This is a genomic window from Weizmannia sp. FSL W8-0401 (assembly GCF_038009125.1).
Taxonomy (GTDB): Bacteria; Bacillota; Bacilli; order Bacillales; family Bacillaceae_C; genus Weizmannia; species Weizmannia coagulans.
The window spans coordinates 2,128,577-2,186,247 of the sequence record NZ_JBBPAG010000001.1; the positions used below are offsets into that span (position 1 = coordinate 2,128,577).

Here is a 57,671-nt window from a genome sequence, read left to right on the forward strand (position 1 = left end):
CCGGGTCGGGGTTCCTTTAAAAACTTTCCGACAAAATCCCGCCCCGTTTTTAAAAAATTTGCTGATGTAAGGATGATGGCAATGTTTCATGCAGAAAATGCCCAGGGTACGAAGAAAGAAAAGTATGATCTTGTCGTAAAACAGCTGATCGCGCTCACAGAAGGCGAACCGGACAAAATTGCCAATTTAAGCAATGCTACAGCGCTGTTAAACCAGTTTCTTGACCGGGTGAACTGGGTTGGGTTTTATTTCGCATCCAGGGATGAACTCGTCCTCGGGCCGTTCCAGGGTTTGCCGGCCTGTGTGCGGCTTCCGTATGGGAAAGGGGTGTGCGGGACAGCCTGGAAAGAAAAACGGGTGCTCCGGGTCGCCGATGTCCAGCAGTTTTCAGGCCATATTGCCTGTGACGCCGCTTCCCAGTCTGAAATTGTCGTACCGCTTATGAAAAACGGGGAAGTGGTCGGCGTTTTGGATATCGACAGCCCGGAAAAAAATCGTTTTGATGCAGAAGATGAGGCAGGGCTGGCAGCTTTTGCCGCTGCGCTGGAAAAAGTGCTGTAAGGCCGGTTTCGCAGGCTGAAAAATCAGGGCGGCAAAAGATACTGGCTGGCAAAGCCCCATGCCCAAACCCAAAATCCGCAGGCCGGACGAACTTGGCACAGGCAGCCGGGGTTTGTGGCCTGAAGCAGATATTACAACAGTAACGAAATGCATAAAAAATGCCCCCCTTGCCGGATCCGGCAAGGGGGGTTTTAAAGGCGGCTGACAAAAGAAATCAGCTGCAGTGCGCCCTAATTGGATTTCATTTCCATATCGCTGATGACAACCTGGTTTTTCCCGAGGCTTTTCGCATGGTACAATCCGGCGTCCGCCCTGTTAAAGAGGGACTCCGCCGTTTCATTCATCTCTTTATTCCAGTACGACACCCCGCAGGAAATGGTAACCGGAGGATTTGTATTTTTCCGAACAGCCGCAAGCACCCTTTTGGCGACCTGCACCCCTGTTTGAAGCGGCACGCCGGGAAGATAAATCGCCATTTCCTCTCCGCCCCATCTTGCTCCGATATCGGTTGAACGAATGTTTTCTTTGATCAGCTTTGCAACCTGGATCAAAATTTCATCCCCGGTTTGATGGCCGTATGTATCATTGACTTTTTTAAAGTCATCAATATCGAGCAAAATCAGCGTGCCCTGCTCATCTTCACCAATAGAAGTTTCCATCCGGCTGTTCAAGTAATTTTTGGCAAACAGCTGGGTGAGATGATCGGTAATCACCATTTTTTCAAGCCGCTCGCGAAGCATGGAGTTGGTTAAGGCCATGCCCGACTGATAAATAAGCGACTGAAAAAGTTTGAACCTGTCGAAAGAAAAATGGTAAGGCGCTTCATGAAGAACAAGGCAAAACCCCTTTAAATCATCTTCCTGGATAATCGGGACAGCCATCAGCGAAGAAAAACGATAGTTCCTGCCGGGAAAGCGCCGGTTTAAATTGCTGATAAACAGGGATTCTTTCTTTTCGGCAAACGAACGGTTTGCAAATTCAAGATAACGGGCGCCTTCCTTTTCTTCAAAAATGGGGCTGCTACCTTCAAGTAGGTCCATTTTCCCATTCTCCATCATCACGAACCCGATTGCCTGGGTATCAAATGAACTGGAGATCTGTTTCATTAAAAAATCGACGGTTTCTTTTAAATTCGCGCTTTTATTTAACTGGCGGGAAACCGAATTGATCAGGCGGAGTTCTTCAATGGACTGCATCGACTGCTGGTACAGCTTGGCATTTTCAAGCGCACTTCCCGCCGTATTGGCCAGCAGGCTGATAAATTCCAAATCGCTGCGATTAAATTCATAGTTGGTAAAAGTGATGACCTGCAGCACGCCATACACGCCCTGCTTTCCCCTTAGCGGCGCATAAAGCATCGTTTCGTTTGTCCGCCATACCGTGGCAAGGTGGACCTGGCCGTTTACATATGATTCGAGCGCCATTTCGTCGACCGCATCATATTGCAGCGATTTGATCGGCAAATCAAGATTGTGGTGATAATCGTCCGACAGCATTAAGGTGTATTCAAAAACCGGATACAGCCTTTTCAGCGTGTAAATGATTTCTGCAAGGATCGTATCCGTATCCATGGAAGAATGGAATTTTCCGGTCACTTGGAATAATTCGATGTAACGCTTTCTGTCGGCTTCGACAACAGACAACTCATACTTCAGCTGCAGGAAGTTCCGGCTTTCCCTGACAAACGCCTGCAAATCCGCGTCAGACAGCTCCCCGAACATCCTGTTTGGAATGGAAAGAAGCAGGCAGCCATCCTCCATGTTTTTTTCCGGAATAAAAAAAGCAATGTTAAACTGTTTTAAATAAGGATCCTTTTTCAGTTTCCCATTTGTGACAACCTGGGAGGCTGTTTTTAAAGCTTTAATTTTTCCGGATGGCACGACAAGTTCGACGTCATGCCGGAAAGGATTGTAAAAGCCGCATATTTTGTAAAACTTTGTGTTCTCGCTGTCCGGCTTATAATACACGATATGATCAGCGCTGAGCACTTCTGCCACGACCGCCACCCAGTCATCCAGGCTACTTGCTGCCTCAAGATTCATTAAATCCAGTAAACGGGACTTATAATATAGGATTAAATGATTTTCTTTCTTTTCCATTTCCTAATCACCCTGACCCTGTTTCCGTATAAAAGCGAAAAACGCATAAAAAGCGCGAGCCTTAAAAATGAAGAATATTAAAACAAAAAACTGCACGGGAGACGTAAAAATGTTAAAAACCGGTCAAATTAATACCATTATAATGCAAAAGAACTATAAATGTACAGTCTGCCTAACCGATATACTGTATATATTGTGTCTTAAGTCCTGTTATGAAGCCGCGCGAACGGAATGTGAAAATTTTTTGTCGCAACACAGCCCAATTTGCGTTTGTTGTTGACTTTTTATCTTTAAAAACATATAATCAACGTTGTGTAAAATAATGCAGCCTTATTGGACGGCTTTGTGTTTGTATTTTGTTCCTTGCCTGAATGCAAGGTGTATCGTGTAACCCTCTGCTGCTGGGGCGATGGTACATGAAAACAAAATACGCATGAAGAAGTGTCCATGATATCTGTTTTTATTTTACAACAAAATAAAAACAAAGGAGGAGTCTTTCATGGCTCGTTATACAGGTCCAAGCTGGAAATTGTCCCGCCGTCTCGGGATTTCTTTAAGCGGTACCGGAAAAGAATTGGAGAAGCGCCCTTATGCACCCGGGCAGCACGGCCCGAATCAGCGCAGAAAATTGTCTGAATACGGCTTGCAATTGCAGGAAAAACAAAAGCTTCGCCATATGTACGGCTTAAATGAACGCCAATTCCATAACACTTTCTTGAAAGCCGGCAAAATGCAAGGGAAACATGGTGAAAACTTCATGGTGCTTTTGGAATCACGCCTTGACAACCTTGTTTACCGTCTGGGTTTGGCCCGCACACGCCGCCAGGCACGCCAGCTCGTAAACCATGGGCATATTCTCGTTGACGGCAAACGCGTCGATATCCCGTCTTACCGTGTAGAACCGGGGCAAACGATCGGCGTGCGCGAAAAATCCCGCAACTTGGATGTCATCAAAGAAGCGATCGAAACGACAACTTTTGTGCCGGATTACCTTTCTTTTGATGCAGACAAGCTTGAAGGGACTTACAGCCGCCTCCCTGAACGCTCGGAACTGCCGGCTGAAATTAACGAATCGTTAATCGTCGAGTTCTACTCAAGGTAATGTGTAAAACCCCGAAACCGCTCTGGTTCCGGGGTTTTTTTATATTCTGAGACACAAATTTATAAACAGGTGAAAAATTAGCCAACAGAAAGATATGGCCCTCAGACTTCCAAGCCCTCCCCTCTTAATCGAGGATCATAAAAAACCACTGCATCACATTTTCTCAGATGGCATTCCCGGTTTGGGTCTATGATGATGCTTCGGGAAAACTGGGAGATCCAGCACTTGGCAGTGAATTAGCCAATTTTATGATTTCGCTTTCAGACAAATCACCATAGATCCAAATCAGTTTTTCCTGGTCAAAATAATAAAACAAGGATTGCGTTTTCGATCGAGTATTTACAAAAGCCTCATCGCCCTTAAACGGAATGGTTTTCGTTCCTTCAGGCATGGAAAAGGAAAATTGGGGATACAGTGCAATCATGACTGTTCTTTTCCCGTCTGTGATGTTCCATATCGATTTTCCATCAAAATCTGAGGTGATTACAGCATATTTTTGCATAGGAAGCGTTAAACCTTTAACATGATCTTCCAAACGATCAATAGGGGCATCTGTCACGTTTTTTATTCCCCACTTACCGTCATGAAAGGACAGGGCAAACAGATTCAATCTTGAATCTTTAAGTTTTGGTACTTTGGTTGCTACGACCGCTTCGCTTCCCAAATGGGTTTCCCATAATATATTCTTCTTAGAAGGAACAACATCTTTTTCATCTGAAAACTTCCATTTAACCACATGGGTAACGGTATCGAGCGGTGTTTGCTGTTCGTCTTTTGATGCCTCAGTCATCATCATTTGGTCAAGACTAAGGGACGCCGCTTGGCTATTCTCCTTGGCCTTGGTGTGGTTTGGCTGTATTTCATGCTTCACCTGGTTACCGGAATGACTTGCTGAACAACCGTTTAATAGAATGGGAAGCATCACAAAAATTGTACAAGCGTGTCTAAAAATCGGCCGTGTCATGGTCGTTGCCCCTCATCTATAAATGTTTTGTGTGTGCAACGACTGCTTTCACTTTCGGAATATACACGGTGAGCTGAACGTTTTTTGATTGCACACAACTATTGCTTAGATAGTAATACGTGCCATACCATTTATCACGTTTTGTTCCATAATCATTCCATCCTTCATATTTAGGACGGACAGTTATTTTCACTGAATCAGATTTAGACCATGATACTGTCCGGTCGGCATTATATCCCACTTCAGCACTTACAGGTTTCCAACCACCACCTAATTTTCCACTTGCTGTTGAGCTTTTGGAATGTGTACCAGTAAATGTTGATGTTATAGTCACATTGTCTTTTGTTCTATTAAGGTAATGAGTTCCCTCCACTATCTTATAAAATGCATATCCTTGTTTTGTTGCGGAATAAGCCCAGCCACCCATACATGCACGTCTTTCGGAAATGTCAACAGCTTTTTTTAAATAGGTTGATGGAACATCGGGTTCATCCTCCCAATCCTGCACCTCTTGATATTCATCCCATTGGTTTTTTGAAACCGCTATGGGATCGCCATTTTTAATATCATAAACTGCTGAAACTTCTGATTCAGAGTCATCTGCCAATGCTTTAGACGTACCTCCATAACCAACTATTGTCATTACAAATGCAATGAATGAAAAAATACAGATTTTAATTTTTCTATTCATTAGCTTATTCCCCCTTTTTTGTTTTAATATTTTAAATAAATTATATAGATAAAGTTCGCCAAAAATCCACTAAATTCATTCGACAAATTCCGATACGGTCAAACTATTGAAAAATAATCTTCGGACTGGGAGTGGCCCCGTCTCAAGTATCAAGGGATGAAAGAAATGAATACTATGGCGCTACGATTGAACGTATACGTGATGTAATGGAAGCAATGAACATGTTTTCGATTACAAAAATTGAACCGAAAGAAGTCCAATATGCATAATTGGGTTGGTCCAAACTGGAAAGTCCTTAACCGTGCGGGAAAATAAAAAAAGAGGAGTCCGTGCCATTGGTTTTCACCGTTGTGGCACAATTTACTGATAGCTTGCCCATGCCGGGTTAGGCACGGCGCGGCCGGGATAGAAATACAAATCAACAAAATGAAATAGAAAAGGCCGCCCGGGGCACGGTTGCTTTGCGGAGCGGCCTTTTTCTTATTTCTTCCTTTTGCGTCGCCACAGCATGAAAAGCGAAGCGGTCAGGGCAGCGGTGAGAAGCGGTTCTTTTTTCAATTTATTATCTTTTGTATACAGTGCATCCTTTACAATAAGGTTCACATTTTGCGGGCGTTCGGCAAGGCGCCGCATATAATAGCCGAACCAGTCATTTCCGAACGGCATGTACGTCGTGAAATGGTATTTTTTCGCCAGTTCATACTGCATCTCCTGGCGAAATCCGTACAGCATCTGAAACTCAAACCGGCTGTGTGGGATTTGGTTTTCTTCAATAAATGCTTCCAGTTCGCGAATGATGTGGTGGTCATGGGTGGCAATGGACGTATATGCCTCGCCGAGCAGCCGTTTTTTTACAAGCTTTACATAGTTCCGGTCAATTTCCGCTTTTGACTGAAAAGCGGTTGTCTCGCTTTCTTTGTAAGCGCCCTTTACAATCCTGAGCCGGACATCCTTCAGTTCATCCATAACCGCTTCGGCGTTGCGCAAATACGCCTGGATGACTGTTCCGACATTTTGGTACGTTTCAAGCAGGGTTTTCAACACCTCTATTGTAGCATGAAAATGGGTATAATCTTCCATGTCAATATTGATGAAAATCCCGTATTCCGCTGCACGCGCCAAAATGTCTTCCATATTTTGCAGGCAAAACGTGCGGTCAATATCCAGCCCGAGCTGGGTCAGTTTCACCGAGATATGGCAGTCCATGTTCTCCTCATGGATCCTGTCCAGCATTTGCAGGATGCGCTGTTTCGCCGATGCCGCTTCCGATTTTTCCGATACGAATTCGCCCAGATTGTCAACGGTGCAGCTGATTCCGCGGGCATTCATTTCCCGGATAGTCCGGGTGACGGAATCAATATCCGTCCCCGCAACAAATTTTTCAGCACCGAACCGAAAACCCCATTTTTGCGCACTTTTATTTAAAAACCTGCTGTTTGAAAGGCCGATGAAAAAATCCCTCGTCAAATTTGCCATATCGCCTTCCCTCCCGTTAAAACATTTCCGATACAGACTTTGCTTCCATAAACAGCTTCAAATAATCCGGGCCGCCCGCTTTCGAATCGGTACCGGACATTTTAAAACCGCCGAACGGCTGGTAACCGACAACGGCCGCCGTGCATCCCCGGTTAAAATACAGGTTGCCGACATGGAATTCGTACCGGGCGCGTTCCAAATGCTCCCTGTTTTTCGAAATGACGGCGCCTGTCAGACCGTATTCCGTATTATTGGCAATTTCAAGCAGTTCGTCAAAATCTTTTCCTTTCGCAAAAGCGACAACCGGCCCGAAAATTTCTTCCTGCATGATCCGTGCCTTTGGATTTACATCTTTAAAAATCGCCGGGTAAACGAAAAATCCTTTTTCGCCATCCGTTTCCCCGCCAAAGACGAGTTTGCCCTCTTCTTTGCCGATTTCTATATAACTTTTAATCTTGTTAAACTGCTTTTCGTTAATGACAGCACCCATGTACACATTTTCTTCGGACGGGTCGCCGACGGTTACGTTTTTCGCAAGGGCGATCGCCTTTTCGAGCACTTCTTCATATACGTCTTCATGCACGACTGCCCGCGAGCAGGCTGAACATTTCTGGCCGGAAAAACCGAATGCCGACTGGACAATCGCATCTGCGGCGAGATCGAGATCCGCTTCTTTATCGACAATAATCGTATCTTTGCCGCCCATTTCAGCAACGACCCGTTTTAAAAAGTGCTGGTCCTTCTGCACTTTCGCAGCCCGTTCATAAATGCGCAGGCCCGTTGCTTTGGAACCCGTAAAGTTAATCCAATGGGCAGACGGATGATCCACCAGGTAATCGCCGATTTCTGCCGGATCGCCCGGCACAAACTGGAGCACGCCTTTCGGAACCCCCGCTTCTTCCAAAATTTCAACGAGTTTGTATGCAATAACAGGCGTGCTTTCCGAAGGCTTCAGCAGAACCGGGTTCCCGGCAACAAGCGGGGCAACCGTCGTGCCGCAAACAATGGCGAAAGCAAAATTCCACGGCGGAATGGTCACCCCCGGCCCCATCGGCTGATAAAAATAAGTGTTGTGCTCATTTTCACGCTGTTCCATTTCCTGCCCCTTTGCAAGCTCAAGCATCTGGCGGCCGTAGTATTCCAAAAAGTCGATTCCTTCCGCCGTATCCCCATCCGCCTGGCTCCACGGCTTGCCGGCATCAAACACAAGCCACGCCGACAGCTCATGTTTGCGGCGGCGCGCAATCGCAGCGGCTTTGAACAGCACATTCGCCCGCGCTTCGGGTGCCATTTTCCGCCAGCTGCGAAATGCTTCATTGGCGCCTTCGAAAGCTTTGTCAACCAGTTCTTTCGATGCTTTCGAAACTTTCCCGACAACCTGTTCTTTATTCGCAGGATTGACGGATACGAGCTTATCCTCTGTAAAAATCCGTTCTCCGTTTATTACAAGCGGGTACTCCTTCCCGAGTTCCGCACGCACTTTTTCAAGTGCCGCTTGAAACGCCTGTACGTTTTCAGGCTGGTTAAAATCCGTTAATGGTTCATGTTTAAAAGGCAAGACCAATGAAAAAACCTCCTTCATCCTCGTTCTGGCTTAATACCATGCAAGAATCATGCCAACTTCCGGAACATCCCTGTTTCCCTATATCCGCAAAAAAATAAACCGTTTTCTATGTACAATATATTTACACAATTGTAAATCGAATGTACAATACCTTTACACGACAAAGGGGAGGAAGACGGAAATGGCAAATGAACTGTCTTATTTGCAGGCGGTATTATCGGCGGAAAATGATGCGATTACGATCGTAAACGAAAAAAAGGAAGTCATTTATTGGAATGATGCCGCCGTCCGGACCTACAATATTCCAAAAGAAATGATCTTAACCAAAAAAATTACCGATTTTTTTCGCGATGATGATTTAATGGTGCTCAAAGTGCTGCGGACAAAAGCCCGTATCACCGACCAATATCATCGGCCCCGCCCCGACAAGCATGTCGTCGTCAATGCGCGGCCCATTTTTGACAACCGCGGCAGGCTGATCGGCGCGGTATCCGTGGAACGCGATATCACCCAGATTGTTAGGCTGAACGACAATCTCGTCTCCACTTCCATAGAACTGAATGAACTGCGCCAAAAAATGTACACAAGCTATGAAGAAACGCCTTTTTCCAAATTAAAGGGGAAAAGCCGCGCGCTCCGGGATACGATCCAAATTGCGGCGAAAGCGGCGAAAACGGATGCCGTCACGCTTATTCTCGGCGAGTCCGGCACCGGGAAAGAAATATGTGCGCGCGCTATCCATGAAGCAAGCGCGCGGAAAAACGGCCCTTTTATTCCGGTGAACTGCGGCTCGATCCCTTCCGCCCTGTTTGAAAGCGAATTATTCGGCTATGAACCTGGCACGTTTACGGGTGCGGAGAAAAAAGGAAAAGCGGGAAAAATTGAAGAAGCGGACGGGGGTACGCTGTTTTTGGACGAAATCGGCGAACTGCCGCTAGATATGCAGGTGAAGCTGCTGCGCGTGCTGCAGGAAAAAGTGATTTACCGCATTGGCGACGCTTCGGGCAGGAAAATCAATGTCCGTTTTATTGCCGCCACCAACCAAGACATTGAAAAAATGATGAAAGAAAAGACATTCAGGTCGGACCTTTATTACCGGTTAAATGTTATTCAAATTACGATGCCGCCATTAAGGGTGCGCACAGACGATATTCCTGTCCTCGCCCGCTACTTTCTGAAACAATTTGCCGTCCAGTACAAGATGCCTGAACCGGAACTCGCCCCTGATGCCCTTTCTTTCCTGCAAGCGTATCATTGGCCAGGGAATGTCCGGGAGCTCCGGAATTTAATGGAACGGATGGTGATCCTATCAGAAAAGCCGTTTATTGACCGCGCCTCCCTTCTCCGCTTTTTCCAGGGAAATGAAACCCAACCGTCCGGAAGTGCCATCCCGGAAAGCGGCACTTTGCCTGTGGAAAAAGAAAATATGGAAAAACAGCTCATTGAAAAAGCATTGCGCAAAGCAGGCGGGAACAAATCCGCCGCAGCAAAAGAACTTGGCATTTCAAGGGTCACCCTGTATCAGAAGCTGAAAAAATTTGGAATTGGGAGCTGACTTCCCCCGCCGGGAAAAACGAAGAAGGGCAAGCCGCGATCGGAGCAATAAAAAAGGGATGCACATTTCAGGCATCTTCATTGTGCATCCCTTAATATCCTCAATGTTTAATTAAAAAGTATTTTTTCTTCCCTCTTCTAATAACGGTAAATTCGCCGCCGATTTTGTCCTTTTCCTGCAACACAAACCCGAGATCCGTTACGCGGTCACCGTTTACGTAAATGGCGCCGTTTTGGATATCTTCGCGTGCCTGGCGTTTTGACGGGGAGATTTTGGCGGCAACGAGCAACTCCACAAGCTGCTTTTGTTCTTCGCTTTCAAGCTGGAATGACGGAACATCTTTAAATCCCTGCTTCATTTCTTCAGCCGACAGTTTCTTCACATTGCCGCTGAACAATGCTTCTGTAATATTCAAAGCCTGCTGCAATGCTTCCTCCCCATGGATCAGTTTTGTCATTTCCGCGGCCAGCGCTTTTTGGGCTTTGCGGAGATGCGGTTCGGTTTCAACCGATTTTTCCAGCTCTTCGATTTCTTCTTTTGGCAAGAAGGTGAAGTACTTCAAGTATTTTACGACATCGAGGTCAGCCGTGTTGACCCAGAACTGGTAAAACTCATATGGCGATGTTTTCTCGGCATCGAGCCAGACTGCGCCGCTTTCTGTTTTCCCGAATTTTGTGCCGTCCGCTTTTGTGACAAGCGGAATGGTAAGCCCGAAAGCTTTTTCTCCTTCCGGTTCGAGCTTGCGGATCAGCTCAAGGCCGCTTGTAATATTGCCCCACTGGTCGCTTCCGCCGATTTGCAGGCGGCAGTTGTATTGTTTATACAAGTTAAAGTAATCGACGGCCTGGAGGATTGTATATGTAAATTCCGTAAACGAAATACCGGTTTCAAGCCGTGATGCGATCGTGTCTTTTGCAAGCATGTAGTTGATGCCGATATGCTTTCCGTAATCACGCAGGAAAGTAACGAGATCCATCGAGCCGTGCCAGTCATAGTTATTGACCATGATGGCGCCTGACTCGCCGTCAAAATCAAAAAAGCGTTCCAGCTGTTTTTTCAATGCTTCGCCGTTTTGCTTGACCTTTTCAACTGTTAACAGCTTTCTTTCTTCCTTCTTGCCGCTCGGGTCGCCGATCATGCCGGTTGCCCCGCCGAGCACGACAATCGGCCGGTGTCCCGCTTGCTGGAAACGGCGCAGCGTCAGGTACGGGAGCAGATGCCCGATATGCATGCTGTCGCCTGTCGGGTCAATCCCGCAATACAGGGTCACTTTCCGGTTTTGAAGCAACTCCGCGAGCCCTTCTTCGTCTGTCTGCTGGTAAACAATTCCCCGCCATTTTAAATCTTCGAGTAAATCCATTTCAAACCACTCCTTTTGTGCCATTTCAAATGCCGGCAGCATTCAGGTTCCAGCGCCCGGCTTATATCCGGCGATAATGGGCAGGAACCTGTTGCTGCCTTCTTTTTCCTGTAAAACAGAAAAACGCCCCTCCGCCAAAACGAAGGGACGATTGTATCGCGTTACCACCCAACTTGAGAATTGCTTCTCCACTCATTTGGATAACGGCTGGGGGCCGTCTGCCGTATCCGGCAAAAGCTCCGGGGTGTAATTCGCCGCCTGCCTGTACCGGTTCGCACCAACCACCGGCTCTCTTGTATGCAGCAACAGGAAGCTACTTGATCCTTTCGACGCTTCATTCATCAAATTGTAAGTTATTTTTACCATATACATTTTGAAATGTCAACCTTGCCAAGCAGGCTGCACCAGCGCTTTCTTCAAATCCGGTAATGCCCATTTTAACCTTTCCTCATCCGGCAAAGGCCCTGTTCCGTCCCGAAGCACGCCTTCCAGCGTGTCTTCCCGTTTTCTTCCAACCCAAACCGTGCCTTTCCGATCGTATACACCCGGCAATCACCGGGCATGGGCGGCAACACCGGCAATCCGTTCCGGGCAGGTGTAAATATTCATCGACCCACCGCGGATAAAGCCGATCGTGGTAATGCCGAGTTCTTCAGCGGATTCCAGGGCGAGTGTGGTGGGTGCCGATTTCGATAAAATCACCTCGCAGCCGATTTTGGCTGTCTTCAATAAAATTTCCGAGGAAATGCGCCCGCTGAATGCAAGGATTTTCCCTTTTGTGGAAACCTGATTTTTCAAACAATATCCGTAAATTTTATCAAGCGCGTTATGGCGGCCGATATCCATCCGGCTGACAAGGATCCCGCCGGCATCGCACAGCGCAGCATTATGGACGCCCCCTGTTTTTTTAAACACTTCGGCATTCTCCTGCAATGCTTCCATCAGCCGGAAACAATCATCAACTGTAATCCGGACGTGCACACCGTCCATTTTTTTCGCCGCCAGAGCATCATTGACAAAAACAAACGCCTGCCTGCTCATTCCACAGCAGGAGGTGATATAACGTTTATTTTGCAGCTGTTCGTAATAAGGATTAAGATGATCGGTCCGGACATGGACGAATCCTCCTTTTTCATCCGTCCAGATGTCGCGGATATCTTCATAGCGCCGGACAACCCTTTCCGACACAAGATAACCGACCGCCATGTCCTCGATATATTCAGGTGTGCACACCATCGTCACCCATTCCTGCCCATTCACTTTTAATGTCACCGGGAATTCCGTTGCGACTGTATCCAGCGCCCGTTCGAGCCGCCCGTTCTTGAAACGGAGAATTTCCCTCTGCGTGTCCACATTTTTCATGGGTTCAACAGCCCCCTGTCTATAATGTTTTATTTTAAAGGAATCAGATTAAAAACAAAAGCCGCCCGCTCAAATAGGCAAAACACTCTGATGGTTTGTTCATTTTTGCATCAGATGCTAGAATAAAAAAAGAGAATAGTAGTTTTATTTTTGCAAAGGTTTGGTATAAGTAACAGAGTTGCCGGTTTTTTGTATTCTTTTCTGAAGGCCTGCCTTCACTGTTTGCAAAAGGAGGAAAAAAATGGAAACCAAATCGATTCACATCACGATTGATGGCCGGGATTATGAAGCCCGCCCCGGCGAGAAAATCATCGATGTGATCAACCGGAATGATATTTTTCATCCACAAATTTGCTATTACCCGGAAGTAGATCCGATCCAAACTTGCGACACGTGTATTGCGGAAGTGAACGGGGAACTGATGCGCACCTGTTCGACGGCGGCGGAGGACGGCATGGTGGTCCACCTCAGCGATGACCGGTCGGAAGCGGCCCGGCATGAAGCGATGGACAGGATTCTCGCCAACCACCTTTTATACTGTACGGTGTGCGACAATAACAACGGCAACTGCATCGTCCACAATACAACGGAAAAAATGGGCATCGAACACCAGAAATATCCGTTTACGCCAAAAACGGACGCAAGCGGGGTCGACTATTCGCACCCGTTTTACCGGTACGACCCGAACCAGTGCATCGCATGCGGGAGATGCGTGGAAGCCTGCCAAAATCTGCAGGTGAACGAAACGCTTTCCATTGACTGGGAAGCAGAACGCCCGCGCGTCATTTGGGATAACGGCGTTCCGATCAACGAATCGTCATGCGTTTCCTGCGGGCATTGCGTCACCGTCTGCCCTTGCAATGCATTGATGGAAAAATCAATGCTCGGCGAGGCAGGCTATTTAACCGGGCTTGAAGAAGACCTGCTTGACCCGATGATTGATCTTGTGAAAAAAGTCGAACCGGGTTACGGCAGCATTTTTGCCATATCCGAAATCGAAGCTTCGATGCGCGAACAGCGCACGAAAAAAACGAAAACCGTTTGCACCTTCTGCGGTGTCGGCTGCACATTTGAAGTATGGACAAAGGGCCGGAAAATTTTAAAAATCGAACCGAAGCATGAAGGACCGGTAAACGCCATCTCCACTTGCATCAAAGGCAAATTCGGCTGGGATTTTGTGAATTCCGATAAGCGGCTGACAAAACCGCTTGTCCGTAAAGACGGAAAATTTGTAGAAACGTCATGGGATGAAGCGCTCAGCGTGGTGGCAAGCCGGCTGAAAGAAATCCATTCCCAATACGGAAAAGATTCCGTCGGTTTTATTTCTTCTTCAAAAGTTACCAATGAAGAAAACTATTTGATGCAAAAGCTGGCGCGCCAGGTGTTTGAAACTAACAATGTCGACAACTGTTCGCGCTATTGCCAGTCGCCGGCAACGGACGGCCTGCTCAGAACCGTCGGCATGGGCGGCGACAGCGGCACGATTAAAGATATTGCGTCAGCCGGCCTTGTCATGATTGTCGGCGCGAACCCGGCGGAAGCCCACCCGGTCCTTGCGACCCGCATCAAACGGGCCCATAAACTGCACGGCCAGAAACTGATTGTTGCCGATATGCGCAAAAACGAAATGGCAGAGCGCGCCGATCTTTTTATCCATCCGAACCAGGGCACAGACCAGGTATGGCTGATGGCGGTGACAAAATATATCATCGACCAGGGCTGGCATGACCAAAAATTCATCGAGGAAAAAGTGAACTTTTTCGATGAATTTAAAGAAACGCTTGAAAAATACACGCTCGACTACGCTGAAAAGATTACCGGCATCCCGAAGGAAACGCTGGTCCAAATCGCCGAAATGATCCATCAGGCAGACGGGACATGTATCCTCTGGGGCATGGGCGTCACGCAAAATACAGGCGGTTCCGATACGTCCGCCGCTATTTCCAATCTGCTCCTTGCCACCGGAAACTACGCGCGCCCGGGTACAGGCGCTTATCCGTTGCGCGGGCATAACAATGTGCAAGGCGCATGCGATATGGGCACGCTGCCGGGATGGCTGCCGGGCTACCAGCATGTGGAGGATGATGCGGCACGCGAAAAATTTGAAAAAGCGTACGACGTCAAAATCAGCAACAAACCGGGGCTGAACAATATTGAAATGCTGCATGCGATTGCAGCCGGGCAGTTAAAAGCCATGTATATCATCGGCGAAGACATGGCGCTTGTCGACTCCGACGCCAACCATGTTAGCGAGGAACTTTCCAATCTTGACTTTCTTGTCGTCCAGGATGTCTTTTTCTCAAGGACGGCCCAATATGCGGATGTTGTTTTGCCTGCAGCCCCGTCGCTTGAAAAAGAAGGCACCTTTACAAACACGGAACGCCGTGTGCAACGGATGTACCAGGCACTCCCGGCTTTGGGCGAATCCAAACCGGACTGGTGGATTATCCAGGAAGTGGCAAAACGGCTCGGCGCAGACTGGCATTACAGCCACCCGGGCGAAATATTTGCCGAAATGGCCAGCCTGGCTCCGCTGTTTGCACAGGCGGACTACGACAAATTGGAAGGCTGGAACAGTTTCCTTTGGGGAAGCCTTGATGGCGCCAATACCCCGCTTCTTTACAAGGACGGCTTCCCGTTCCCGGACGGCAAAGCGCGGTTTGCCCTGACAGACTGGGTAAAACCGGCTGAATTTCCGGAACAATACGATTTGCATATTAATAACGGCCGGATGCTGGAACAGTTCCACGAAGGCAACCTGACCAATAAATCGGAAGGCATCGAATCAAAAGTTCCAGGCGTATTTGTTGAAGTGTCACCGGAGCTTGCAAAAGAACGCAATCTCGACACCGGAGACCTTGTCCGCGTCACTTCCCCGTTCGGATCGCTGAAACTGCATGTGCTGGTTACAGACCGCGTGCAGGGCAATGAGCTGTACTTGCCGATGCACTCGACAGAAAAGGAATCGGCGATCAACTTCTTAACCGGGCCGATTTACGATAAGCGGCAAAGCACACCGGCGTTTAAACAAACGAAAGTGAAGATGGAACTGATCCAAAAAGGTGGGAAGCCGCCGCTGCCAAAAACAAACCACCGCGATAAGAAACGCAATCCTACACGCGGCGTGGAAGTCGAACGGAAATGGCAGCGCGAAGGCTATCAACCATTAACAGACGTACGCTAAGGGAGGGAAAAAAGCATGGCCGCTCCGATCACAGAGATTGTAAAACAGCAGCCGGCGGAAGAAGAAATCACCCGGCAAAAGCTCGAGGAATTGGAAAAACTGGTTGCCGATCATAAAGATGCGTTTGAAAATTTGATCCGCCTGATCGATGATTTCAATGATACCGGTGCACTGGAAGCCGCAAATGCAATGATTCTCGCAAAAAACGATATTTTAAAAATCGTCCTCGAGCAATTGTCCCGGGAACAGGTCGTCAACTTGATCAACATGCTGCTCGGCACGGCCGGCGTCTTTATGAAAGCCGACCACGACCTTATTATCCACTTGATGAACGGTGTATCATCAGGCTTTGATGAAGGCAAGCAATTCATTGGCTCGGAGGAAAAAGTGACATTGTTCGGGCTGCTGAAATCGTTGAGCGACCCGGACGTCAACCGGGCAGTCGGTTTCGCCATTTCCTTTTTGAAAGGCATGGGAAAAGCGCTCCAGGAACCGGTGCCGAAAAAAGAAGACGTGGATCATGAAACATTGGCAAATATTTAACGCCATTCAAAAAGGAAGCACGGAAATGCGTGCTTCCTTTTTCATTGAAAATATTTTTGATAAAGCGAACGGGCCTCTCTCTTATCTTTCGTCCCGTGAATGAGCATCCTCCCGTCCGGAAATAAAACCGTCCGGTGGCCTTCAAGCGCAGTGATCATTAAGTAGCCGTTATACTGCACGGCAGCACCGCCCGCTTTCATCTCCCGCGCCATGTTTTCAAGCTCGAACGTGCCTGGATGGCGGATTTGGACTGTATCCCGCCCGCACAATACATCGGCGGATGATTGGGATTGAAGGGCCGGATAGACCGGATGCCCTCCGCATGACGGGCAGTCCTTATTTTTCATTTTTCCTGCTTTGATAAAATGGTGTTCGCCCTGCCAAATATCAAACACGGCAACAGATGGGCGCGGCTTTTCCCCGGAAAGCAGCTTTAAAGCCTCTGTTGTCTCATAAGCCGCGGTCATTTGCACAGCCGGCGCGATAATGCCCGCTGTATCGCACGTCGCGTGGTAAGCGGGGAGATGGCCAATCAGGCAGCGGAGGCAAGGCGTTTCGTCGGGAATAATTGGAAACGAAACACCGCAGCTGCCAACGCAGGAGCCGTAAATCCACGGAATCCGGTATTTTTGCGCCAGGTCATTCACATAAAAGCGCGTCTCAAAATTATCGGTCCCGTCAATGATCACATCAACGCCTTCTTCCAAAACAGAGAGCAATTTCGAGTCAAATGCATCGATCACATGCGCCTCGATCCGGATGGTGCTGTTGATGGCTTCAAGCCGTCTTTTTGCGGCGATGGCTTTTGGCAAATGGGTGCGCGCATCTTCCTCACAATACAAATTTTGCCGCTGCAAATTCGATTCATCGACATAGTCACGATCCACAATCGTGATTTTTCCGGCGCCCGCCCGCGCCAAGCTTTCCGCAACAGCGGAGCCGAGCGCGCCGGCGCCAATGATCAGCACATGGCCTTTTGAAATGTTTTGCTGCCCGTTTTCAGCGATCGGGGCAAACAGCATTTGCCGGGAATACCGTTCCATGCTCATTCCTCCTGCCTGATATAATGCCCGCTTTTTCCGCCTGTTTTTTCGATCAGATAGGTCGGCCCGATGACCATGCCTTTGTCCAGTGCCTTGCACATATCATAAACGGCCAGCGCGCATACGGACGCCGCTGTCAAAGCTTCCATTTCCACGCCCGTTTGCCCTTTCGTTTTGGCCATCGCTTCGATATCAAGGCTGTACCCGTCTTCCCGTTCGTGCCAGCTGAACGAAATGTCAACGCCTGTTAAAGGCAAGGGGTGGCACATCGGAATGACATCCGCCGTTTTTTTTGCGCCCATAATGCCAGCTACCTGTGCGACGGCAAGCACGTCCCCTTTTTTGATTTTAAAGTTTGTAATCTGTTCATAGACTTCCTTTGACACGATCACACTGCTTTTTGCGCGCGCCGTCCTGGCGGTTTCCGGTTTTGCCGTTACATCGACCATTTTGGCGCGGCCCTGTTCGTTCATATGCGTCAAGTTTCCCATCTTTCAACCTCCGCTGACCGGCGGAATGAGGGCAACGGTATCGCCGCTATGGACCATTTCCTCATCGCGGGCAAATTCTTCGTTCACGGCCACCATAACTGCATCCTGCTGCAAAATCCCTTTTTCCGCAAGCGCCTGGCGCAGTTCGGCGACCGTCATTTTTTCGCAGTTGATGTCCATTTCAGAACGGCCGGCCTGTTCTTTTAAATGGGCAAATAACAATACTTTAATCATCGTTCAAACGCCTCCGGTGCCCCTGATTCATAGAAAACCGTTTCCTTTTGGTTGCCGACCCACATTTCGCCGTTTTCCCAATGTTCTTTTTTCCAGATCGGCACCATTTCTTTGATTCTTTCAATCGCGTACCGGTTTGCCCGGTAAGCCTCATCCCGGTGCGGGGCGGAAACCGCAATGGCAACCGCAATGTCGGAGATGCCGAGGCGCCCGGTCCGGTGCACGATCGCCGTTTTGGCTTCCGGGAACTGCTGCCGGATTTCCGTACCGATTTGTTCCAGCTTTTTCCGGGCCATCGGTTCGTATGCTTCATATTCCAGATACAATGTTTTCTTTCCTTTTGTCATTTCCCGGACAGTGCCGATAAAAGTGACAATGGCGCCTGCATTCCGGTCGGCAACAGCCTGGATCAGTTTGGAAACATCCACCGGTTCTTTTACAATTTCAAACATCTTTTCACCCCTTTAAAAACGCTTCAACCCATTCGACGCAGCTTTTCCGGTCAGAGAGTTTCATGCAGCCGGATAATGCCGGATTCAGGCTGAAGGCGGCCCGCACATTCGGCAGGCTGAGCAAATCCCTATCTTGTTCATCACGCAGGCAGACCACTTTCGGATAAGGCGCGTATTTGTAGCCTTCTATCAGCAGCAAATCAAGCGGCAATGCCTCGTACCAGCCGATTAGCTGCTCCAGTGCGAGCCCTTGATCGGCACGAACGGCGAGGACAAACAAGCCGTCCCCTTCCACCCCGGCTGCCCGGGCACCCGCTTCAAAGTGCCGCGTGGAATCTTTGCCGGGAGCGAGCAACGGCTTCCCGCCATGGCCGTGGTGTTTCAGTGTTCCGACCCGGTATCCGTTATCCGCCAAAGCCCGTGTCCAAAGTTCGGCAAGGGCGGTTTTACCGCTGTCTTTGCGGCCTGCGATCTGTAATATTTTCATCCCAAAGAGGCGCCCCTTCCCCGTCTTCCAGCATCAGCACATCCACCATGGTCCCTTTTGTAAAACCACGGGACCCGCCCGGCAGCACAATCAACGCATCCGCTTCTATTAAAGAGGAAACAATATTCGATTTGTCCCTTCTTACCGGAAGCGCGTGCAGCAGGCCTTCTTGATAAGAAAGTTTGGCGCGGACAAAACGGGTGAACGGGTTTGGTTTCGGGAAACCCTCCCCAAGTACAGCCTGCGTTTTTTTCAAATAAACATTTCGTTCGCCAAGCATCGTTTTTAAGTATGGGCGGACGAACAGTTCAAAACCGACGTAGCAGGCGGACGGATTGCCGGAGAGGCCGAAAAGGATTTTCCCGCCCAATTCGGCCGCCGATGTCACGCTCCCCGGGCGCATCGCCACTTTATTGAATAAAAGCGTTGCCCCCAGCTTTTCGTAGACTTTCGGAATATAGTCAAAATCGCCGACCGAAACGCCGCCCGTTGTCATGACGATATCCGCTTCCTTAACCGCCTGCCTAACCGCTTCATATGTTTCCTCGAAATCATCCTTCACAAGCCGGTAAAAAACCGGTTCGCCCCCGGCGCGGATGATTTGCCCCCAGAGCATATAGGCATTGCTGTTGCGGATTTTCCCTTTTTCGAGCGGCTCGCCGGCTTCGAGCAGCTCCGTCCCCGTTGCAATAACGGCGGCTTTCGGTTTTTTTGTGACCGGCACTTCTGTATATCCGAAAGTTGCAAGCGCCGCCATTACGCCCGGATTAACGAGCGTGCCTTTCGGGACAAGCACTTCGCCTTTTTTCATATCTTCGCCAATGCCGACAATGTTCTCACCGGGCCGGACTTTCCGTTTAATCTGCACAAATGTTTTCCCGTTCTGCACCACTTCTTTTGTGAGCTCCACCATGATCACGGCATCCGCCCCGTCCGGGATGGCGGCGCCGGTCATGATTTTCACGGCCTGATTCGGCTTTATCCCTTCATCCCATGTAAAACCTGCCCCGATTGTGGCGACAACTTCAAGGAGAACGGGGTGGTCCGCGCCCGCTTCAAGTGTGGACCCGGAAAAAATCGCATACCCGTCATACGGCGACCGTTTAAACCACGGCACGTCATGGGTTGCAGCCAAATCATCGGAAAGCACCCGGTTAAAACTGCTCTGAATCGGCACAAGCTCCTTTTCGCCTGCAAGCGGATGGGCCATCACTTTGCGGATGGCCTCCGCCACTTTGATTGGTTTTCTCATCAACATCACCGGCTTCTTTTTGTTGTAAAATATAATCTTCTTTTGTATTGATATTGGCAAACGCCTTTTCCTGCGCAAAATCGATAAATTTCAGGCGGCAGCGTTCAAAAAGCGCCCGCATGCTGAGGCGGCCTGTTTCAAGCTGCTCCCTTACTTTTTCTTTCACCCTGTTGTGAAAAACGGCAACGAGCGGCTGGATTCTCCCCTCTGCCCGGGCCACGATGGCGTCATATGCCAGATCGCGTTCTTGAAGCAGCCGGGCAACCGTTCTTTTTCTGATCCACGGCGTATCGCACGGCAACACAGCGTACCACTGGGCGTCCACTGCGAGCATCGCCGAATAAATGCCGGCGAGCGGGCCTTTTCCGCGGTAGCGGGGAAGATCGCAAATCACCTCAATCGGCCGGTTGCGCGGGATTTTTTCCGCAAGCCCGGGCCGCGCTACCACAATGATCGCCCCAGTTCCGGCGAGCGCATCCACGCTGCGTGCGACCATCTCTATGCCGCCGATTTTCGCAAGCGATTTTTCGCCGCCGAACCGGCTCGACTTCCCGCCTGCCAGAACAATTCCGGCTGTATTCATTGCCGGCTGAGCTCCCAGACAATATGCTTTAATTCCGGCAAAATGAGTTTTTTCATGGCAAGGGACACGGCGTTGCTGGAGCCCGGCATTGAAAATACGGCTTTTTTCCCGATTGTGCCGGCAAGCGCTTTGCTGAGCATCGAGGCGCTTCCGATTTCTTCATAACTTAAATAGCGGAACAGCTCGCCAAAACCGGGCATTTCTTTATCGAGGAGCGGCCGGACCGATTCCACTGTAACATCCCTTTTCGTAAAGCCGGTGCCGCCGTTCAGCAAAATGGCATTGGTGGTTTCTTTCGTCTGTAAAACCGCCTGCCTGATTTCGTCCGCTTCATCTTTAACGATGCTGTATTCCGCCGCTTCCATCCCTTCCTGTTTTAACAAATCTATCATCAGCCTGCCACTTTTGTCTGTTTCTTCCGTCCGGGTATCGGAAACGGTGATCACTTTGCACAGCACCGGAAGATCGGCCTGTTGTTTATGTTCTTTCGTGCTCAATCCTTTACCCTCCAATATACGACATTTCGATCCGTTTTCCTCTAAAAGTCGGGTTTTTTCCCCGTTCTTGTGAGTAGCGGTCCGCCCGGTTCTGCCATATGCCTGCAATGCGGGCAGCCAGCACTTCATCGCTTGCCCCTTCCCTTATGGCGCCAAGCAGGTCCGTGCCTTGTGCGGCAAACAGGCAGGTGTATATTTTCCCGTCTGCCGACAGCCGCAAGCGCGTGCAGTCGCCGCAAAAAGGCTGGGATACGGATGAAATGAACCCGACTTCCGTATCCGTCCCTTTGTAACGGTACCGTTTGGCAACTTCCCCGTAATAATTTTCTTTCAACGGTTCAAGCGGCATTTCTTTTGAAATCATGTTGAGAATTTCTTTGCTGGTCACGACTTCATCCAGCTTCCATCTGTTCAGGGAGCCGACATCCATAAATTCGATAAAACGGAGGGAAATCCCTTTTTCCTTGAAATAGGCGGCCATCGGTACAATTTGCGAATCGTTCATCCCTTTTTTGACCACCATATTCACTTTGACTTTGATGCCCTGGCGGATGGCTTCCACCATCCCTTCCAAAATTCTTGCCGGTTTTGCCCCGACGCCGTTGATGGCCGGAAAGATTTCCGGATCGAGGGCATCCAGGCTGACATTGATGCGCGAAAGGCCGGCCTTTTTTAACGGTGCGGCATATCGTTTCAACAGAAAGCCGTTCGTTGTCACCGATAAATCTTCAAGGCCGCTGATTTGATGGAGCATGGCCACAAGCTGATCGATGTCTTTCCGCAGCAAAGGCTCCCCGCCCGTCAGCCGGATTTTCCGGACGCCAAGGGATACAAAAAGTCTCGCAAGGCGCGTGATTTCTTCAAATGTCATGAGTTCGGACCGGTTCATAAAACAATATTTCTGGCCGTTATCGGCAGGCATGCAGTACGTGCAACGGAAATTGCAGCGGTCCGTTACCGAAATCCGCAAATCCAAAAGCGGCCGGTTCAGCTTATCGGTCAGCATGTTCTCCATCATCTCCGTTTTAAATTCTGTTTCTCTGTTAAAAATGCATTTGCCAAATGTTTGCAGGCGCCCGGCTGCCATTCTTAACCGCCAAAGTTCCCATGCCCGTCGTAAGGCGCACGCACTGGCCACGGTTTGTCATGCCGCGGGAACCCGGGCATCCTGCCGGGCGGCCCACCGCTTTCTTCGGTCCCCGGTTCTGCTTCCACGGTTCCGGGCATCTTGCCGGGCGCACACCGCTTTCTTTGTCCACGGTTGCCATGTTTGCCTGAAGCATGCCGCTTCTTTGAGAGGAACCCGGGCATTTTACCGGACGGCACGCCTTTTTCTTTGGTCCCCGGCTCTCATGTTCAGATTCCGCACTTTCGGGCATCTTGCCGGGCGGCTGCGTGTTTCAGCACTTCGTTTTTCGGGCCCGCCTGCAATACTTTCCCGTTTCTGTACAAAATGACATTGTCGCAAAGCAGATCAGCCTCTGCCATATTGTGGGTAACCAGCAAAACGGCCCCGTGAAAATGATCATGAAGAAACGATAAAAATTCTTCCATCACAAGTTCCTTCGTGTCCGGGTCCAATGCGGAAAAAGGTTCATCCAAAAGCAGGCAGGAGGGCTCCGTGATGAGCGTCCTTGCAAGCGCCACACGCTGCTTTTGCCCGCCGGACAGTTCAGCAGGGTAGCGGTTTTCAAAACCTTCCATTTTGATTTTTTTCAGAAAAGCAGCCGTCTTCTCTTCTATTTCCTTTTTTGGCCGCCCCTTTAAACCAAATGCAAGATTTTGTTTTACCGTTAAATGCGGAAAAAGGGCGTAATGCTGGAACATATAGCCCGTATGGCGGTGCCGCGTCTTGATATCCATCTGCTTTTCCTTATCAAATAATATCCGGCCGTTTAGTTCAATCTTTCCTTCATCGGGCTTGTCGATCCCCGCAATGCACTCCAGCGTCAGGCTTTTGCCGCTTCCGGACGGCCCTAAAATGCCGGTGACGCCGGGGCCCGCTTCAAATGCGGCATCCAGCTCAAATTCCGGAAATGTTTTTTTTATGTTTACGCGGAGCATGCCTGCTGCCACCCCTTCCCATCTTTTTTTCCATCCGCTTCATGCCGTATAAGACGGCCAGCGATAAAAACGTCATGATCGCAACGAGGAGCCCTGCCGTCCGTTCATCCCCGTTCATCAGGCAATTGTAAATGGCAATGGACATCGTTTCCGTTTTTCCCGGAATGCTGCCGGCCACCATTAACGTTGCCCCGAAGTCGCCGAGGGCGCGTGCAAATGCAAGCATGACGCCGCTTGTGAGCCCCCGCCATGATAAAGGGATCATGACAGAAAAAAAGATATTCCATTCCGTCCGCCCCAAAAGGCGTGCGGCATGAAGGAGCGATTCATCAATACCGGCAAAAGCCGTGCGCGCCGACTGGATGAAAAATGGAAGGGATACACACATTGCCGCAATGACCGCTCCTGTTTGCGTAAATACAATCGTCACTCCGAATTGTTGTTCAAGAAACCGGCCGAACACACTTTGCCTTCCGAGGATCACGAGCAGATAATAGCCGAGCACGGTCGGCGGCAGCACAATCGGAAGCGTTAGCAAAGCGTCTGCCACATCCGTCGCTTTTCCCTCCGACCGGCTTAAAAGATAGGCTGCCAACAGTCCGGGGATAAGGGAAAAAACAGTTGAAAGCAATGCCACTTTAAAAGACAGATAGATGGGAAATAAATCGATCTGCCCCACTTGCTACTGCCCCGCAGACACTGCATAGCCGTATTTTTTCATCGTATTTTGCGCTTCCCTGCCGGCTAAATAATGCACAAATTTCTTCGCGGCTTCCTGCTTTTTCGAGCTTTTCACAACCGTTGCCGTCTGTTTCAGCGGATTGTACAGGCTGCTTGAAATGCTGGCAATAGCCAGCTTTTCACCTTGCGCAAGAGAAAGAGAAACGATGCCGGCTTCTGTATTTCCCGATTTTACGTATGTGAGGGTATCTGAAATATTTTTGGCGTAAACCAATTTTGATTTCACTTCATCCCAAATCCCCGCTTTTTGAAGCGCTTGTTTTGCCGCCAATCCGTATGGCGCTGTTTCCGGGTTGGCAATGGCAATTTTTTTCACCTCAGGGCGGGTTAAATCTTTAAGGCTGCGGATGGAAAGATGGCTGCCCTGTTTGGCGGCAATCCCGATTTTCCCGTATGCGTAGACGGTTTTTGTGCCAGGAACGAGCATGTTTTTATCCGCCAGCTGGTTGACGTAATCCGCGTTCGCCGCCGCAAACACATCATACGGCGCGCCGTTTTCAATTTGCTGCTCCAGCTCGCCGGATGCGGCAAAAACAAGTTTCACCTTGATGCCGGTCTGTTTTTCAAACTGTTTGCTGATTTGCCGGAAAGACTTTGTCAAATCTGAAGCTGCCGCCACATTGATTTCTGTTTGTTTCGATTGCTTCTTGGCTGAGCCGGATGCACTCCCTTGTGCGGAACAGCCCGCAAGCAGGAAAAGGCAAAGCAACGTCATACCGAACCTTTTCATATTGAACACCAACCTTACACTCTTATAAAAGGATATGTTTTTATGATAACGGAATATTTTTTCTTTCTCAATTTTTTCACTTACCCGGGGATTTTTCCATTGTTCTGTATCAATGAAACCTTTAGACGAAAAAACCGGGCAGCATTAAGGCTGTCCGGTTTCGTACTCAATCTTCCATTGTCGAAAGGTCCCCGGCCGGCAGATCCAGTTCCCAGGCTTTCAGGACGCGGCGCATGATTTTCCCGCTCCGGGTTTTCGGCAGTTTTTCGCAAAACTCGATTTCCCGCGGCGCGGCATGGGCGGCCAACCCTTTTTTCACAAATTGGCGGATTTCTTCCTTCAGCTCATCTGACGGTTCGTATCCATCCCTTAAAGCGATAAAGGCTTTAATAATTTCGCCGCGGACCGGATCCGGCTTGCCGATGACGCCGGCTTCCGCAACGGCCGGATGTTCGATCAGTTTGCTTTCCACTTCAAACGGCCCGACCCTTTCGCCGGACGTCATGATGACATCGTCCACGCGGCCCTGGAACCAGAAATAGCCGTCCTCGTCCATATAAGCCGAGTCACCGGAAACGTACCAGCCGTTCGGGAAAAAGTAAGATTCATATTTTTGCGGGTTGTTCCAGATGGCACGCATCATGGAAGGCCAGCCTTTTTTAATGGCGAGATTGCCCATCCGGTTCGGCGGAAGCGGATTTCCCTGGTCATCAACAATGGCCGCTTCAATGCCAGGGAGCGGTTTCCCCATCGATCCCGGTTTGATATCCATGCAAGGATAGTTGCAGATCAGCTGTGCGCCGGTTTCCGTCATCCACCATGTATCATGGATGCGGAGCCCGAATACTTCATTGCCCCAGCGGATCACTTCCGGATTCAGCGGTTCACCGACACTTAAAATATGGCGCAATGTCGAGAGGTCATATTGGTTAATGATTTCATTGCCGGCCCCCATCAGCATCCGGAACGAAGTCGGGGCGCTGTACCAAACGGTGACGCCGAACCGTTCAATCGTTCTGTACCACGCTGCCGGGCTGAAGCGGCCGCCGACAACGACGTTTGTTGCGCCGTTTAACCATGGCGCAAACATGCCGTAAGAAGTTCCCGTTACCCATCCCGGGTCTGCCGTGCACCAGTAAATATCATCTTCTTTTAAATCAAGCACCCATTTTCCCGTCTGGTAATGCTGGATCATGGCATTATGGACATGGAGGACGCCTTTTGGCTTTCCGGTTGAACCGGACGTATAGTGGAGGATCAGCCCGTCTTCCCGGTCAACCCATTCGATTTCCAGTTTATCGGAAGCTTCGTTAAAATATTTCAGGTAGTCTTTGTACTTTCCTTCTTCTTTGACATTTTCCCCGACAACAAAGATGGTTTCCAATGCCGGAAGCTGGCCGGCCGGGACACGCCCGACAAGGTCAGGGGTTGTCACAAGCACTTTCGCTTCACTGTCTTCAAGGCGGTCTTTTACAGCCCCTTCCATAAACGCTTCAAACAGCGGGCCGACAATGGCGCCGAGCTTGATGGCGCCAAGCATGGCAAAATACAGTTCCGGAGAGCGCGGCATAAAGATGAAAACACGGTCACCTTTTTGGACGCCCGCTTTTTCTTTTAAAACATTTGCCGCCTTGTTTGTCAGCCTTTTCATTTCATAGTAAGTATATTTCTCGTTGCGTGAATCACTTAAGTACATGAGCGCTACTTTATTTTTGCGGGAGCTTTCCGCATGTTTGTCAATGGCTTCATACGCCAGGTTGACACGCCCTGTTTCATACCATGAAAAATTTTTCTCGGCGTCTTTCCAGCTGAACGTTTTGCGGGTTTCTTCATAGTTTTTCAGATTGAAATCCCCTTGTACGGTTGGTAACGCTTCCAGTTTCATGTAAGGTCCCCCTTTGTTTAGATTCACACATTTATTATATATGAAAACTGTTTTATTCACAATTTAAAACTTCTTTCCGCAAATGCCACCATTGTGAACAATTCTGGAATTTCCCTTTTTCCATATTGTTTTTGTTCTGTAAACATGAGATGATGAAATTGTGAAATGAACGGTCATTCATCATACTGTTTTTTCTTTGATTTGTTCAAGGGATGGTGGAAAAATGGAACATAAGAAAACATATTATGCTATCGAATTGCCTACAAAAGCAGGGCCGCTTGTGATTGAAGGGCCGGTTCCCGGGAAAAGGCTTGCGGAAATGGAATTCCATGAAGACTTAAAAGCTTTCCGCCCCGCGCCGAAACAGCATGCTGCCCTGATTGAAATTGCCGACCTACCGGAGGGGAGGATCATTCTGGCACGCAGCGGCAATACAATCGTCGGCTATGTCACGTTTCTTTTCCCGGACCCGCTCGAACGCTGGTCAGAGGGCCATATGGACAATCTTCTCGAACTCGGCGCAATCGAAGTCATTCCGGAATACCGGGGATGCGCTGTCGGCAAGCATTTGCTGAAAGTCTCCATGATGGACGATGCGATGGAAGATTATATTATTATCACGACCGAATATTACTGGCACTGGGATATGAAAGGAACCGGCCTGAACGTGTGGGAATACCGGAAGATGATGGAAAAAATGATGGCAGCAGGCGGCTTGAAATGGTTCGCCACGGACGATCCCGAAATTTGCTCGCATCCGGCAAACTGCCTAATGGTGCGGATCGGGAAAAGAGTCGATCAGGAATCGGTTGAAAAATTTGACCGGATCCGCTTTAAAAACCGGTATATGTACTAAAACTTCGGCAAAAGGGGATGGGTAAAGATGATTGTGGAAGAAATCATGCAAAAAGACGTCAAGACGCTGTCGCCCCGGCATACCGTACAGGACGCGCTAAAATTGATGCAGAAGGAACAGATCCGCCATATCCCGTTGCTCGACCAAAACGGCAAACTGTGCGGGGTCGTCACTGAACGTGACATCAAGGAAGTGGCGCCCAATCCGTTTTTCCCGGGCGAGCAGCTGGAAAAACTTTCGCTGCCGCTTGAAAAAATTATGAAAACGGACCTTTTGACAGGGCATCCGCTCGACTTTATCGAAGACATTGCCGCGCTCATGAATGACAACCGGATCGGCTGCCTGCCGATTCTTGAAAACGGGCAACTGGCCGGGATTGTGACAGGGACCGATCTGCTTCAGACTTTTGTCGATCTGACCGGCGCAGGGCATCCGAGTTCGCAGATTGAAATCCGCGCCCGCAACCGGACCGGCATCCTGCGCGATATTACCGAAATCATATACGAACATCATCTGAATATTTTAAGTGTGCTGATTTACCCCGATCGTAAAAATGAGGAAAACCGTGTGCTCGTGTTCCGGGTCAGCACGATGAATCCGGTGTCCCTTATTACGCATTTGAAGGAGGCCGGCTATGAAGTACTCTGGCCGAATATGCCGGGGATGCCGCGATGAAAGATGCTGTTTTCGTCTATTCCGCCGATTTGCTGGCTTACCGTTTCCGCGATGACCACCCGTTTAATCAGATGCGGCTCCAATTGGTAAAAGAGCTGCTCGAAACGATCGGGGCTTTAAGCGGGGAGGATATCGTCAAACCGCGGAAAGCTGCTGATGAAGAACTGTTGCTTATCCATGACCCGTCTTATGTGGAAGCCGTAAAACTGGCCGGCCATGGAAAACTTGATCCGGTCAAAGCTGAAAATTACGGGCTCGGGACAGAAGACACCCCTGTTTTTCCGAATATGCACGAAGCAAGCGCTTTAATCGCTGGCGGCACATTGCAGGCAGCCGAAGAAGTGATGTCGGGGAGGGCGCGGCATGCCTTGCACCTTGGTGGTGGGCTGCATCACGGATTCCGCGGCAAAGCTTCCGGATTTTGCATCTATAACGATACGGCGATTGCAATCAAATATTTGCGCAAACAATACGGCGCGCGCGTTCTTTATGTGGACACGGATGCCCACCACGGCGACGGCGTGCAGTGGGCTTTTTACGATGATGAAAATGTTTGTACGTTTTCCATCCATGAAACAGGCCGTTACCTTTTCCCCGGCACCGGTAATGTCAACGAATGGGGAACGGGAAAAGGATATGGCTATTCTTTCAATATTCCTTTGGATGCGTTTACAGAAGACGAATCATGGCTGGAATGTTATTCAAAAGCATTGGAAGAAATCGCCGCATATTTCAAGCCGGATGTACTGGTCACGCAAAACGGGGCGGACGCCCATTATTATGACCCGCTCACCCATTTGTCCGCGACGATGAACATTTACCGCGAAATTCCGAAACTGGCCCACAAAATTGCGCACGAATATTGCGAAGCCCGGTGGATTGCAACCGGCGGGGGCGGCTATGACATTTGGCGGGTCGTGCCGCGGGCCTGGTCACTCATTTGGCTGGAAATGGCGGAAAAGGCAGGCGGAGGCGGAGAGATCCCTGCTGCATGGCTCGAAAAATGGCAAAAAATCTCCCCCTACCCCCTGCCTGAAAGATGGGACGACCCGGAAGGTTTATACCGCCCGATCCCGCGCAAACCGGAAATTGAAGAAAAAAACCGGCTTGTGCTGAACCGGTTGCTGCAATTCATTAAACAAACAAAATAAAAAGCCGGCCCTGCCAGACCATTCTGGCAGCACCGGCCTTAATTTTATTCGTTTCAATGGTGCGCAGCGTTTTACGCCCATGCTGCTTTTTTATTTTGTCGAATTCCGGTACTCCACGCGGTGCGGCAGGATGACCTGGTTTTCCGTTACGGTTTCTTTGTTCATGTATTTCGTCAAAAGCCGCATGGAAACAGCACCGATATCATACAACGGCTGGACAACGGAAGTCAGCTGCGGGCGCACCATTTCAGCGAGACGCGTATTATCGGAAGAAACGACTTCCAGCTGTTCCGGAATGTTGACGCCGGCATCAAGGGCGCCGTGGATTACGCCGAGTGCCATTTCATCGCTTCCGACAAACACGGCCGTAGGGGTCTTGTCCAATTCCTGAAGCCGTTGCCATGCTTCTATGCCGGATTCATATGTATAGTCCCCTTCCAGCACATAATCCTCATTGAATTCGATGCCTGCGTTACGGAGCGCTTCTTTGTATCCTTCCAGGCGCAATTCGCGGTTGACCGCATCATGCAGCGGCCCGATTACCAATGCAATCTCCTTATGGCCTTTTTTGGCAAATTCGCTGATCACTTCAATGGTCGCTTTTTTATAATCGATATTAACGGACGGAATTTTCCCCGTAGGTTCAATCGACCCGGCGAGTACGATCGGGACTGAAGATTTTTCAAATTCCTCAATATGCTCTTCCGTAATATTCCCGCTCATAAACACAATGCCGTCCACCTGTTTGCCGAGCATCGTGTTCAAAAGGCGCAGTTCCTTTTCCTTATTTTGGTCGGAATTGCTTAAAATAATATTGTATTTGTACATCGTCGCGATATCTTCAATCCCGCGGGCAAGTTCCGCATACAGCATATTCGACACATCCGGGATAATGACGCCCACGGTTGTCGTCTTTTTGCTGGCGAGGCCGCGCGCAACCGCATTCGGGCGGTAGCCGAGCCGGTCGATCACTTCGAGCACTTTCTTCCTTGTTGTCGGTTTCACATTCGGGTTTCCGTTAACGACCCGCGAGACCGTTGCCATGGAAACGTTGGCTTCACGGGCAACATCATAAATCGTAATATTCATCTTTCAATCACTCTCCAATATACAAGTCCTGTTCATAGTTTTCACCAATCAGCCTGTCTTAAACAAAGAAATGTAAGGCTTTTTCCTCTGGTGTATCGTACAAAAAAATGCCCAAACACGATCGCGTTCGACATTTTTATCGGTTCATTAGACTTCTCATTATACCATATATGATAAGCCAGGCAAAAACTTCCTGCAAGGTTTGACACAAAATTGCCACATTCTTCACAAACGAATTTAGCCAACCATCCGGATTCAACGTTTTATAACAGAATGTAGCCAACTGAAAAAGCGCCACAAAGAAAAACCTTCTGCAAGGCAGAAGGCTGGATGCTGATCCTTATATTTTCGCCGGCAAGGCGGATTGGATTTCCTGATAAAACGCATCGAACTGTTTCAAATCCATTTGCTGTGCGGCGTCCGAAAGCGCGACTGCCGGATCCGGGTGCACTTCCGCCATCACACCGTCCGCGCCGATCGCAAGCGCCGCTTTGGCAGCCGGAAGGAGCAAATCCCTTCTCCCTGTCGAATGGGTCACATCCACAAATACCGGCAAATGCGTTTCCTGTTTTAAAATCGGAACCGCCGTGATATCGAGCGTATTGCGGGTCGCCCGTTCGTACGTCCGGATACCCCGTTCGCAAAGAATAATCTGTCCGTTTCCTCTTGACATAATGTATTCAGCGGCATTGATAAATTCTTCAATCGTTGCCGCGAGCCCGCGTTTTAAGAGAATTGGCTTCTGGATGGAACCTGCCGCTTTCAACAGCTCGAAATTCTGCATATTGCGCGCGCCGATTTGGATTACATCGAGGTAATCGGCTGCTTTTTCGAGATCAGCTGGTGTCACGATTTCACTGATCACAGCGAGATCATATTCATCGGCAATCTGCTTTAAAATTTTCAGGCCTTCAAGCCCAAGCCCCTGAAAATCATACGGAGAGGTACGCGGTTTGTAGGCGCCGCCGCGAAGCAGTTTCAGCCCCTTCGCTTTTACGGATGCCGCAACAGCCGCAACCTGGTCGTACGATTCAACCGAACACGGGCCGAATACAAAATGCGGGTTGCCGTCGCCCACTTTTTCGCCTTTAATGTCAACAATTGTATTTTCCGGCTGTTTCTTCCGCGAAACAAGCAATGCTTTCCGGTGGTCATCTTCCTGCAGTTCAAGGGCCGCTTTAAAAATCTCTTTAAATAAATGTTCAATGGTAGACGTTTCAAACGGGCCATCGTGATGTTCTATAATGGCATTCAGCATTTCGCGTTCCCGGATCGGGTCATAGCGGCTTACGCCCTGGGCTTCTTTCAGTTTCCCGATTTCCTGGACGAGCTCACCCCGCTTGTTGATCAACTCAAGCAGCTTTAAGTTTACTTCTTCAACTTCTTTCCGCAATTGTTCAAGCTCTCTGTTCCCCACGTACCTCTCATCCTCTCTGTCAATATCCTTATCTCATTTTGTTGCAGGCGCCTGTTGCCATAGAAGCTTACAAGTGATTAGCCCTTATTATAATCGATTCTTTTTAAAAAGTCACGGAAAAATTCTTTACTGGATAAACGCTTTTATGTACTAAAGCAACGCCCGTCCTGTTATTGTTTTATATGTTTTTTTCGGAAAAAGGTTCCCGCTCGGCCTGAAAAAAAGCGCACAAAAAGGGGCAGGCTCTTAGCCCGTATCATTCGTCTTGTTCTGTTTTGCCGCCTGAAAAGCGCAAAAAAAAGCGGCAGACATGCCGCTTTTTTTTTGCGCCGTTACTCGCCGGCCGATGAGGAACTGCCTGAATTTGAACTTTGCTGGTTCACATCTCCCATATCCGTTTCGGCTTTATCTTTTGCCTGCTGCGCGGTCTGGACAGCGCTGTCTTTCAGCTGGCTGCCTTTCTGCACGGCAAAATCGCGTACTTGTTTTGTTTTTTCAGCAGCCTGCGAAGCCAGCTGGGTGCCTTTTTCGGTCGCAAATTCACGCCAGCCGTCTGTTTTTCCTTTGATGGTTTCCACCTGGCCGCTTAAGTCTTCCCGAAGTTCTTTCCCTGATTTCGGCGCCAACATAAGCGCTACCGCAGCACCGACAACACCGCCGACAATTGCACCAGTCAAAAAATCTTTCGTGGACATTTGTTCTTCAGACATGTAAATTCCTCCTTCAGTTTATGAATTTCTTACCCGTTGGAGCAGCCTTTCATCATTACGGGCCGTTTCTTCAAGAAGGTGTTTCGGGATAGGGTTTTGGGCATGGACAGGATGGGTTTCATTCGTGCCTGCACCTTTTTTGCCCGACCATCTATCTTTTATTTCCTTCAGCGCAGCGCCCCATTGCACGGCCTGTGCAATTTTGTCCTGCCTTTTGCTGACGGCCGAAGCAATCGATGTTGTGACTTTACGCAGCGTCTGGCTCAGTTGCTGGGCGGAAACACCGATATCTTCCACGGCATAGACGACACTGTTCAGCCTTTCCAATTTATGCTCGATGTCTTCAACCAGCACATTCGTTTTTTCTAGTAATTTTGTAGATTCCTCTGTAATGCCGTGCATCTGCCCTTCAAGGCCCTTTACCGTATCCGACAAGTTGTCCAATGTTTTGCTTAATGATTTCAATGTCCTCGTCAGGGCGATGACCAGAATGAGGAATGCAACAGCAATTAGCGCCACGCTCAAATACAGGATGATTTTCATCTTTCGTTACCACCTCCATGTACAAATAAAATTACCCCAAATCGCCTTCCTTAAACAATTGGGGGTTGAAATCTTTGCGGGTACCACCCTTATTTTCGCATAACGGCCGCCTTATGCCAACAAAAATGGAAACATTTTCTGCTTGACAAATCTCATAACAAAAAGAGACATTGCCCGCCTGTTTTTCGGACAATGCCTCTGCCTTACCGGCTTACATGCTTTTGCAGCAATGTTTCGTATGCCTTTTGGTACTTTTGGATATCCCCGGCACCCATAAAGAGGATGACACTGTTTTCAATGCCAAGAAGCGGGGACATGTCCTCTTCCTTGATAATTTGCGATCCGTCGACTTTTTCCTGCAAATCGTAAATAGAAAGCTTTCCGTGATGTTCACGCGCCGAGCCAAAAATATCGCACAGAAAAACCCGATCTGCAAGGTTTAAACTTTCCGCAAACTCTGTAAGAAATGCCTGCGTGCGGCTGAAAGTATGCGGCTGGAATACGGCGACAAGCTCTCTTTCCGGATATTTTTTCCGCGCGGCATCAATGGTTGCCTTAATCTCGGTCGGGTGGTGGGCATAGTCATCAATGATGATTTGCGTGCCGATTTCTTTTTCCGTAAAGCGGCGTTTGACCCCGTGAAATGTTTTTAAATGCGTTTTAACCGCTTCTTTTTCGATGCCTTCGTATTGGCAGAGGGCGATGACCCCGAGCGCATTCAGCACATTGTGGTTCCCGAAGGAGGGAATTTCGAACGTTCCATAAAAACTATTGCGGACCACCACATCGAATTTCGTTCCTTGCGGCTCCGTCACAATATTTCTTGCCTGAAAATCGTTGCCTTCTTCAAAGCCATAAAAAACAACCGGCACTTTTGCCTGAATTTTTTGCAGCTGCTCGTCATCCCCGTAAGCGATGATGCCTTTTTTGACTTGCAGCGCCATTTCTTGAAAAGCGGAAAAGACATCGTCAATGTTCGCATAGTAATCCGGATGGTCGAAGTCAATATTGGTCATAATCGCATAATCCGGATGGTAGGAAAGAAAGTGGCGCCGGTATTCACATGCCTCAAATACAAAATATTCCGCTCCCGGAACCCCTTTTCCCGTTCCGTCCCCGATCAAATAGGAAGTGGGCTTGATCTCATGCATGACATGGGCAAGCAGCCCGGTAGTCGATGTTTTGCCGTGCGCGCCTGTTACAGCAACGCTCGTAAAATTTTTCAGAAACTCACCGAGAAATTTATGGTAACGGATCACAGGAATGCCGCGTTTCATCGCTTCATCAATTTCTTCGTGCGTATCGGGAAAAGCATTGCCGGCAATCACCGTCAGGCCGGGGCGGATGTTTTCCCGGTTGAAAGGCAGGATCTTAATGCCGGCATCTTCTAATGCCTGCTGGGTAAAAAAGCGCTTTTCCACGTCAGACCCCTGCACTTCGTATCCGATGTCATGCAGGATCTGTGCCAGTGCGCTCATGCCCGATCCTTTAATCCCTACGAAATGGTATACAGTCATAATAGAACCTCCAACAATGTCTATATGTATGCAGTATATGATAAAAACCCGCCATGTGCGATAAGGCATGTTTCCACAGCAGCTGTACAGGCTTTATACGGCCGCCTTCATGCCCATCATAAAAAAATCATACTCCATCATTATATCATTTCCAGGCAGCCGTGAACATGAAAAAGCGGAATTTTGCCCGCAGCCCGCCGGAAGCCGGAAAGGGCAGTTCACATCCGCATTCTTCATGCCCTTTTTCCACTATCCTTGCCAAAACAGCTGCCGGCTATAAGGAAAAACCATCACTCTCTGCTTTCTGCTTCCTGCATTTGCATCAATTCGCTTTTCGTGATTAAAACATCCCGCGGCTTGCTTCCTTTCGCCCCGGAAATAATCCCCTGCTGCTCCAGCATATCAATCAGGCGGGCAGCCCGGTTATAGCCGATCCGGAAATTGCGCTGCAAAAGTGACGTGGACGCCCCGCCCTGGTGAATGACAAATTCGCAGGCGTCGGGAAAAAGCTCGTCTTCTTCTTCGCCCGGTTCCGTTTGTCTCAGCAATTCTTCAGGCTGGAACAAATATTCAGGCGTTGCAGCTTCCCTTACATATGACACAACATCGTCAATTTCACGGTCGCTCACAAAAGTGCCCTGCAGCCGGACCGGTTTGGAAGTACCGTTTTCCAAAAACAGCATGTCCCCTTTTCCAAGCAGCTTTTCCGCCCCGCTCATATCGATAATGGTGCGCGAATCGACCTGTGAAGAGACGGAAAAAGCAATGCGCGTCGGGATATTGGCCTTGATTAAGCCGGTAATGACGTCCACGCTTGGCCGCTGTGTCGCCAGAATCAGGTGAATCCCGCAGGCGCGCGCTTTTTGCGCAATCCGGCAGATGGCATCTTCCACATCCCCCGGCGAGGTCATCATTAAATCAGCGAGCTCATCGATGACAATGACAATATACGGCAGCTTTTCGGAAAACCTGCGGGTACGGGCGGCCATTTCATTATAACGGTGAATATCGCGTACACTTTCATGGGCAAACAATTCATAACGCCTTTCCATTTCTTCAACCGCCCACTTTAATGCCGCTGTTGCCATTTTGACATCTGTAATGACTGGGCTGACGAGATGCGGAATCTGATTATATGGCGCAAGCTCCACCATTTTCGGGTCGATCAGGAGCAGTTTCAAATCCTGCGGCGCCGCTTTATACAGAAGCGAAACAAGCACCGAATTGATACAGACGCTTTTTCCCGATCCGGTGGCGCCTGCAATCAGCCCGTGCGGCATTTTTTGCAGGTCGGTTACAACCGGTTTTCCGGAAATATCCAGGCCCATCGCAACCGTCAACGGGGATTTGCTGTTTTGAAATACGGGATCGCCGATAATCTCACGCAAACGGACAGGGCGGCTTTTCAAGTTCGGGATTTCAATGCCGACCGTATGCTTGCCCGGAATCGGCGCTTCGATCCTGATATCTTTCGCAGCGAGGCTTAATTTTAAGTCGTCGTTCAGATTGGTGATTTTATTGACTTTTACGCCTGGTTCAGGCTGGACTTCAAACCGGGTAACGGAAGGCCCCTGGCTTGCATTTACCACTTTCGCGCGGACATTGAAATTTTCAAGTGCCTCATCCAGCGTATAGCTTTGTTCTTGGATCCACCCCTCATCCCGGGTCTGCTTTACCGGCGGCTCCAGCAACGAGAGCGGCGGGAAAGAAAACGGTTTTTCACGACTGTTTTCGGCCGGGTTTTCCTGTTCCGGCCGGGGAACCGGGGCCTCTTTTTTTTCTGTGATCTTCCGGCGATCCTGTTTCAGCATCAGCACGTTAAACGGCAGATGCTTTCTCGGGCGTCCTTCCGTTTTTGTTGCTTCGCCGGATGACGGAGAAATGCCCGCCGTTTCCGTATGCCGCTGTTCCGGTTCATTTCCTGCATTTTTTTCGGCTTTTTCCAAAGCATATATCGAAGAGACTTTTTCCGGTTCATTTGCAAGGTCCGCCATGCTTGCCTTCGGAGAAACAGCCGCGGCTTTCCCTGTTTCCGGTCTGTTTGCCGGATCGGCTTCGGATTCCACTTTTCCAGGATCACTTGCCAGGCTGGCTTTCCCTGTTTCCGGTTCATCCGCCAGGCTTATGCCAGTTTTCTCCAATCCGTCTGCTGCTCCAGATTCCGGCGTTCCTATGCTACATTGTTCTGGCTCCATATTCTCCAAAGCGGACGCCGGGGTCTCTTCCGCTTTCCCTTTTGCCGGTTCACTTGCCGGATAGGATGCCATTGTTTCTTTTTCTGCTTCATCTGCCGGGTTTGCACCGGATTCTTCAGAAGAAATGGCCGCCGCATCCTCTTTTGGCAGCGCACTTGCCGGGCCGGATTCCGACGTTTTCACTTTCGGCTGTTCCGATTCATTAGACGGAATTGTGCCGGGTACTTCTAGCCTGTATGCCGTTTCGGATTCCGGCGTTCCTGCGGCTTCATCTGCCGCACCTGGCGAATCTTCGCCGTGCCCTGTTTCCGTTTGGACAGATTCGCCCTTTTCCGCCTGATCCGCTGTTGTGCGCCCGGCTTGATCTGCCGGTAAATCAGTTTGTTCCTCTTCGAACCAATGATCCGCCATTTGGATGCCGTGTTCCGGTTCTGCCGGGTTCCCTTCGCCGTCCGTGCCCGGATTTTCTGCAAAATCAAGCAATTGCTGCAGTTTTGCCATATCGAATAGATGGATATCCTTTTTATAATGATCTTCCAGCTCGTATTCCAACACTGTTGTTTCTTCTTGCGAAGGCAAATCATTTGCCGGCCGTTTGAATCCAAAGACCGGGGAAGGGATGTCCGTCGGCCGGAAAGGATGGCCTTTTTGCACCTTTTCTCCCCGTTCTGGCCGTGGATCCGGACGATGTTTTTTTGCCCGCGGCTGCTGCTTTTCCGGTTTTTCAGTCGTCTTCCGGCGTTCCCCTTCCTGATCCGGAATCACAGGAAAACGAAACTGTTTTTTCGGATAATGATAAGCCACACGGGTATCTATATTCTCCGGGCGTGCCTGGTAAAGCCCGGCCGGATCCCGGGCCTCTTCGTGCACGTTTTCATCTTTGAAGTATTTTGCCATTTTTTTAATCCAGCTCAAATTCATCACTCTTTCCTTTGCTCATGCGTCCGAAGAGCCTTTCAAAAATTCCTCTCACCTTCCATTATACAAAGGAAACACATGTTTTTCGAGGGATTTTTTAACACAGGCACGTCAGCATAAAAAAATCGGGGTTAGGCACATTATGAGTGATACTATTTTTTGAAGGAGGGAATGGATTGAAGATCGCAAAAGCATTGCTCGGCATCGGGCTTGCATCCGGGCTATTAATGGGATGCGGAAACAATAACGGCGCCGGCGACAATAACGGCAACCGCAACAATGCACGGCCTGTACGCTATAACGACACAGCCGACAATCATGATGTGCGTTACAATAACGTCCGTTACAATACAGGAAGAACAGACGGCAATAATGGCGCCGATTTGACAAATAATACACGGGGTACACAGGGAATCAACAACGCCAATTTGACGAACAATAATGGCAACGGCAACAACAATAATAACAACAACAATGTCCGGGTGGCCAACCGTATTGCGCGCAGCATTGAGGATTTAAAAGAGGTGGCACAAGCGTTCGTCATCGTCACGAATGACAATGCCTATGTGGCTGTCTTGCTGGAAAGGAACCAAAACAACGACAAACTTGACAAGAAATTGAAAAACAAAATTTCAAAAGTCGTCAAGCAAACCGATCCATCGATCAATGATGTGTACATTTCCGAAAACCCGGATTTCTTTGACCAGATGAGTGATTACGTCAACGACATCCGGAATGGCCGCCCGATTTCAGGATTTTTTAACCAGTTTAACGATACCATCCAGCGTGTCTTTCCGAATGGATCAAGATAAGTAAAAAAGGGCTGCATCACGCGTGATGCGCCCTTTTTTGCCATCCCGGCTTTATTTTGGCAGCGGAAATTCGCTTCCGACTTCGTACTGCCCGTCGAGCACTAAGATGCCTTTTTTCTGCGGGGCATTCGGGAGCCCGAGTTCACGCGCCGAGCAGATCATGCCGTTTGAAGCCACACCGCGCAGGACAGCATCTTTAATGATCATCCCGTTCGGCATCACAGCGCCTGTTTTTGCAACCACTACTTTTTGCCCGGCTTCCACATTCGGCGCGCCGCAGACAATTTGCAATGTCTCAGTGCCGGTGTCAACCTGGCAAATGCTTAAATGGTCGGAATCCGGGTGCTTTTCCTTTTCTTTTACATACCCGACAACGAATTTCGGGGAAAGATCGGCGTCAAGTTTTTCATTGAACCCATTTTCGGCGAGAATTCCGTTCAGCTTGTCGAGCAAAGCTTCCGTCAGTTTCACGGGGCCGCTTCCTTCAACCCCCCCGTACCGGGATGCTTCGAAAATATTGAACCCGACTGTTTCTTTTGTCTTTTCATCATAAATGCGGGCGACAGTGCCCCTCTTTTCATAGGCGGCATGCTCCGCCTCTTTGATCATGACAATCAATGTATCGCCGATGCCTTCGCGGTTGTAAAAAACATTCATAAACGTACTCCTTTCAAGATTTCCGGTTTTTGCCCAAAATAAAGACCGGCTCCAGTTCGCCGTCCTGATATAAAAATGAGAGGGCTGTAATCGGCACATGGCCGTTTGCAAAAAAATTCATCGCCATTTGCGCGATTATATCATAACCTGTTGCATTGCGGATGTCACCTATAATGAAAACATCCTGATGGGGAACGGCGAGGACCATCTCCCCTTCCGTTTTTACAGACATTTCCTGCAAAAACTTTTCATTTAAAATCCGGCTCGCATCATAGCCGTCATTCGTATTTAAAAAATAAAAATCATTCCCGGCGACAGTGTCTTTTTTCATTTTTGTGGAAAGCGACCGCAAATTAAACCGCGCCGTTTCCCGGACATGTTCCGGGCTCCATCCTTCCCGCTCCAGCATTTGAAAATCGATCAGCCTGTACGTATTCCCGAGGTCGAGCGCGTAATAAATGCGCGTCTCCGCCGTGTGCGCATCCGTTAAAAAAGGGATGCCTCCCGGGGCTTCTGCCGGAAAAGAAGTAGACCGGATCACAGGAAAAATACTTTTTTCCCGGCCATGCAGTGAATGGTTTTTCCCCATCACGCCGAGCGCTTCTTCCGCATAATAGACAACTTCTTCAATCGCTTCTTCTTTTTGGGAGACCCATTTGGCGGCAATCTCCGGCAGGGAAATATTGAGTCCCTGATGCGTGTCTTCATTTTCGACCCGGAGTATATCTTTTTCACGGTCATAGGAAAAAATGCGCCCTTTTTTCTCCAGCCTTTTTTCCAGTTCCCGCCTTAATTGTTTCGTATCCATTTTCCGGCTGGCACCTCCTTTATCGCCGGCTACGGAAAAATCCCCCATCCGCAAAGAGGGGGAAATCCGGCCTGCTTTTTGTCTTTCCTGAAAATATGCGCGTGCATTCGGGTGATGCCACGTTCCATGCGGCATGGGCATCGATGATTCAGGCAAGGCTTTCGATGAATTTTTCGACTTCTTCTTTTGTTTTCCGGTCTTTGCTGACGAAACGGCCGATTTCTTTGCCGTCCCGGAATGCGACAAAACTCGGGATGCCATATACATCGAGATCCGCGCATAAATCCAAAAATTTGTCGCGGTCAACATGGACAAAAGTATAATCGCTGTATGCTTCTTCAATTTCCGGCATAAACGGGTCTAAAAAGCGGCAGTCCGGGCACCAGTCCGCTGAGAACAAAAAAATGTGCGCCCCGTTTTCTTTCAAGTTTTTAAAATCTTCCATTGATTGCAATTCCTGCATGGTTAACCCTCCAGTTTCTGTTTCTGCTTTTTATTATACCGTAACGGCAGAGCTGTTTCATTTTTCATCACCCGGCTTTCCCGGTATAATGAAAGTTGATCAGTTTGCGGGAAATGGATTTTTTACATAAGGGGTAGACTTCATGACCATTTTAATTGTAGATGACCATAAAGTAAATTTATTTGTCATAGAAAAAATTTTAAAAAATGCCGGATATGATCAATATGTATCTTTCACTTCGGCTAAAGAATTATTCGCTTATTTGCATCTAGGTGAGGAACATGCTCCAAAACCACCTGCCGACTGCATTCTGATGGATATTATGATGCCCGAAATTGACGGGATTGAAGCGTGCCGGATGCTGCAGCAGTCGCCGCGTTTCCGTGATATTCCCGTCATTTTCCTGACCGCGCTTGATGATGCCCGGAAGCTGGCGGAAGCGTTAAACGCCGGGGGAATCGATTATATTACAAAGCCGATCAACAAAGTCGAGCTGATCGCCCGCCTTAAAGTGGCACTGCGTCTGAAAGAGGAGAAAGACTGGCATACGGAACAGGAGAAGCATTTAAAAGACGAGCTCGATCTTGCAATGCAGGTTCAGCGCACGCTTTTGAGCGAACCGATCAAAGAAAACTGCCTTTCCATTACATCTTCTTACAAACCGGCACATCAATTGGCCGGTGATCTTTATTACTGGTATAAAATAGATGACCACCGATACAGCCTCATGCTACTCGATGTGATGGGGCACGGCATTTCGGCATCGCTCGTCTGCATGTTTATTTCTTCCAAATTAAGGGATTTAATGCAAAGCAAGGCAGACCCTGAAACAGTGATGCAGGAATTAAACGAACTGATGCGTTACTTGAATAAAGACGGCGGGATGCAGCATTATTTTACGGCGATCTACCTTGTGCTTGACTGTGCCGGCAAAACGGTTGAATATGTGAATGCCGGCCACCCGCCCGCTTTTGCCCTCGTGGATGAAAAGGAAGTCGTGCCGCTTTCGGAAGGCGGATGTGCTGTCGGCTTCTTCCCGCAATTGGAAGTGGAAAAGCAGGTGCTCCGTTACCATGAAAGCCTGCAGCTCCTTTTATTTACAGACGGCGTAATGGAAGCACTCGATTCGGACAGCCGCGACGGCCTGAACATCCTGCAGCAGCTCGCCTCGTCCGCCTGGTCTCCGGAAAAGGCGGCTGCCCCCCTGGATGCCGTCCTTGCCAAAGAACTGCAGGAACAGCAGCTGGATGATATGTGTGTTGTGCTCGTTCAGGCAAATTGAGTATAGTTCCATCAGCCATTTTCTCCATAGGACGGATGTGTCGGGCCCGTTCAGGCTCCTTGCGCAGATGCCGTAAAAAAAAACGGCCGGTTCCATTCAGCACGCACTGTTTTGCTTAAAAACGGAAAATCAGGCTTTTTCTGTGCGATGCAGCTTTCCGCGCGCTTATATCACTTGCAATGGATCCGGCTATTTGCCGGATCCATTGCAATGAAAAACGGCGGGGTCATATTGCCCCGCCGTTTTTTGCAAATGGATTATGCTTTTTTTCGGTAAATTTTTTCATCTCTGTCAAAAACCTCATACTTTCCTTCCGTATCAATCGTCAGCACGGTTTCTTTATGGCCGAGCCCTAAAAATCCCCGGTTCGTTAAGCTTTCATCAAATAATCGCAAAACTTTTTTCTGAAGGTTTTGGTCAAAATAGATCATCACGTTCCGGCAAATAATGGCATGGAACTCATTAAACGAACCGTCCGTGACAAGATTGTGCTGGGCAAAGACGATATTGTCCGCAAGGCTCTTGTTGAAATAGGCATGCTGGGCATCCGCCGTGTAATAATAGGAAAATTCACGTTTCCCACCTGCCTGGAAATAATTTTTTGTATATGTCTGCATTTTATGAAGCGAAAAGGCGCCGCTTTCCGCTTTCCGCCTGGCGCAGCACCCGTTCATTCATGTCGGTTGCATAAATTCTCGTTTTTTCGCGCAGCCCCTCTTCGTCCAAAAGAATGGCCATCGAGTAGGCTTCTTCACCAGAGGAGCAGCCTGCATGCCAGATCCGGATTTCCGGGTACTGCCTTAATTCCGGGACGACTTTTTCACGGAAGGCGGCAAAAAAGTCCGGATCCCGGAACATTTCTGTCACTTGAATGGACAAATCGTTTAGCAACACTTCAAGGAATTCGGGTTCATGGATCACCCTTTCGATCAGCGCACTGATGCTCGGGAGATTTTCGAGCCGCATCCGGTGCGTAACCCGCCTTTCAATGGAAGAACGGGCATACTGGCGGAAATCATAGCCTGATATCCGGTAAATGGCAAATAGCAGCATATCCATTTCAAGCTTCCTGATGTCATCATCCGTTAGTTGGTTTTTTTTCACGCTTTTTGCACTCCATCATCCTAAAGTTTGGGCTTATTGAATTGTGGAAGGAAGCATCCATTCCGGACAGGCGGCTAAGAAAGCAACGAAATTTTTCGGGCTTCCTTCACTAAAAAAGCATTCCTGCGGGAAGAAACCACGCTAAATTGCGGCCTCCCTTTACATAGAACAATCCTCGTGAGGAATCCCTTTATCCCCTACTTACAGCATGCTTTTTCACGTGCTTCCTTCCCTCAGCCTGCCATTATTCTTGCGGCAGCCATACCCGCATGACAGATAGCAGCTGGTCCATCTTCAGCGGCTTGCTGATATAATCTGTTGCGCCGGCATCCAGGCATTTTTGCCGGTCGCCTTTCATCGCTTTTGCTGTCAGAGCGATAATGGGCAAATCCGCAAATGCATCGTTCTCCCGGATTCTTTGCATCGTTTCGTAACCGTCCATGCCCGGCATCATAATATCCATGAGGACGATGTCGACCTCTTTGTGAAGGTCCAGCATATCCAGGCATTCGAAGCCGTTTTGCGACACAAGCACTTTCATGCCTTCTTTTGACAGCGCCTTTTTCAGTGCATAAATATTCCGGTTGTCATCGTCACAAATCAGCACGGTTTTATTCCGGAACGCCCGGCCGGCTGATTCTTTTTCGCCCAGCTGCTGATCCTCTTCATACAGCAATGCCGGCGCTGCTTCGCTTTCCGGCGCGGGCACTTCTTCCGTAGCGGCTATCCCGTTCGGCAGGCTTGGAATATACAAAATGAACGTGCTGCCTTTTCCGACGGTGCTGTCGAGACAGATTGTGCCGCCGAGCAAGCGGGCAAACTCGCGGCAAATGGACAAACCGAGTCCCGTGCCGCCGTATTTGCGGCCGGTCGCACCGTCCCCTTGCTGGAAGGCTTCGAAAATGAGATCCTGTTTCTTTTCCGGAATGCCGATCCCCGTGTCTTGCACAGCCACTTCCAGCCAAAAATCTGCGCCTTCTGTTTTCACGTATTTTCCGGCTGTTTCTGCACCCACTTTGCGCATCCGGAACGTCACTGAACCATTTTCCGTAAATTTGACGGCATTTGAAAGCAGATTCTTCACGATTTGTTGGAAACGGCGCTGGTCGGTATAAATCAAATCCGGCAAATGATCATCTACATCAATCTTCAGTTCAAGCCCCTTTTGCTCTGCCAAATAAGCAAACTGGTTGCCGACATACACCGGCAATTCACGGGTATTCATCTCTTCAATAACCATTTCCATCTTGCCGGCTTCCACTTTGGACAAGTCAAGTATATCGTTAATTAAATTGAGCAGATCGCTGCCGGATGAATGGATCACACGGGCAAATTCTTTCTGCTCTTCGGTCAGATTGCCCTCTTCCGATTCATCCGCAAGCATTTCGGAAAGAAGCAGAATGCTGTTGAGCGGCGTCCGCAGTTCATGCGACATATTCGCAAGAAATTCAGATTTATACTGCGAGCTCTGGATAAGCTGCTCTGCTTTTTCTTCCAGCTGCTGCTTTGTTTTTTCCAGTTCATGCGCTCTTTTTTCCGCTTCTTTCGTCCGTTCCTCAAGCTGTTCATTGATCATGCGCAATTCTTCAGACTGCGACTGCAATTCCTCCGATTGGGCCTGCAGCTCTTCCGATTGCGATTGCAATTCCTCCGATTGGGCCTGCAGCTCCTCCGTCATCATTTGCGATTCTTTCAGGAGCCGCTCGACCTCCATTCTGCTCAGGACACTGTTAATCGCCATCCCGAGTGTATGGTTAATTTGCTTAATGAGCTCAAGCTCAGCCGGCGTAAACTCCTCCAGGCTTGCCAGTTCCAAAACCGCCAGTACTTCCTCTTCATAAATGACAGGCGCAATCAGAATGCTGCGCGGTTTCGCTTCACCCAAACCGGTCGAAATCAGCGAATAGTTTTCGGGAACATCAGTAATGATCCGGCTCTCTTTTTCCAACGCGCACTGGCCGGCCAGCCCTTCCCGTATGAAAATGTTTCGCGGCCCGGATTTCCGCGGTCTTCCGCATAAGCGGCAATTTTAACAAACTCGGCTTTTGTTTTTTCTCCTCTTTTCAAGTAGAAGGCACCCATCGAGGCTGCCATAACAGGTACGGCTTTTTGAATAAACCGTTCCGCCAGCGTGTTGATATGGGTAATATTCTGGTACATCGTCGCCATTTCGGCAAGCGTCGTCTGCATCCAGTTTCTTTCCGATATTTGTTCGATATAATTTTTTTCTTTCTGGCTTGCCTGTTCAAGCGATGCGGCCATCCGGTTAAAAGCCGCGGCGATTTCTCCGATCTCATCCTCTGTCTTCACATCCACCCGCGGCAGTGACGTAAGGTCATCGTAATTGATATGCGCCATTACTTTTGAGATGTTGTTTAAGCTTTTCCCCGTTCCCGATACAATCCAGTAAGCAATAAACAGCATAACAGCAATCATCAGCCCGGAAGAAACGACAATCATCTGCAGCAAGTTTTTTTCCAGCTGGCTGGCATTTTTCATTGCTTTCGACATCAAGTTTTCCTGGAAATTTTTAAAATCGGTAATGTATGCCGTTAAATGGCTCCGCTTCGTTTGATAGTCGGAAATCACCCCGGACGGCACCGTTTTATTGTGCCGTGCATCATTGATAATCGTTTCTTCCGTTTCCGTATAGGAAGCAAATTCATTTTGGAGCTTTGCCAAAATATTCTTTGCCTGGCTATGGTTTAATATATTGTCTAGCTGGTTCAGCCTTGATTCGATTTTTGCACGGTTAGCCGTAATATTTTGAATGGCGGTTTCCGTGCCGCTTGCTTTTTCATCATTGATAATGGCTAAAAGTTCCCGGTCGGACTGCGAAAACAGCAGCTGGATCTCCGTTGCCATTTTTACTTTCATATAGCGGTCCTGCACGATTTCAGACATGTTTTTTTTCATATGGTTCATGGAAACGAGCATGACGACAGCCGTGACAAGCATAAAAGCGAGTATCACGCCGAACCCTGCATATTGTTTTTTCTTAAAGCCCATGCTTTCTTCCCCCTGTTTTTCCATCTGCCGGATATATCAACACTTCTCAAGCCAAGTGATGAAGCCATTGAAGCTTATACTCTATTCCCGATTTTCCAACATATTATACCACCAATTTGTGGCAAATTTGTTACAAAACGCTGTCCCCCGCAAAACCGGACGTTTTTCCCGGGACAAAAGCCTGTGGCCGTTGCAAAGAAATGTCTGTGTGGTAAAATTTTTCTCGAAAGGCAGAAGTGTTGGCGCGGAAAAAGAGGCGCCCGATCTGAAAAAGCTGATTTATTCAAATTTTCCGATCGTTATCTTTCTTTGCTTTTTCAGTGTATAATGATAGCTAGGTGAAATATTAGATGCACTAAATAATGAAAGGGTGGGCACTTATGAATTGGAAAACTTTTATAGCCGGAATTGCAGTGGGCGCAGCCGCCGGGTATGCCGTAAATGAAACATTGCACCATACCGTTAACGTATCCGCAGAAACCGTTCTTGCAAAAGTCAAGAAAGCGTTTAAAGAAAACGGGCCGATTGACGGTTCCTGGATTCAAATGACAGAGGAAGATTATGAAAAATATCCGTTTAAAACGAGGGTTTATAAAGGCGGGGTTTCGCTTACAAAAGACGGGGAGAAGAAGCAGTATGAGTTTATTGCTGACTCCAAAACCGGCACCGTCCTCGATGTCTATCCGATTTAACGGAAAAGCAGATCTGTAAGGACCCGGTTTTGTAAACCGGCTTGTGCCGGATGGCTGGAAAAGCAGCATCCTTTTAGGGCTGGCTTTTCATGCCGGCTCTATGCGCACGGGTTTCTTAATTTAAACCCGGCTCTGTTCCGGATATCCCGGTTTAGGGCTGGTTTTTCATGCCGGCTCTGTACCGGACAGTAAGCAGAATCGGTTTAAGGGCGGGGTTTCATGCCGCCCTTCTCAATACCGGCCAGTTTAGCAGGAAGCCGCAGGGGGTTATGGCCATGCAAAAAAAATATGTGCATAGATCGTTTTCCATACGCGGCAGTAAAAAACGGCGGACCTTTTGTTCACCGTTTTTTTGCTGCTTTATACGGGCGTTTTTTCACGCTCCACTTTTTCTGCCATATTCCCGTCCGTATCCCACTTCAACGCCCGGTAGACAGCGTCGTGGTAAAATACAAACCAGGCATTGTCTCGGATCGCCTCTTCAATCCATTTCTGTTTTTGAAAAATGGAGGTCATAGGGTAATCATCATAAGCCATCACCCAAAGCGGGTTGCGGTGCGCATGCGTCGGCAAAAGATCTGCCATATGGATCCATTTTTCGCCGCCGGACTCCGCCATGACAATCGCATGCCCGTCACTGTGCCCGCCTGTATGTACCATCCGGACTTTGCCTTCAATAGTAACTTCTTCTTTAAACGTTTGTACCTGATGCTGGATCGCTTCCCAGTTTTCCTTCCAATACGTGCTTTTTGAACGGATATTCGGGTGGCGCATTTCGTCCCATTCCGTTTCAGATACATAGATGGACGCATTTGGAAATGAAGGGACATATCCCTTTGTATCATCCGGCATGGTCAGGCCGCATGCATGGTCAAAATGCAAGTGCGTCATCAGGACAATGTCGATATTCTCACGTGCCAGCCCGAATGCGCTTAATGCGCGGTCAATCTGCGACTCCTCTGTGACGCCGTAATTCCGCTTCTGCTTGTCTGTCAGTTTTCCGTTCCCAATGCCGGACTCAATGAGGATGTTTTTCCCGTTCAGCTGAAAAAATATCGGGTCTGTCCGAAGTTCGATCTGGTTTTTTTCATTGTATGGATATTTCCGCGACCAAAGCGGTTTCGGGACAACGCCGAACATTGCCCCGCCGTCCAGATGCGTGACGCCGCCATCGAGCCAGTAAAGGGTGATTTCACCGACTGTTAAATGTTCCATTCTTTTCCCTCCTGTAATCGATTTCATTTAAAATGATTCGCCGCCATTTCCCATTTTCCTGCCTGTGCCGCGACGAAAAAAGGCAATCCTCCCTGCTCGCTTTGCCCTTGTGGTTTTTCCCAGCCAGTTCCGTAATGCCAAAAACTGAAAATGCTGTTGCGTTTTCCCAGCCTGTTCCTCGTGCAAAAAATTGAAAATAACGTTGCTTTTTCCCCTGCCGCGATGCAAAAAAAGCGCCCGGCGCACTGCCATTATCCTTGCAGTGCGCCGGGCGCGTTGCGGTATTTTGCCTCACAGCGGTAAATGCGCTGCCCTTGTGCGGAAAACTTTTCTTCATATTCCGTCATGACATTGCCGGAAAAATCACTGCGATGCAAATCAAGGCTGATATTTTTTAACAGCAGGCCATATTCAGAAAAACTTTGCAGCGAGTATTCGAACAGGCCCTGGTTGTCGGTTTTTAAATGAATTTCCCCGCCGTCCGCCAAAATGTCTTCATACAACTGCAAAAAAGTGCGGTATGTGAGCCGCCGTTTTTCATGGCGTTTTTTCGGCCACGGGTCGGAAAAATTCAAATAAATCCGTTCGACATCGCCTTTTGCAAAAAATTCCCGCAACCGTGCACCGTCTGCATTCAACAGTTTTACATTCGGGCTGTTCTTTTCAATCAGCTTATCGAGCGCAGACACGATCACGCTCGGCTGTTTTTCGATCCCGAGAAAATTGATTTCGGGATGCTGTTCCGCCATTTCGGAAATGAACCGGCCTTTCCCTGTTCCGATTTCAATATGGAGCGGGTTGCCGTTTCCAAACAGCGCTTGCCAATGGCCGCGCCATTTTTCCGGGTCCGGTACGACGAATTGCGGGTACTTCTTTAATTTTTCTTCCGCCCACGGCTTATTCCGTAATCTCATAAAAACACCCCAACTTATATTTTTTGGCAAAAGCCAGGCCTGCCTGCATAAAAAAAGAGGCAGGTTAAACAATAGAGTATGTATGGAGGCACCGGCGCAAGACCTTCATGCACATGTCAACAGCTGCATATCTCAAGTGAAGGATGTGTTCCACTTGGCACTCAGCCATCGCGACCAGTTAACCTTATTGACGGATATTTTGTACGATCATCAAACAGACTGCTGCGGATCTGTTTCAGAATGTGAACAATTGGAAAGGCTGGTCAAATCATTGCTCGTCAATCCGGCTGTCGCAAATGATATAAAACAAACGCTGACAGATGTTTACAGCTACAGCCAGGCGGGAAAATATGCACAGCATTTGGACGACCATATTGAAGCCCACCAAAACAAGCTTGAGGAATGGGTTTACCAGCTGAACACCTATTTTTAAAGAATGAAGAGCGGCAAAAAGAAGAGAAACCATCACCCGGTTTCTCTTCTTTTTCATTCGAAACCGGAAACACAAGGCACTCTTTTTTCGAAAGCAATAAGCCCGCAGCCAGCGTTCTCTAAAGCCCCTGTAAAAGCAGTCCCGGGCAAACGCGGATGAGCCTTCTCTTATTTTTTCACGCCGCCATGCACACTCTGCAAAAAATCAAGCCAGTGCTGCATTTCTTCGTACCGGCCTTTTTCTTTATGCCAGCAAATCATTACGATCGCCTGGTAAATGGTGTGCCATTTCATCCGGAGCGAAAGACTCGCGGTCATTTCCGTGCCGTATTGGCGCAGCCACCTTCCCCAATTTTCGGGCGGAATGTAAGCGTACAGAAGCATGCCGATGTCCATTGCCGGATCGCCGATCAGCGGGCCGTCCCAATCGATCAGAAACAATTCATTTTCGTTTGATAAAAGCCAGTTATTATGATTGATATCGCCATGGCAGACGACACAATCCCCGTATGCAACGTTCGGCTGTTCGCGTTCGAGAAATTCAAGGGCATCCAAAACACCCGGTGCATCGGGCCATTCCCCTTTTGCGCCGGATTTGAGATCATGCAACATGTTTTCGGGCTCCATCGATTCCAGCCCGAGCCTTTGCAGCATCGTTAAAAGCGGTTTTGAGTCGTGAATTTTTTTCAGCATCCTAGCAACGCGTTCTTCTTCCATTTCATAAGGCTTTAGTTCCCTGCCCTCCACCCACTGCTGGGCAGTGATGGTGTCGCCGTTTTCAAGCCTTTTCGTCCAGACAAGCTTCGGGACAATGCCTTCAGCGGATAACACGGCCAGAAACGGCGATGAATTCCGTTTTAAAAAGAGGGATTGTTCCTGGTATTTGGCATAGAAGGCTTCTCCTGTCGCCCCCCCTGCCGGCATGATCTCCCAGCCTTTTCCTAATATATCTTCCAACATGTTCACCTTCAAATTCAGTAAGTCAACCTCACATCGATGAAAAAACAGCGATATAAAATGGACGAAACTTTGCGTCCCTGTTATAAAGCCGGGAAAAGCAGGATTTGTAAAAAAGTAAAAAATGCCATTCCATTTTACACAAAATATTGGCGCGGATTTTTCATGTTTGTTGAAAAATCCGCAGCTGCCGGTTTTTCAACGCGGCAAACGGAGACAAAAACAAAAAAAGACAGCTATTGGCAAGTATCATTCACAATAGCCACCTTTCAGTAAATTTTATCGCTCTTTGACTTTTTTCGTCAAGCGCAATTTTGGTTTGGCACGGGCCCGGGTTTCCCGAAAGTGTTGAAATGCCGGTAAGGCGGCTTTTTGTATGCCAATAATTTTCCAATGCTGCAGAACAAATTTTTACAAGGGACAACCCGCTTTATTCCCCGCCCCCGCCACGGGCAGCCCCGCTGTTTCCGGAACTTGTATTTGTATCCAGGCATTCGTTAAGCAGCACTTGCGCCGCCTTCAGCTGCATATATTTAAACGGCGAGCGCAAATTCCGCTGATGCCGGAACCATTCGGCATGCGGGCGTTTGTCAAGAATATGGAGGCCGTCCGGCGCATCCGGCCATTGGATAAACCCGTTCCGGCAAATGAGCGCCCTTTCGACCGGAAACGTGATATCATGCCGTTTCAGGATGCTGCGCACGACTTTTTCCGTCCGCGCGAGGGCAATGGCCGGATTTAAAATCTTTTCTTCGTTCCCGGCTGTCCGCTTCTTCCAGAAACGGCCGTTCGAACCGAAAAAGACGGCATCCTTTTCTTTTTCCACAAAGGCAATACACCATACCGCCATTGGCGAAATCAAAAGATGTTCCATTTCCAAGACGGCTTTTTTGAAGGAAAGAACTGGCCGGTACATCAATAAAAATGTATCCGGAAATCTTTGCAAAAAATATTTTAAATCCGAGTCAAAATAAAGGACAGCCGGGATTTCGGACTGTTGCAGCAAAGTGGAACTGGCCCATTTCAGCTGGAAACGGAACAGCTGGTCGAGAAATAATTTTTTTAACTGGTCTTCCGTCTCCGGCAAAAAGGCAAGCTGCGGGGCAAAATCCAATTCCCCGGGAGGCGCGGGGGAAACCGGCGCGGCTTGCTCCTCTATTTCAGCCGTATCTTTTCTTTTTAACCATTGTTTCATGCGGGAAAGGACCTGGCGCGATTCTTCCGGCGCAGGCGCTTCCTCTTCTTCCTCCGGCCCGTTTTCCCAGTTTTCCCGGAATTTTTCCCACTGTTGTTTTTTCAGCCGGATAAACTGGTTGGTGTAACGGATTAAGTCTGTTTCATAACGTGATACAAAGTCTTGCATTTTTAATAACTGTCCCATTTTCCTTTTCCCTTACTTCAAATTCTGTGCATCAGCCAGCCTGAAAGACTGCACGATTTCGTATTTTGGCGTTTTATGGAGATTCGTCCGGTAGAGCACGATCCGGTCTGCCGAAAAAGGCACCGGTTCAGGCAAATACCTGTCCAGCATGCCGGCAGCAAAAGGCCTGTCGCCGCCCCATTTCCGCGCCAGCGTAATATGCGGGTGAAACGGTCTTCGATCAAGTGAAAATCCTGCTTCAAGGCAACAGCCGGCCACCATTCTTTCGAGATCAAAAAGCGGCTGCGATTCCTGTATGACTGCCCAGAGCACGCGCGGTTCGTCTTTTTTTCCAAAAGTGCCGAAGTGGTCGAACACAAGCGGCAGCATGCGGAATGTGCCGATTTTATCTGCAATCAGCCGGTTCGCTTTTTCCAATTGCGCCTCTTCTGCCGCTCCCAAAAAAGCAAGGGTAATATGGGCATCATCGCGGTGCACCCATCGCTGGAACGGCAGGCTGCTTTTCATGCCGGCAGTTGCCTGCTGCAATTTTTGTTTGAGCGCTTCCGGCAGCATGACGGCATAAAAATAATGGTTTGCCATCGCTTTTTTCGCCCCTGTCCATCATGGTTTTGTGTTTATTTTAACAAAAACCGCCCTGCTGGTATACTGTGCAAAGCTTGGTTTCTGCCATTTTCCATGTTTTTATTTTTCAAAATCGGGTATATAAATATGTTAAGGGGGGGAGCTGGAGTGAAGATTGGCGACCATGTCATGTACAAAGGAGAGAATTGTGAAATCGTATTCATTTACAAAAGCGGGTATTGTGAACTGAAAAAGCCGTTTCTTCATCAGATTGTGCTTGCCCGCATGTCGGAGCTTGAACCGGCAGGAGAAGAAGAGGCCAGGCTCCAAAAATAGCAGGGGCTTCCTTTAACCGTTTCTCCGGCTAAAGGAATGCCCCTTCTTTTAGTTTTGCGCCCCCGGAACCGCTTGAGCCGAAAGGGCATGAATCTCCCTATCAAAAGCATGCTGCAGTTTTAACGTTACCGTGCCCGGTGTTCCGCCTGCAACGGGTTTACCGTCAATGTCCACAACCGGCATCACTTCGGATGTCGTGCTTGTAATCAGGACTTCATCCGCCGTGCACAAATCCTCTACCGTAAATGGCTCTTCACGGAAAGGAATGCCTTCTTTCCCGCAAATGCCAAAGACCACTTGTCTTGTAATTCCGTTTAAAATGAGGTTCGTTGCCGGGTGTGTCAATAGCACGCCGTCTTTCACAATAAATACATTCGACGATGAACCTTCTGTCACTGTTTCGCCGCGGTGCTGGATTGCCTCATAAGCGCCATTTTCCGCAGCTTTTTGTTTGGCGAGCACATTGCCGAGCAGGTTCAGGCTTTTGATGTCGCAGCGCAGCCAGCGGATGTCTTCCGCAAGCACCGCTTTTATGCCTTTTCTCATTTTTTCCAGCGGCCGTTCCACTTCACTCGTGTATGCAACAAACGTCGTTTCGCTTGTTTCCGGAAAATGGTGTTTCCGTTTTGCGACGCCGCGCGTAAATTGCAAATAGACAATCCCTGTATGGAGCTGGTTTGCCGCAACCAGTGCTTCCAATTGCGCCGTCAGCTGCTCCATTGTATACGGAATGTGGAGCGAAAGTTTTTCCGCGCTTGAATAGAGCCGTTTTAAATGCATTTCGCTTGTAAACAGCCTGCCCCCGTATACGCGGACCACTTCGTAAATGCCATCCCCGAACTGATAACCGCGGTCTTCAATATCAACACTTGCTTCTCCCCTGTCGACCAGGGTGCCGTTTAAAATCAGTTTCTCCATGATGCAACCCCTTTGCCTTTCTTCATTTTATTGCGGCTTTCCCGACCATTTCTGTGCTTGCTTGCATCCCGCCGGCATTGACGCTCACAGCTGAAGTCACGCGTGCTTCCCGGCCAGTTCATAAATGGACTGTGCATAAATCGCCGTTGCTTTGAGCAAATCTTCCACATACATGTACTCATCTTTTTGGTGCATGACATCTTCGCGTCCCGGGAAAAGTGCCCCAAATGCCACACCTTTTTTAAGGGTACGTGCATATGTACCACCGCCGATTGCCAATAGCTTCGCTTCCTCTCCGGTCTGCTCCTCGTACACTTTCGCAAGCGTCGTAATCAGCGGGTCATTTTTGTCAACATAATGCGGTTTCTGATCGGAAAAATGATCGAAACGCAAGCCGTCTTTTTTTAATTTCGACACAATTTTTGTTTTTCCTGCTTCAAGATCGAAAGTAACGGGATAACGCATATTTAATCCTATGCGGCCGCCTTTTTCCTGATGATAGGACATGATCCCGATATTGATCGTCAATTCCCCGGAAACTTCATCTTTGTACCCGATGCCGAAATATTCACCGCGTGAACGGCCGAAGAACTGGTTGAGCGTTTTGATGAATTTTGCCCCGGCACGGTCAAGCGCCACACTGTTTAAAAATTTTGCCAGATAAAGCCCCGCGCTTTTTCCGTTTTCCGGTTCCGCGCCATGGGCCGAAACGCCTTCCAGCTTTAAAATCAAAACGCCGCCGTCCACGAAATCCTGCCCGGCAAGCCCGGTTTCCTTCTGATAATCCTGGAATTTTTGCAAAAGTTCCGTCTGCTCGCCGTGCGCGACAAGGCGTGCCTCCGCATAGTCCGGCACCATATTGTAGCGGCGCCCCGATTCAAAAGAAAGCAGTTCCGCCTGCTGCGGGTCTTCCGTTTTTTCCGGATCCTGGATAATGTCAAAATCGGCAATCCCTTTTTCCGCATAAATGATCGGGAAGTCGGCATCCGGCGAAAACCCGATGGCCGGCATTTCCTCGTTTGCAAAATAGGCGTCCATGCATCTCCAGTTGCTTTCTTCATCTGTCCCGACAATGAGGCGCACCCTTTTTTCAAGTGGCACCCCGAGTTCTTTTACAATTTTCATGCCGTAATAAGCCGCCATTGTCGGGCCTTTGTCGTCGCTTGAGCCGCGCGCATAAATTTTCCCGTCTTTGACTGTGCCGCTGTACGGGTCAACTGTCCAGCCGTCCCCCTCCGGCACTACATCGACATGCCCGAGGATCCCGAGAATGTCTTCTCCTTCCCCCATTTCAAGGTGGCCGGCGAGATTTTGCACATTTTTCGTTTTGAACCCGTCTTTTTCACCGAGATCGAGCATATATTGGAGCGCCTCCCTGACGCCTTGCCCGAGTGGTGCTTCTTCCGTTGCATTCGCTTCATCGAGAACGCTCCTGATCTGCAAAATCCCTTTCAGATCGCGGATCAAATCCTCTTTCCTTTTTAATACTTCTTCCATCCAGTGGATATCGGCCATTTTTGTCGCTCCTTTATGTTGTCATTCGTTCTTTATTTTACTTCTTTTTCCATTGATTACAAAATGAATTGATATCTTTTGCGGGCGGGGGATGAAAGACAAAACTTTGGCCGGCAAACGGCATTTTGTCCTTCATCGGAGGGATGAAGGACAAAACGTGGTGCCGGAACCGTCGAAATGTCCTTCATAACCGCGATGAAAGACAAAACGTGGTGCCTGGACTGCCGAAACGTCCTTCATTGGCGTGGTAAAAAACAAAATACCAGCCAATCCGACCTGTCCGATTGGAACGGGCGCCCAATTAGACAAAATTGCCAGTCACTACACGCCAATTGTTCCATTAGCACGCCTAATCAGAAAAGCAAACAGCAAAATGTCTTTCATCGGGCTGGCAAAGGCCATACCTTTAGCCGGATTACAGCAACCCAGGGAAAAGGGTGGTGAGAAGAAAGCGCTATCATTAGTGGTTATAAACTTAGCAGACACAACATATGGTGTAAACAAGAGCTGATATATTTGTCAATTCAGGCAAAAAGATGTACAATATAATTGACTGACATCTTAGAAAAAATTTTAGAAAAAGGAGTTGTCCGAACGGCACGCATATTCCTGTAAGCTAAACACATGTTGTAAAGCTGTTTGTCGTCTTTGTCTTTGGAAAAAAGATGAGGGAGTGGTATTTTGAAACCATCAACAGACCGTATGCTTACTCGTATTAAGTCGATTTATATGTTTATTAAAGAGAAAGGGACTGTGACAACCCAGGAACTGGTAGATGAGTTCGGCATCACTCCTCGCACCATTCAAAGAGATTTGAATGTGCTGGCATACAACGACTTGGTCAAAAGCACACACAGGGGGATTTGGACAACAACCAGCAAAAAAGTTAAGATGTCATCTTAGAGAAAGAAACAAATTGTTTTTTTGGAAAGCGGCAGCGGAGACATGCAGTGCCGCTTTTAGCATGTTTAAGAGCCTTTTATCCCCGCCATTTTCTTTTACCACAACGCCATCTCACAAGTTAAATGCGCCTCACCCTTATATCCGTTTTGCCTTCCCTGCACCAACTTTTTACCCAAATATGAAATCCTGCCTCCATCTATTAAACCCTGACACCGGGCACCTATCCGCTAAAGTGGGATTCAGCTTTTACTCCCGCTTGAAAACCCGCCTCCACGCATTAAACCCTGACACCGGAAACCTATCCGCTAAAGAGGGGGCAGCTTTTTACTCCCGTTTGTAGCCCACGGCTAAACGGTTGAACAACCGAAAACGCCAGGAAGTCCAGCTTTTTACCGCAGCTTGCAATCCCGCTGTCACGATAAAACAGCCAGATACACAACTTTATCCCGCGTCTTGCCCGCAAGCCAGCTTCCTGCCGCACACACCCCGTTTCCTTACCGCATATGCAACCTGGCCTTCACGCGTTGAATCCTTACGCCGAACAGCTTGTCCGCAAGTTTCGATTTCAGGCCAAGGTAGGCATAAACAACCGCACCGGCCGCGGCGCAAATCGTGACAATCAGCAATGCCTGCCACCTTGAAGAAGGCGAAAGCACAAGCGTGAGCCCTTTATATACGGCACCGGTCACCGCCAGCATGACGGCATTAAAAATCAGAATCAAGATCGTGCGCCGGATCACTGCCCGATACGGATAGGCTGCGAAAAGTTTGATCACAATAAAGCTGATCAGAATCGACGCTGTATAACCGATTGCCGTGGCGTAGACTGCGCCGAGAATCCCAAACATTTTGATCAGCGGGATATTCAGGCTTAATTTTAACAAAAGCCCGACGAGCAAGCTTAAAATCGTCCAGCGCTGCTCATTGATCCCCTGCATGATCGCCGCCGTCACGGAATAAAGCGAGAACAAAATAGCAACCGGCGCATAATGCATCAGCACGCTGACCGAGACGGCGTTATCCGTATTATAAAAAATCGCAAAAATAGGCTTGGCCAAAAGCGACATCCCAAGCGCAGCCGGCACCGTAATAAAAAGCAGCACCTGCAATGTCTGGTCAACAGATCGGACGAGCATATCGCGCTCCCTTTTTGCGAAAGCTTCCGTAATCATCGGAACAAGCGTCATGGAAAAGGCGGTCGCAAGGGAGACCGGAATGATGACAAGCTTGTGCGACTGGAAATTCAACATCCCGAGCTGCGTCTGCCACATTTTCCCGAGCCCGACCGCTTCCATACCGCGCTTCACTGTCAGCTGGTCAACCATTTGGTAAAGCGAATTGGCGATCCCGACAAATACAAACGGCAAAGCAGAAAGGATGATTTCTTTATACAGCGTGGGGATCGAAACATGCATTGTACCTTTGTCCTGTTCAAGCAGCCGGTCAAGATGCGGTTTTCGTTTGAACCAGTACCAAATGAGCACAAACAGGCTCGCCATCCCGCCGACAAAAGCCGCAAATGTTGCCGCGCTGATGGCGGACACGATGCTGCCGTGAAGGATATGCAAAATCACGTAAGCACCGATCAGCATAAATAAAATCCGGACAACCTGCTCCACAACCTGGGAAACAGCAGAAGGCCCCATTGACTGGTGCCCCTGGAAAAAACCGCGAATCAGGCTCATCACCGGAATAATGATCAGCGCAAAACTGACCGC

At 48.8% G+C, this 57,671-nt stretch carries 51 protein-coding genes, 2 pseudogenes and 1 other annotated feature (1 of these 54 cut by a window edge); of the genes and pseudogenes, 14 read left to right on the plus strand and 39 right to left on the minus strand.

The features are described 5' to 3' along the window. Positions 1 to 81 precede the first annotated feature (81 nt). Positions 82 to 561 carry a GAF domain-containing protein gene (locus NSU00_RS10410; protein ID WP_340702789.1) on the plus strand — a complete coding sequence of 160 codons (480 nt, stop codon included), beginning with the start codon at positions 82 to 84 and terminating at the stop codon, positions 559 to 561. 230 nt (positions 562 to 791) lie between these two features. Here NSU00_RS10410 and NSU00_RS10415 read toward each other — a convergent pair whose 3' ends face one another. Next, positions 792 to 2,660 carry a sensor domain-containing diguanylate cyclase gene (locus NSU00_RS10415; protein ID WP_340702790.1) on the minus strand — a complete coding sequence of 623 codons (1,869 nt, stop codon included), beginning with the start codon at positions 2,658 to 2,660 and terminating at the stop codon, positions 792 to 794. A gap of 499 nt (positions 2,661 to 3,159) precedes the next feature. On the opposite strand from NSU00_RS10415, the gene rpsD reads away from it, so the two are divergent. Continuing rightward, positions 3,160 to 3,762: a 30S ribosomal protein S4 gene (rpsD, locus tag NSU00_RS10420; protein WP_013859951.1), complete on the plus strand. Its 603-nt coding sequence runs from the start codon at positions 3,160 to 3,162 to the stop codon at positions 3,760 to 3,762. Positions 3,763 to 3,949: 187 nt separating this feature from the next. Here the strand turns inward: rpsD and NSU00_RS10425 are convergent, their stop codons facing one another. From NSU00_RS10425 to pruA, 4 genes are all read right to left on the minus strand, one after another. After that, positions 3,950 to 4,726 carry a hypothetical protein gene (locus tag NSU00_RS10425; protein WP_013859952.1) on the minus strand — a complete coding sequence of 259 codons (777 nt, stop codon included), beginning with the start codon at positions 4,724 to 4,726 and terminating at the stop codon, positions 3,950 to 3,952. A gap of 16 nt (positions 4,727 to 4,742) precedes the next feature. Further along, on the minus strand, positions 4,743 to 5,417 hold the full coding sequence (locus tag NSU00_RS10430) for a hypothetical protein (protein WP_013859953.1): 675 nt from the start codon (positions 5,415 to 5,417) through the stop codon (positions 4,743 to 4,745). Between the two features lie 480 nt (positions 5,418 to 5,897). Then, positions 5,898 to 6,893, minus strand: coding sequence for a proline dehydrogenase family protein (locus tag NSU00_RS10435; RefSeq protein ID WP_340703650.1), 996 nt, complete (start codon positions 6,891 to 6,893; stop codon positions 5,898 to 5,900). Positions 6,894 to 6,909: 16 nt separating this feature from the next. Then, positions 6,910 to 8,457 (minus strand): L-glutamate gamma-semialdehyde dehydrogenase, encoded by a 1,548-nt coding sequence (gene pruA, locus NSU00_RS10440; protein ID WP_014097717.1) that lies wholly within the window; start codon positions 8,455 to 8,457, stop codon positions 6,910 to 6,912. A gap of 181 nt (positions 8,458 to 8,638) precedes the next feature. Between pruA and NSU00_RS10445 the strand changes: the two genes are divergently transcribed. Then, the gene (locus NSU00_RS10445; protein WP_014097716.1) at positions 8,639 to 10,012 is read left to right on the plus strand and encodes a sigma-54 interaction domain-containing protein; all 1,374 of its coding nucleotides are present in this window, start codon (positions 8,639 to 8,641) and stop codon (positions 10,010 to 10,012) included. Between the two features lie 100 nt (positions 10,013 to 10,112). Here NSU00_RS10445 and tyrS read toward each other — a convergent pair whose 3' ends face one another. Both tyrS and fdhD read right to left on the minus strand, forming a co-directional pair. Then, complete coding sequence (gene tyrS, locus NSU00_RS10450; RefSeq protein WP_013859957.1) at positions 10,113 to 11,372, minus strand: tyrosine--tRNA ligase; 1,260 nt, start codon at positions 11,370 to 11,372, stop codon at positions 10,113 to 10,115. A 140-nt stretch (positions 11,373 to 11,512) separates the two neighbouring features. Next, positions 11,513 to 11,711, minus strand: a binding site (T-box leader). A 213-nt stretch (positions 11,712 to 11,924) separates the two neighbouring features. Then, a complete protein-coding gene (gene fdhD / locus NSU00_RS10455; RefSeq protein ID WP_014097714.1) occupies positions 11,925 to 12,734 on the minus strand; it encodes a formate dehydrogenase accessory sulfurtransferase FdhD in 810 nt (269 codons plus the stop codon). Between the two features lie 241 nt (positions 12,735 to 12,975). Here fdhD and fdhF point away from each other — a divergent pair, with 241 nt between their 5' ends. Further along, positions 12,976 to 15,918 (plus strand): formate dehydrogenase subunit alpha, encoded by a 2,943-nt coding sequence (gene fdhF / locus NSU00_RS10460; RefSeq protein ID WP_340703651.1) that lies wholly within the window; start codon positions 12,976 to 12,978, stop codon positions 15,916 to 15,918. A gap of 15 nt (positions 15,919 to 15,933) precedes the next feature. Then, a complete protein-coding gene (locus NSU00_RS10465) occupies positions 15,934 to 16,461 on the plus strand; it encodes a DUF1641 domain-containing protein (RefSeq protein WP_017554563.1) in 528 nt (175 codons plus the stop codon). A gap of 41 nt (positions 16,462 to 16,502) precedes the next feature. Here NSU00_RS10465 and NSU00_RS10470 read toward each other — a convergent pair whose 3' ends face one another. The 13 genes from NSU00_RS10470 to acsA form a co-directional block, all read right to left on the minus strand. Beyond that, on the minus strand, positions 16,503 to 17,504 hold the full coding sequence (locus tag NSU00_RS10470) for a ThiF family adenylyltransferase (protein WP_340702793.1): 1,002 nt from the start codon (positions 17,502 to 17,504) through the stop codon (positions 16,503 to 16,505). A 2-nt stretch (positions 17,505 to 17,506) separates the two neighbouring features. Beyond that, positions 17,507 to 17,995, minus strand: a complete 489-nt coding sequence (moaC, locus tag NSU00_RS10475) for a cyclic pyranopterin monophosphate synthase MoaC (RefSeq protein ID WP_013859962.1) — start codon at positions 17,993 to 17,995, stop codon at positions 17,507 to 17,509. 3 nt (positions 17,996 to 17,998) lie between these two features. After that, entirely contained in the window at positions 17,999 to 18,229 is a 231-nt protein-coding gene (moaD, locus tag NSU00_RS10480; RefSeq protein ID WP_013859963.1) for a molybdopterin converting factor subunit 1, read from the minus strand. Next, complete coding sequence (locus tag NSU00_RS10485; RefSeq protein WP_013859964.1) at positions 18,226 to 18,681, minus strand: molybdenum cofactor biosynthesis protein MoaE; 456 nt, start codon at positions 18,679 to 18,681, stop codon at positions 18,226 to 18,228. Before NSU00_RS10485 ends, moaD begins: the two co-directional genes overlap by 4 nt. Before the next feature lie 4 nt (positions 18,682 to 18,685). Then, positions 18,686 to 19,168, minus strand: a complete 483-nt coding sequence (gene mobB / locus NSU00_RS10490; RefSeq protein WP_061575951.1) for a molybdopterin-guanine dinucleotide biosynthesis protein B — start codon at positions 19,166 to 19,168, stop codon at positions 18,686 to 18,688. Then, entirely contained in the window at positions 19,128 to 20,426 is a 1,299-nt protein-coding gene (locus NSU00_RS10495) for a molybdopterin molybdotransferase MoeA (protein ID WP_340703652.1), read from the minus strand. The genes mobB and NSU00_RS10495 overlap by 41 nt, the downstream gene beginning before the upstream one ends. Then, positions 20,323 to 21,003, minus strand: a complete 681-nt coding sequence (gene mobA, locus NSU00_RS10500) for a molybdenum cofactor guanylyltransferase (protein ID WP_340703653.1) — start codon at positions 21,001 to 21,003, stop codon at positions 20,323 to 20,325. The genes NSU00_RS10495 and mobA overlap by 104 nt, the downstream gene beginning before the upstream one ends. After that, on the minus strand, positions 21,000 to 21,500 hold the full coding sequence (locus tag NSU00_RS10505) for a MogA/MoaB family molybdenum cofactor biosynthesis protein (protein WP_013859968.1): 501 nt from the start codon (positions 21,498 to 21,500) through the stop codon (positions 21,000 to 21,002). The genes mobA and NSU00_RS10505 overlap by 4 nt, the downstream gene beginning before the upstream one ends. A 4-nt stretch (positions 21,501 to 21,504) precedes the next feature. Continuing rightward, the gene (moaA, locus tag NSU00_RS10510; protein ID WP_340703923.1) at positions 21,505 to 22,506 is read right to left on the minus strand and encodes a GTP 3',8-cyclase MoaA; all 1,002 of its coding nucleotides are present in this window, start codon (positions 22,504 to 22,506) and stop codon (positions 21,505 to 21,507) included. 350 nt (positions 22,507 to 22,856) lie between these two features. Continuing rightward, positions 22,857 to 23,564, minus strand: a complete 708-nt coding sequence (locus NSU00_RS10515; RefSeq protein WP_340703654.1) for a sulfate/molybdate ABC transporter ATP-binding protein — start codon at positions 23,562 to 23,564, stop codon at positions 22,857 to 22,859. After that, positions 23,524 to 24,243, minus strand: coding sequence for a molybdate ABC transporter permease subunit (modB, locus tag NSU00_RS10520; RefSeq protein WP_327076459.1), 720 nt, complete (start codon positions 24,241 to 24,243; stop codon positions 23,524 to 23,526). The genes NSU00_RS10515 and modB overlap by 41 nt, the downstream gene beginning before the upstream one ends. A 3-nt stretch (positions 24,244 to 24,246) precedes the next feature. Then, the gene (gene modA / locus NSU00_RS10525; RefSeq protein WP_340703655.1) at positions 24,247 to 25,035 is read right to left on the minus strand and encodes a molybdate ABC transporter substrate-binding protein; all 789 of its coding nucleotides are present in this window, start codon (positions 25,033 to 25,035) and stop codon (positions 24,247 to 24,249) included. A gap of 166 nt (positions 25,036 to 25,201) precedes the next feature. Then, positions 25,202 to 26,920: an acetate--CoA ligase gene (acsA, locus tag NSU00_RS10530; protein WP_340703656.1), complete on the minus strand. Its 1,719-nt coding sequence runs from the start codon at positions 26,918 to 26,920 to the stop codon at positions 25,202 to 25,204. A gap of 223 nt (positions 26,921 to 27,143) precedes the next feature. Here acsA and NSU00_RS10535 point away from each other — a divergent pair, with 223 nt between their 5' ends. The 3 genes from NSU00_RS10535 to NSU00_RS10545 are packed head-to-tail and all read left to right on the plus strand — an operon-like array spanning position 27,144 to position 29,602. After that, positions 27,144 to 27,776: a GNAT family N-acetyltransferase gene (locus tag NSU00_RS10535; protein ID WP_013859974.1), complete on the plus strand. Its 633-nt coding sequence runs from the start codon at positions 27,144 to 27,146 to the stop codon at positions 27,774 to 27,776. A gap of 27 nt (positions 27,777 to 27,803) precedes the next feature. Beyond that, the gene (locus NSU00_RS10540; protein WP_014097698.1) at positions 27,804 to 28,451 is read left to right on the plus strand and encodes an acetoin utilization AcuB family protein; all 648 of its coding nucleotides are present in this window, start codon (positions 27,804 to 27,806) and stop codon (positions 28,449 to 28,451) included. Beyond that, a complete protein-coding gene (locus NSU00_RS10545) occupies positions 28,448 to 29,602 on the plus strand; it encodes an acetoin utilization protein AcuC (protein ID WP_340702797.1) in 1,155 nt (384 codons plus the stop codon). The genes NSU00_RS10540 and NSU00_RS10545 overlap by 4 nt, the downstream gene beginning before the upstream one ends. Positions 29,603 to 29,692: 90 nt before the next feature. Here NSU00_RS10545 and ccpA read toward each other — a convergent pair whose 3' ends face one another. From ccpA to NSU00_RS10575, 6 genes are all read right to left on the minus strand, one after another. Beyond that, positions 29,693 to 30,691: a catabolite control protein A gene (ccpA, locus tag NSU00_RS10550; protein ID WP_340703657.1), complete on the minus strand. Its 999-nt coding sequence runs from the start codon at positions 30,689 to 30,691 to the stop codon at positions 29,693 to 29,695. Positions 30,692 to 31,031: 340 nt separating this feature from the next. Further along, positions 31,032 to 32,108, minus strand: coding sequence for a bifunctional 3-deoxy-7-phosphoheptulonate synthase/chorismate mutase (locus tag NSU00_RS10555; protein ID WP_017553447.1), 1,077 nt, complete (start codon positions 32,106 to 32,108; stop codon positions 31,032 to 31,034). A 332-nt stretch (positions 32,109 to 32,440) separates the two neighbouring features. Continuing rightward, positions 32,441 to 32,818 (minus strand): YtxH domain-containing protein, encoded by a 378-nt coding sequence (locus NSU00_RS10560; RefSeq protein ID WP_013859979.1) that lies wholly within the window; start codon positions 32,816 to 32,818, stop codon positions 32,441 to 32,443. A gap of 18 nt (positions 32,819 to 32,836) precedes the next feature. Then, positions 32,837 to 33,361 carry a DUF948 domain-containing protein gene (locus NSU00_RS10565; protein WP_340703658.1) on the minus strand — a complete coding sequence of 175 codons (525 nt, stop codon included), beginning with the start codon at positions 33,359 to 33,361 and terminating at the stop codon, positions 32,837 to 32,839. Positions 33,362 to 33,564: 203 nt separating this feature from the next. Next, complete coding sequence (murC, locus tag NSU00_RS10570) at positions 33,565 to 34,878, minus strand: UDP-N-acetylmuramate--L-alanine ligase (RefSeq protein WP_237348320.1); 1,314 nt, start codon at positions 34,876 to 34,878, stop codon at positions 33,565 to 33,567. Between the two features lie 290 nt (positions 34,879 to 35,168). Beyond that, positions 35,169 to 37,994, minus strand: a complete 2,826-nt coding sequence (locus NSU00_RS10575; RefSeq protein WP_340703659.1) for a DNA translocase FtsK — start codon at positions 37,992 to 37,994, stop codon at positions 35,169 to 35,171. A gap of 173 nt (positions 37,995 to 38,167) precedes the next feature. Between NSU00_RS10575 and NSU00_RS10580 the strand changes: the two genes are divergently transcribed. Further along, on the plus strand, positions 38,168 to 38,803 hold the full coding sequence (locus NSU00_RS10580; protein ID WP_327076462.1) for a YhcN/YlaJ family sporulation lipoprotein: 636 nt from the start codon (positions 38,168 to 38,170) through the stop codon (positions 38,801 to 38,803). Positions 38,804 to 38,854: 51 nt separating this feature from the next. Here the strand turns inward: NSU00_RS10580 and ytpR are convergent, their stop codons facing one another. From ytpR to NSU00_RS10595, 3 genes are all read right to left on the minus strand, one after another. Further along, positions 38,855 to 39,460, minus strand: coding sequence for a YtpR family tRNA-binding protein (gene ytpR / locus NSU00_RS10585; RefSeq protein WP_340703660.1), 606 nt, complete (start codon positions 39,458 to 39,460; stop codon positions 38,855 to 38,857). Between the two features lie 13 nt (positions 39,461 to 39,473). Beyond that, positions 39,474 to 40,268: a DUF1444 domain-containing protein gene (locus NSU00_RS10590; RefSeq protein WP_013859986.1), complete on the minus strand. Its 795-nt coding sequence runs from the start codon at positions 40,266 to 40,268 to the stop codon at positions 39,474 to 39,476. A 148-nt stretch (positions 40,269 to 40,416) separates the two neighbouring features. Beyond that, positions 40,417 to 40,731 carry a thioredoxin family protein gene (locus NSU00_RS10595; RefSeq protein WP_013859987.1) on the minus strand — a complete coding sequence of 105 codons (315 nt, stop codon included), beginning with the start codon at positions 40,729 to 40,731 and terminating at the stop codon, positions 40,417 to 40,419. Between the two features lie 142 nt (positions 40,732 to 40,873). On the opposite strand from NSU00_RS10595, the gene NSU00_RS10600 reads away from it, so the two are divergent. Further along, positions 40,874 to 42,013 (plus strand): fused response regulator/phosphatase, encoded by a 1,140-nt coding sequence (locus tag NSU00_RS10600; protein WP_328197753.1) that lies wholly within the window; start codon positions 40,874 to 40,876, stop codon positions 42,011 to 42,013. 257 nt (positions 42,014 to 42,270) lie between these two features. Here NSU00_RS10600 and NSU00_RS10605 read toward each other — a convergent pair. Then, positions 42,271 to 43,072, minus strand: a pseudogene (locus NSU00_RS10605) (CheR family methyltransferase). A 289-nt stretch (positions 43,073 to 43,361) separates the two neighbouring features. Further along, positions 43,362 to 46,126, minus strand: a pseudogene (locus NSU00_RS10610) (response regulator). 380 nt (positions 46,127 to 46,506) lie between these two features. Here NSU00_RS10610 and NSU00_RS10615 point away from each other — a divergent pair. Then, a complete protein-coding gene (locus NSU00_RS10615; protein ID WP_061567098.1) occupies positions 46,507 to 46,818 on the plus strand; it encodes a PepSY domain-containing protein in 312 nt (103 codons plus the stop codon). A gap of 360 nt (positions 46,819 to 47,178) precedes the next feature. On the opposite strand, the gene NSU00_RS10620 is transcribed toward NSU00_RS10615, so the two are convergent. Together NSU00_RS10620 and trmB are read right to left on the minus strand one after the other, a co-directional pair. After that, positions 47,179 to 48,033: a YtnP family quorum-quenching lactonase gene (locus tag NSU00_RS10620; RefSeq protein WP_340703661.1), complete on the minus strand. Its 855-nt coding sequence runs from the start codon at positions 48,031 to 48,033 to the stop codon at positions 47,179 to 47,181. 251 nt (positions 48,034 to 48,284) lie between these two features. Next, entirely contained in the window at positions 48,285 to 48,947 is a 663-nt protein-coding gene (gene trmB, locus NSU00_RS10625; RefSeq protein ID WP_026104714.1) for a tRNA (guanosine(46)-N7)-methyltransferase TrmB, read from the minus strand. Between the two features lie 154 nt (positions 48,948 to 49,101). On the opposite strand from trmB, the gene NSU00_RS10630 reads away from it, so the two are divergent. Continuing rightward, positions 49,102 to 49,380, plus strand: coding sequence for a YtzH-like family protein (locus NSU00_RS10630; RefSeq protein WP_340703662.1), 279 nt, complete (start codon positions 49,102 to 49,104; stop codon positions 49,378 to 49,380). A gap of 167 nt (positions 49,381 to 49,547) precedes the next feature. Here NSU00_RS10630 and NSU00_RS10635 read toward each other — a convergent pair whose 3' ends face one another. From NSU00_RS10635 to thpR, 3 genes are all read right to left on the minus strand, one after another. Further along, positions 49,548 to 50,339, minus strand: coding sequence for a phosphotransferase family protein (locus NSU00_RS10635; protein WP_315958573.1), 792 nt, complete (start codon positions 50,337 to 50,339; stop codon positions 49,548 to 49,550). Between the two features lie 427 nt (positions 50,340 to 50,766). Then, entirely contained in the window at positions 50,767 to 51,717 is a 951-nt protein-coding gene (locus tag NSU00_RS10640) for an NERD domain-containing protein (RefSeq protein ID WP_340703663.1), read from the minus strand. Between the two features lie 12 nt (positions 51,718 to 51,729). Then, positions 51,730 to 52,299, minus strand: a complete 570-nt coding sequence (thpR, locus tag NSU00_RS10645) for an RNA 2',3'-cyclic phosphodiesterase (protein ID WP_340703664.1) — start codon at positions 52,297 to 52,299, stop codon at positions 51,730 to 51,732. 150 nt (positions 52,300 to 52,449) lie between these two features. Between thpR and NSU00_RS10650 the strand changes: the two genes are divergently transcribed. Then, on the plus strand, positions 52,450 to 52,617 hold the full coding sequence (locus tag NSU00_RS10650; RefSeq protein WP_019720672.1) for a hypothetical protein: 168 nt from the start codon (positions 52,450 to 52,452) through the stop codon (positions 52,615 to 52,617). A 48-nt stretch (positions 52,618 to 52,665) separates the two neighbouring features. On the opposite strand, the gene dat is transcribed toward NSU00_RS10650, so the two are convergent. Then, complete coding sequence (gene dat / locus NSU00_RS10655; RefSeq protein WP_340703665.1) at positions 52,666 to 53,535, minus strand: D-amino-acid transaminase; 870 nt, start codon at positions 53,533 to 53,535, stop codon at positions 52,666 to 52,668. 96 nt (positions 53,536 to 53,631) lie between these two features. After that, positions 53,632 to 55,050, minus strand: a complete 1,419-nt coding sequence (gene pepV / locus NSU00_RS10660) for a dipeptidase PepV (protein WP_133536269.1) — start codon at positions 55,048 to 55,050, stop codon at positions 53,632 to 53,634. A gap of 681 nt (positions 55,051 to 55,731) precedes the next feature. On the opposite strand from pepV, the gene NSU00_RS10665 reads away from it, so the two are divergent. After that, complete coding sequence (locus NSU00_RS10665; protein WP_017552518.1) at positions 55,732 to 55,953, plus strand: DeoR family transcriptional regulator; 222 nt, start codon at positions 55,732 to 55,734, stop codon at positions 55,951 to 55,953. Positions 55,954 to 56,447: 494 nt separating this feature from the next. Here the strand turns inward: NSU00_RS10665 and NSU00_RS10670 are convergent, their stop codons facing one another. Next, positions 56,448 to 57,671, minus strand: partial view of a putative polysaccharide biosynthesis protein gene (locus NSU00_RS10670; RefSeq protein ID WP_340703666.1) — the 3' portion only. The gene runs 402 nt beyond the window's last position; only the last 1,224 of its 1,626 coding nucleotides appear in the window; the start codon falls outside the window, past its right edge; the stop codon is at positions 56,448 to 56,450.

Excerpts from the sequence above, each read along its gene's own strand:
- NSU00_RS10410 (WP_340702789.1), top strand. The coding sequence starts at position 82 with ATGTTTCATGCAGAAAATGCCCAGGGTACGAAGAAAGAAAAGTATGAT.
- NSU00_RS10415 (WP_340702790.1), bottom strand. The coding sequence starts at position 2,660 with ATGGAAAAGAAAGAAAATCATTTAATCCTATATTATAAGTCCCGTTTA.
- rpsD (WP_013859951.1), top strand. The coding sequence starts at position 3,160 with ATGGCTCGTTATACAGGTCCAAGCTGGAAATTGTCCCGCCGTCTCGGG.
- NSU00_RS10425 (WP_013859952.1), bottom strand. The coding sequence starts at position 4,726 with ATGACACGGCCGATTTTTAGACACGCTTGTACAATTTTTGTGATGCTT.
- NSU00_RS10430 (WP_013859953.1), bottom strand. The coding sequence starts at position 5,417 with ATGAATAGAAAAATTAAAATCTGTATTTTTTCATTCATTGCATTTGTA.
- NSU00_RS10435 (WP_340703650.1), bottom strand. The coding sequence starts at position 6,893 with ATGGCAAATTTGACGAGGGATTTTTTCATCGGCCTTTCAAACAGCAGG.
- NSU00_RS10445 (WP_014097716.1), top strand. The coding sequence starts at position 8,639 with ATGGCAAATGAACTGTCTTATTTGCAGGCGGTATTATCGGCGGAAAAT.
- tyrS (WP_013859957.1), bottom strand. The coding sequence starts at position 11,372 with ATGGATTTACTCGAAGATTTAAAATGGCGGGGAATTGTTTACCAGCAG.
- fdhD (WP_014097714.1), bottom strand. The coding sequence starts at position 12,734 with ATGAAAAATGTGGACACGCAGAGGGAAATTCTCCGTTTCAAGAACGGG.
- fdhF (WP_340703651.1), top strand. The coding sequence starts at position 12,976 with ATGGAAACCAAATCGATTCACATCACGATTGATGGCCGGGATTATGAA.
- NSU00_RS10465 (WP_017554563.1), top strand. The coding sequence starts at position 15,934 with ATGGCCGCTCCGATCACAGAGATTGTAAAACAGCAGCCGGCGGAAGAA.
- NSU00_RS10470 (WP_340702793.1), bottom strand. The coding sequence starts at position 17,504 with ATGGAACGGTATTCCCGGCAAATGCTGTTTGCCCCGATCGCTGAAAAC.
- moaC (WP_013859962.1), bottom strand. The coding sequence starts at position 17,995 with ATGGGAAACTTGACGCATATGAACGAACAGGGCCGCGCCAAAATGGTC.
- moaD (WP_013859963.1), bottom strand. The coding sequence starts at position 18,229 with ATGATTAAAGTATTGTTATTTGCCCATTTAAAAGAACAGGCCGGCCGT.
- NSU00_RS10485 (WP_013859964.1), bottom strand. The coding sequence starts at position 18,681 with ATGTTTGAAATTGTAAAAGAACCGGTGGATGTTTCCAAACTGATCCAG.
- mobB (WP_061575951.1), bottom strand. The coding sequence starts at position 19,168 with ATGAAAATATTACAGATCGCAGGCCGCAAAGACAGCGGTAAAACCGCC.
- NSU00_RS10495 (WP_340703652.1), bottom strand. The coding sequence starts at position 20,426 with ATGTTGATGAGAAAACCAATCAAAGTGGCGGAGGCCATCCGCAAAGTG.
- mobA (WP_340703653.1), bottom strand. The coding sequence starts at position 21,003 with ATGAATACAGCCGGAATTGTTCTGGCAGGCGGGAAGTCGAGCCGGTTC.
- moaA (WP_340703923.1), bottom strand. The coding sequence starts at position 22,506 with ATGCTGACCGATAAGCTGAACCGGCCGCTTTTGGATTTGCGGATTTCG.
- NSU00_RS10515 (WP_340703654.1), bottom strand. The coding sequence starts at position 23,564 with ATGCTCCGCGTAAACATAAAAAAAACATTTCCGGAATTTGAGCTGGAT.
- modA (WP_340703655.1), bottom strand. The coding sequence starts at position 25,035 with ATGAAAAGGTTCGGTATGACGTTGCTTTGCCTTTTCCTGCTTGCGGGC.
- acsA (WP_340703656.1), bottom strand. The coding sequence starts at position 26,920 with ATGAAACTGGAAGCGTTACCAACCGTACAAGGGGATTTCAATCTGAAA.
- NSU00_RS10535 (WP_013859974.1), top strand. The coding sequence starts at position 27,144 with ATGGAACATAAGAAAACATATTATGCTATCGAATTGCCTACAAAAGCA.
- NSU00_RS10540 (WP_014097698.1), top strand. The coding sequence starts at position 27,804 with ATGATTGTGGAAGAAATCATGCAAAAAGACGTCAAGACGCTGTCGCCC.
- NSU00_RS10545 (WP_340702797.1), top strand. The coding sequence starts at position 28,448 with ATGAAAGATGCTGTTTTCGTCTATTCCGCCGATTTGCTGGCTTACCGT.
- ccpA (WP_340703657.1), bottom strand. The coding sequence starts at position 30,691 with ATGAATATTACGATTTATGATGTTGCCCGTGAAGCCAACGTTTCCATG.
- NSU00_RS10560 (WP_013859979.1), bottom strand. The coding sequence starts at position 32,818 with ATGTCTGAAGAACAAATGTCCACGAAAGATTTTTTGACTGGTGCAATT.
- NSU00_RS10565 (WP_340703658.1), bottom strand. The coding sequence starts at position 33,361 with ATGAAAATCATCCTGTATTTGAGCGTGGCGCTAATTGCTGTTGCATTC.
- murC (WP_237348320.1), bottom strand. The coding sequence starts at position 34,878 with ATGACTGTATACCATTTCGTAGGGATTAAAGGATCGGGCATGAGCGCA.
- NSU00_RS10575 (WP_340703659.1), bottom strand. The coding sequence starts at position 37,994 with ATGAATTTGAGCTGGATTAAAAAAATGGCAAAATACTTCAAAGATGAA.
- ytpR (WP_340703660.1), bottom strand. The coding sequence starts at position 39,460 with ATGAATGTTTTTTACAACCGCGAAGGCATCGGCGATACATTGATTGTC.
- NSU00_RS10590 (WP_013859986.1), bottom strand. The coding sequence starts at position 40,268 with ATGGATACGAAACAATTAAGGCGGGAACTGGAAAAAAGGCTGGAGAAA.
- NSU00_RS10595 (WP_013859987.1), bottom strand. The coding sequence starts at position 40,731 with ATGCAGGAATTGCAATCAATGGAAGATTTTAAAAACTTGAAAGAAAAC.
- NSU00_RS10600 (WP_328197753.1), top strand. The coding sequence starts at position 40,874 with ATGACCATTTTAATTGTAGATGACCATAAAGTAAATTTATTTGTCATA.
- NSU00_RS10615 (WP_061567098.1), top strand. The coding sequence starts at position 46,507 with ATGAATTGGAAAACTTTTATAGCCGGAATTGCAGTGGGCGCAGCCGCC.
- NSU00_RS10620 (WP_340703661.1), bottom strand. The coding sequence starts at position 48,033 with ATGGAACATTTAACAGTCGGTGAAATCACCCTTTACTGGCTCGATGGC.
- trmB (WP_026104714.1), bottom strand. The coding sequence starts at position 48,947 with ATGAGATTACGGAATAAGCCGTGGGCGGAAGAAAAATTAAAGAAGTAC.
- NSU00_RS10635 (WP_315958573.1), bottom strand. The coding sequence starts at position 50,339 with ATGTTGGAAGATATATTAGGAAAAGGCTGGGAGATCATGCCGGCAGGG.
- NSU00_RS10640 (WP_340703663.1), bottom strand. The coding sequence starts at position 51,717 with ATGGGACAGTTATTAAAAATGCAAGACTTTGTATCACGTTATGAAACA.
- thpR (WP_340703664.1), bottom strand. The coding sequence starts at position 52,299 with ATGGCAAACCATTATTTTTATGCCGTCATGCTGCCGGAAGCGCTCAAA.
- dat (WP_340703665.1), bottom strand. The coding sequence starts at position 53,535 with ATGGAGAAACTGATTTTAAACGGCACCCTGGTCGACAGGGGAGAAGCA.
- pepV (WP_133536269.1), bottom strand. The coding sequence starts at position 55,050 with ATGGCCGATATCCACTGGATGGAAGAAGTATTAAAAAGGAAAGAGGAT.